A 56,039-nucleotide genomic window follows, 5' to 3' on the forward strand; every position below is an offset into this window, starting at 1 on the left:
CCCGGCGTGCGTGCAGACCGCCTCGACCGAGGTCGCCTGCACGCCCTCTGCGACGAACACCTCCGCCGCGGCCTCCACCAGGCGGCGGCGCGTGCGTTGCCTGCGGGGGCTCGGCTCAATAACTTTCACAACGTACCCCTTCACAGTCGCCTCGAAGCACGAGCGGATACATTAGTGTATCGAACTGCGCGACGGGGCCGGGGTACTGATTCGTGGGCCCCGAATTCCGCTCGGCGCAGGCTCGTCGCCCGCCTTCGAAAGGTTCGCATGTCGTCTGTGTTGTATGCCCTCGGCACGTGGGCTGCCCGCGCCAAGATCCTGGTACTCATGCTCTGGGTGGCGCTGCTCGCCCTGCTCGGTGCAGGCGCGCTGTTTCTGGGCCAGGGTGCGAACGCTCCCATCACGATCCCGGGTACCGAATCCCAGGCCGCAATCGACACGCTCAGCCGCACGTTCCCCGAGGTGAGCGGCACGAGCGCGACGATCATCGTGGTTGCGCCGGGCGGCGAACGGGTCGACGAGGAGCCCTACATCGGGCTCATTGAGCAGGCGACGACCGAACTCGAGGCGCTCAACCTCGTCTCAGCAGTGCAGACCCCGTTCACCGAACTCGCGAGCGGCGGATTGAGCGACGACGGGCAAGCCGCGCTGATCCGCACCCAGATCGATGCCAGCTCATTCGAGGTGCCCGAATCGACGAACCAGGGCATCATCGATGTCGCGGCCGAGTTGCAGAAGGCACTGCCTGAGGGCGCGGTCGCCTCGTACGGGGGCGACCTCTACGCGACCTCAATTCCCGGCTTCACGATCACCGAAGCCCTCGGCGTCGTCATCGCGTTCATCGTGTTGGTCTTCACGCTCGGCTCGCTCATCGCCGCGGGCATGCCGCTGATTATCGCGATCCTGGGCGTCGGCGTGAGTATCGCGGGACTCTTCTTCACGACCGCGTTCATTCCGATGACCTCGACCACGCCGATGCTCGCGCTGATGCTCGGCCTCGCGGTCGGCATCGACTACACGCTCTTCATCGTGAGCCGACACCAAGAACAACTCCGAGCCGGGCTGAGCGTGCGCGAATCGATCGCGCGGGCGACGGCCACGAGTGGCTCCGCGGTCGTCTTCGCGGGCATCACCGTCATCATCGCGCTCGTCGGGCTCTCGGTCGCGGGCATTCCGTTCCTCACCGCGCTCGGCGTTGCGGCAGCCGCGGGTGTCGCGGTCGCCGTGCTCATCGCGATCACGCTCACCCCCGCGATCCTCGCGATGGCGGGCATGAAGATCCTGTCGAAGAAGCAGCGGGCCCGGCTCGCGGGTGCTGGTGCGGGTGCCGGCAACGGTGCTGGTGCCGATGCATCAGGCAACGCAGACAGTGGATCGGCACAGCCAGCCCCCGGCGAAACGACCGGGGCCGAGCAGGCGGGATCCACCCCCAAGCCGGGCAAGGCCGAACGCTTTTACGGCGGCTGGGTAAAGACGGTCACGCGCAAGCCGCTCATCACGATCGCGGCCGTACTGGTGACCCTGGGCATCGCCTCGATTCCCGTGCTCGACCTGCGGCTGGCCCTCCCCGGTGCCGAGCAACTGCCGCTCGATAACCCGGCCCGCGTCACCTATGAACTGACCGGCGAACACTTCGGTGCGGGGTCGAACGGCCCGCTGCTGCTGACCGGGTCGATCATCACGAGCACCGATCCACTCGGCCTCATGGAGGATCTGGCCGACGAGGTGCGCGCGATCCCGGGCGTCGCCGACGTGCCGCTCGCGACCCCGAACCAGGGGGCAGACACCGGCATCATTCAGGTAGTTCCCGTAGACGGCCCGCACGCGGAGAGCACGAGCCAGCTCGTCGCCGAGCTGCGCGCGCACCACGACGAGTGGGAAACGAAATACGGCGTGAGCCTCGCCGTCACCGGGTACACGGCCGTCGGAATTGACGTGTCGAACCTGCTGTTCGAGGCGCTGCTGCCGTTCGGCATCCTGGTCGTTGGCCTGTCGCTTGTGCTGCTCGCGATGGTCTTCCGCTCGGTGTGGGTGCCGCTCAAGGCGACCCTCGGCTACCTGCTCTCGGTGGGTGCTGCCTTCGGCGCGGTCGTCGTCGTCTTCCAGTGGGGATGGTTCGCCGACGCGTTGCACGTGAACTCCATCGGGCCGGTGCTGAGCTTCATGCCAATCATCTTGATGGGCGTGCTCTTCGGCCTGGCCATGGACTACGAGGTGTTTCTCGTCTCCCGCATCCGCGAGGAGGTGGTGCACGGTGCCGACGCGACCACAGCGATCCGCCGAGGCTTCATCGGCTCGGGCCCGGTGGTGACGGCCGCCGCGATCATCATGTTCGCCGTCTTCGCGGCCTTCGTGCCTGAGGGCGACCCGTCGATCAAGGTGATCGCGCTGGGTCTCGCCGTCGGCGTATTCGTCGACGCGTTCATCGTGCGCATGACGCTCGTGCCCGCAGTGCTGCAGCTGCTCGGCGACCGCGCCTGGCGCATGCCGCGCTGGCTCGACCGGCTGCTTCCCTCCTTCGACGTTGAGGGCGAAGGGCTCGCACGCGAGCTAGCACACGCCGAGTGGCCGGAGGATCAGCCCACGGCCCGCGTCGCGAGCTCCCGGCTGGTGCTACCCGGCAACCTTTCGGTGCCCGACCTGCGGGTTGCGCCCGGCGAGGCGTTGCTGCTCGACCCCGTCGAACCGTATGCGGCCCGGCTGGCCGAGGTGCTCAGCGGGCGCGGCGCGATCCACACGGGCACGTTGAAAGCGGTGGATCTGCTGCTGCCCGAGCGCGCCTCGACCCTGCGCTCGCGTGCCGCGTGGGCGACCCCCGCGTCGCTGCGCGAGGCTCTGGCGGATCGCCCGTCGCTCGTCGTCCTCGATCTCCGATCTGCGGGCGCCGAAGCGGGCAATCTGCACGAGGCCGAGCAGATCGAGGCCGCACGTTCGATGCTGAGCGCACGTGAGGTGGAGGCGGAACGCGGCGACGTTCCCGCCGTGACCGTGGTGGTGCTGGGCAGTCGCGAGCTTGCCGCCCGCTTGCTTCCAGCCGGCACTTCGCTCGTGCAACCCGGTGAGGGGGCGCCACCCGCCGCGACCGTCTCGCCTGAAGAATCCGCGCAGGTTGTGCGCGATAGCCAGGCACCATTCACCCCACAAGTTGCGCCGATTTCACAGGAGACGACCCGATGAGCCTGTCGCTGACCCGACTGCGGAGCACGAAGCGCGTGAGCTGGCGTACGATCGTCGGCCTGATCCTCGTGCCGCTCACGGCTGCTGGGCTGCTGCTGTGGGGCCTGTGGAATCCGACCGACCGCCTCGACACCATCACCGCCGCCGTGGTGAATCTTGACGAACCGGTGGAACTCGACGGGCAGCTCGTGCCCATGGGGCGCGTGCTTGCGGGTGAACTGATCGGGGGCGACTCAGAGACGAACTTCACGTGGGTTCTCACCGATGAGGAGGACGCCGCGGCGGGGCTCGACGACGGTCGCTACGGAACGGTCGTGACGATTCCCGAGAACTTCTCGAGCGCGGCGACCTCACTCTCGCGCGGAGTTGACGAAGCCGAGACCGCGACCATTGACATCACCACGAGCGATCGCGGGCGACTGCTCGATTCCGCGCTTTCGGGCATTGTGACGAGCACCGCGACGGCCGTGCTCAACGAGCAGCTCGGCGCGCAGTTCGTGGGAAACATCTTCGTCGGCTTCACCGAGCTCGGCACGGGCATAGGTGAGGCGGCGGACGGCGCTGCGCAGCTCGCCGATGGTGGATCTCAGCTCGCCGACGGGGTCGCCGAGTTGGCCTCTGGTGCGGCCGAACTCTCATCGGGTGCTGGCCAGCTCGCGACCGGGGGCGGGGCCCTCGTCTCGGGTGCGAACGAGCTCGCTAGTGGGTCCGCCGCGCTGTCGGGTGGAGCCGGGCAGCTGGCCACGGGTGCGCGCGCGGCCGCCACCGGCGGCGCCGAGTTGGCGACCGGTATTGAGCAGTATGTCGGTGGCGTCAACCAGGCGATCACGGGCCTGCAGCAGGGGGCTGGCTCGGCAATCGAACCGCTGCAACAGCTCTATGCGGCAATCGATGCCGGCATCGTGCCGCTGCCCCCCGACCAAGATAAAGCGACCGTACTGGCCGGGCTCTCTCAGCTCATCAATTCGCTCAGCGCCGCGTCCACCGACGGCCCGACGAACGAGCTCACGCAGCTCAAGGGGGCCGGAACCGCTCTCGCGCAGGGAAGCCGCGCATCGGCCGATGGGCAGGCGCAACTCGCGACCGGCGTTGAGGGGCTCGCCGGAGGGCTCTCGCAGTATTCGGCGGGAGTCGCCCAGTACGCCTCGGGCGTCTCGCAGTATGTGGGCGGAGTGGGCGCGCTCGCCGCGGGCACTCCCGCACTTGCCGACGGTGCGGCTCAGCTCGCTGACGGCGCGCGCCTGTCCGCCGACGGTACGGCCGAACTCGCTGACGGGTTGCAGACTGCGGCCGGTTCGATTCCGGCATACACCGACGCGGAGCGCGAGAAGCTCGCCGAGACGGCCGTGAAGCCGGTCACCGCGCAGGGTGCGAGCGACGAACTCTTTAACGCGGCCGGCGTGCCGTTGTTTGCGGGCATCGCGCTCTGGGCGGGCGCCCTCGCCACCTTCCTGGTGCTGTCGCCGCTGTGGCGTCGCACGCACGATGCCGCTCGCGGCATCGGCGCGATCACCCTGCGCAGCGCGCTTCCCGCAGCGGGCATCGGTGCGGCGCAGGGCGGCATCGCCGGGGTACTGCTCCCGATCATGCTCGGGTACGACCTCGCGCAGGGGCTGGGGTTCTTCGCACTCGCACTCGTGGCCGGCATCTCGTTCGCGCTGGTGAACCAGGGTCTCTCCGCACTGCTGGGAGGTTTCGGCCGGTTCGTTTCGTTCGCGCTGCTCGTCGTTGGGTTCGCGATCGGGGTGATCTCCACCGCGCCGCCGCTCCTGCAGTCCATCGGTGATGCCAGCCCGCTCGGGGCGCTCTTCTCCGGGTTCCAGGCGATCGCTGGAGGAGTCGGAGGCACCGGGAGCGCGATCTGGGCCCTGGCGGTGTGGGCCGGCGGCGGCCTGGTGCTGACCGCCTTCGCGGTCGCGCGGGCGCGGAAACGCACCGCAGAATGAACCCTGCCTGAACGCTGAGTGAAGGGGGGCCCTCGAGGCTCCCCACACGACGGCCCGTCGGGCAAGATAACAATATGGTTACTTCTCCCGCGCCTGTCGCGATCGTTGGCATGGCAGGAGAGAAGCGCGCTTCCGACTACACTGAGCCCACTGATCCACCCACCGGACCCGCCCTCACCCGTGCCCGGCCGCACGCGACCGCGATGCTGTTCATGAAGTCGGGTCGCCCCCACGAGCCAGTGGCCGTGCCTCAGGTGTTGCTGGGTTCGGGTGAACTGCTGGTCGAGGTGGAGTTCGCGACGGTGTGCAGCTCAGACATTCACACGGCGCTCGGCCACCGTGTCGAACCCGCGCCGGCCGTGCTCGGTCACGAGGCTGTTGGCCGGGTCTCGGCCATCGGCGGGGTGGTGCCGGCTATCGACGGCGTGCCACTCGTGCCCGGCGATCGGGTCGTGTGGTCGGTCGTCGCGCAGTGCGGCACGTGCGACCGGTGCCTGCGCGGGATCCCGCAGGCCTGTCGCACGTTGCGCAAGTATGGCCATGAGCGGATCGGCCAGGGCTGGGAACTGACCGGAGGATTCGCCACCCACGTGCACCTGCGTGAGGGTACGACGGTGATCCGCGTCGATGAGGGGATTCCCGCTGCGGTGCTCGCGCCCGCCGGATGTGGCATCTCAACGGCATGGGCGGCGCTCGCTGCGGCCGAGCGAACAGTGTCGCTTCGCGGCGCGACTGTGCTCGTGACCGGTGGTGGGCTGATCGGTCTCTCAGCCGCGGCGATGGCTCGCGAACGGGGGGCCACGGTCATCCTCGCCGAGATCGACGAGGAGCGCCGCACACTGGCCCACAGCTTTGGGGCGGTGGTGACCTTCGATCCACTCGCTGGGAGCACCGCGCGCGATCTGCTCGCGTCATCGGGCTTGGAAGGTCGTGAAATCGATGTTGTGATCGAGGCATCGGGGTCACCCCTCGCTGTCGCGGCAGGGATCGATGCCGTCGGCCCGGGCGGGGTCGTGGTGCTTGTGGGCAGCGTATTCCCCACCGACCCCGTGGCCCTCGTGCCGGAGCGCCTGGTGCGGTCGCAGGTGACCGTGACCGGCGTGCATAACTATGCACCCGAGCACCTGCGAGGTGCACTCGAATTCCTAGCGTCGAACTGGCGCACCTATCCCTTCGAGCAACTCGTGGGGCGCGTCTACCCGCTCATTGAGCTGGATGCCGCGCTCGATCGTGCGGCGCTGCGCCGCGAGGTGCGCGTGGGCGTCACCCCGGCCGCGCTGCGCCAGCGGTAGTTCCGCCTCAACTCAAGGTGCCCTGTTCACACCGGGGTGCCTTATTTGCGCAAGTAGGGGCTCCTGAGGTGAACAAGGCACCTTGGCTCGGGCTCGGGCACGGCATCGGATGGCCCAGGCCCTGACTTGCGCCCTCTGCGCGGGCGGGGTGGACAGTGAGGGTGACGAAGGCGAGCGGTCCCACTTCGCACGCAGAGACCCGTGGCCTCGCCCCAGCAAGCTGGAGCGAGGCCACGGGTCTCTGCGTGTTGCCGGCTACGGTGCGGCAGGCAACTGCACCTTGATGAGGCCCGCCGGGTAGCGGTCTCGTGCCGAGACATAGAGCTGGTTATTCTCCGTGTCGATCGAGACCCCGTATACCTTGTCGCCGTAACGGTACTCCTCCAGCCGCTCGATGAGCGTCAGGTCGGCGGTGCGGTAAATCGACACACCCGAAGCGTCGTAGGCGCTCGTCTGGTGTCCGACCACGACAATCCCGGCTTCCCCGTCCACCGCAATCGACCGGAAGTCAGAGGCAGGGAGAGCGAGTCGCTGGAGCAACTCATAGTCCGATCCGCGGTACACCCGGATGCCCTCGGTGGATCCCGACGCGTCGCTGTTGCTGACGTAGAGGAGGTCCTCCACGGGATCGTAGGCGACACCGTGGGTGCGCCAGGCACCGCCGTCGGTCGGGCCCGCGACGGTCTGCATGAGCTCGCCGGTCAGCGCGTTCGCCACGTCGAACCCGCCACCGCGCGTACCGCCGTACACGAGGCCGCGGGCGAGATCCACATCCATGCCGCGCACGCTGCCGGTGAAGGCGAATGGCCCGCGCACACGCTCGCCGGTCTCGGCATTCATGACGACCCAGTTCGCGCCGAACGCGGCGTAGAGCAGCCCGTTCTCGGCATCGTAGGTCACGTCGCGGAGCCCGTCGCCCACCGGGTCGGTGGTCGGCACCGAGATGGTGCGCACGAGCTCGTTGGTCGTGGGGTTGATCTCGTGGATCCGGGCCGGGCGCATCTCGTCGGCGACGTAGACGTTTCCGGTTGCTGGATCCACCGCGGTGCCGACCGGGCGGATGTCCGGATCGAGGGTCACCTCAGCGGCCGACGGGATCGCAGTGAGCGCGGTCGCCGTGTAGTCGGGGTCGACCGGGTCGACGGGATCCACCGGATCAACGGGGTCAACCGGATCCACGACCTCAACACCCACGCGGGTGCTCACCGTCACCGCGGCAGCGGTGAGTTCCTCACCCGGAGGGTTCAGGCGGAAGTCGCGGTTCGCGACAAAGACGCGCTGCGCCTCCTCGTCGACCGTGATGCCGTAGCCATCCTTGCCATACTGCGGCCCGACCATGTCGACGAGCTCGGTGCCGGTCGCGAGGCGGTGCACCGAGAAGCCGCCGCCGGTTGCAGAGGTGCCCGTGTAGCCGATGTAGAGCAGCCCGTTCGTGCTATCGATATCGACCTGGCGTGCGCCGGGGCGTGCGGCACGTTCCCATACCTTCTTGAATCCGTCCGTCGAATCGAAGGCCTGGATACCGATGGCCCCCTCCACGCTGTAGAACTTCGTGGTCACGACGAAACCAGTGACCGGATCCACTGAGACGTAGTAGGAATCGGCGGTGCCATTGATGACACCCAGGGACTCACCGGTCGAAGCGCGGAACACCTCGACACCGCGTGCTGGCACGGCGACGTAGACGAAGTCGTTCACCGGGTCGACATCGAGCGAGCGATTCGACTCGATGATCGGGTAAGAGCCGCGCACAATCTCGCCGTAATTCTCGTCGGCGATCGAGACGACAGTCCAGTTGCGGTTCTGCTGACCCACGTAGAGCAGCCCGCGCGCCTCGTCGATGCCGAGGTCGCGGATATTCTCCGGGAGGGTGATGGTGCGCAGCACCTGGTCGGTGTCGGGATCCATCTCGAAGATCGTGCGACCGTTCTGATCGCCCAAGTACAGCAGGTCGCGCTCCTGGTGGTACGCGACGCCCGCTGGCAGGGCGGCGTTCGAGCGGTTCACCGAGGTCAGGTCGGCGGTGTGCTCGTAGGTGATCTCCTCAATCGGTTCGTCGGTGCCGGGATCGGTGGGATCCGGATCCGGATCGGGGTTCGGCTCGCATCCCAGGCACGGACTCGGGGTTCCGGGGTCAATGACCTGCGGCTCGACACCGTCAGTCACGACCTTCTGCTCACCCTCTTTGTTGATGGTGAAGCCATCAAGGAAGGCGCCATCAGCCGTGCGCGACTCGAAGCGCAGCGTGCCGCCAGCAACATCGACGACCTGGTAGGTCTGCATGCCGGTCACGAGCCTGCGCAGGTGCGCGTCGTTCTCGTTCCAGTGGCGGGGGCCGACGTTGTAGAACTTCGAGCCGACGCTCGAGCTGACGTAGACGGGGCCTGTGTGGCTGAGCGCAGCGTCAGCTCCCGCGGGCAGGTTCTGCTCGTTCGCCAGCAGGTTGCCGCGGCCATAGGCATGGTCGTGCCCGCTGAGCACGAGGTCGACATTGTGCGCCTCGAGGATCGGACCCCACGACTGGCGGATGCCCAGGTTGTTGCGTCCTTCGTCGAGCGAGTACGTCGGGTGATGGAAAAACACCACCGTCCACTGCTGCGGGTTCTCGGTGAGCACGGCTTCGAGCCACTCAGCCTGAACCTGCAGGCCCTCGGTGTCGACCTGGTTGCTATTCAGGGAAATGAAGCGCACACCCTCGTGGTCGGTGAAGTACACCGTGCCCGCGAGCCGATCGTAGACTTCGCCCTCGCCCTGTGGTCCGTTGTCGGGGTAAGCGAACTGGCTCTGCCACTGCGATGACAACTCGCCCTCGTACTCGTGGTTGCCAGGTGTCGTGAGCATGTTCTGCGTGCCAAGAGTGTACGAGAACGCGTCGTACAGCTCGCCCCACTGCGCGTCGGAGTGCGCATCGTTGACAAGGTCGCCGATCTGCAGCACGAGGTCGGCATTCGGTCGGTCGCGGAACGCGTTACGCACGACGCGCGAGGCATCGCTGTGGATCCCGTTCTGGATGTCACCCAGGTAGATGAACGAGAAGGGATCCGCGCCGCTGGTCGCGGTCTCGAAATCCTGCCACTCGCTGAAATTCGTGCCGTCTCCGACCCGGTACATGTACGAGACTCCCGGGAGCAGGCCGGTAAGAGTCGCCGTGTGGATCGCTTGCGTGTAGCCGAGGTCGGTCGTCTGCTCTGTGCGTTCCTGGGCGACCAGCGACTGCACGCCGCCGGGGTACGGCTCAGCCGTCATCACCCGGTACTCGACGATGCCGCTCGTCACCTCGGTGGCGGAGCGCCAGCTGACGACCTGCTCGGTCGTGGCATCGGCACCCGGGGTGAGGGTGATGCGGTCGGGAACCCGACTCGGGGCGTAGCGTTCAGCGGCGGGTTGCGAGACCGCGTTCGCGGGGGTCGCCGTGAGGAACCCTCCGGAAGCAATCACCCCGAACGCGAGGCCCGCGGCAAGAAAGCGCTGTGTGGCGCGTGATCGTTGCATGTTATGCGGCCTTTCGATGAGTGCGGTACGTGGGGAAGAGGAGTGCGCCACCGGCAACTGCGAGCAGCGATCCGAGCGCGATGGCACCAAATGCGGACTCGCCACCGGTGGTCGCGAGCCCCTGGCCCGCTGCGGTTGGCGACTTCGTCACGATGATGTCTTGTGACACGGTGCGCCCGGATTCAAGGCCGCGGAGCACGATGCGGTGCTCGCCTGCGGCGGCATCGCTCGGGATCATGACCCGTGCGCTCACCGCTCCCGTGTCGGTGGCGGTGCTCAGTGCAAGCGTCACCGGCGTGGAGTGCAGCTCGATGGCGACGCGCTCGCCGGCCAGGAAGCCTGCACCGGTCACGGTGAAGGAGTCACCGGGTGCGAGCGAGTTGTCGCTGAGGCCGACGGTCGCGGCGGGGACCTCGGTTCCCGGGTCGGTGCCGGGATCTGTACCTGGATCGGTCCCGGGGTCGGTTCCCGGGTCGGTGCCTGGATCGGTCCCGGGGTCGGTTCCCGGATCGGTACCGGGATCCACGGGCAACGCCGGCGGAGCCACGCCCTCGCGGCTCGAGCCCGGCCCACCGGCCCACATCACGTCGTCGGTGACGAGCTTCTCGCCCTCGGTGTTCTTGGTGATCGTGAAGGCATCGAAGACCGCCCCGTCAACGGTGCGGGCCTCGACGTGCATGCGTCCGTCTTCTGTCACGTCGACCGTCTGGAAGAGCTGCACGTCTCGTCCGACGACGCGCAGGTTCGCATCGTTGGTGATCCAGTTATTGGAATCTGCGGCATCGGGAATGTACATCTTCGGACCGGCGACGCTGACGAGGTACGCGGGGCCGGTGTGGCTGGTCGCGGGATCCGCGCCCTCGGGCAGGTTCTGCTCGTTAGCGATCAGGTTGCCGCGTCCGTACGCGTGGTCGTGGCCCTGCACGACGAGATCCACATCGTAGGTCTCAAACAGGGGCAACCACGCCTCGCGCAGCGCCTGGTTGTTGCGACCGCTCGTGACCGAGAATATGGGGTGGTGGAAGCTGACGACCGTCCACATGTTCGGGTTGTCAGCGAGCTTCTCCTCGAGCCAGGTGGTCTGTGCCTCGCGCGACTCGGCGCGCATCGCTTGGGTGCTGTCGAGGCTGATGAACCGCACGCCCTGGTAGTCGACCGAGTAGACCGTCTCCTGCAGGGTGTCCTGGTCTTCGGGGCCGTTTCTCGGAAACTCGAACTGCGCGCCCCAGTGCTGCGAGAGCGCCGGGCCGGGGTAATACTCGTGATTGCCCGTCGAAGCGATCACGTTGAGGTACTGGTTGGAGAAGGCTGCAGCCTCGTGCCACTCGCCCCACTCGGAATCGCTGGTCTCGGTGTCGATGAGGTCGCCCGCGTGGACCACGACGCGCGCGTAGGGACGCGCCTCAAACGCGGCGCGGAACGAGCGCGAGGTGTAGGCCTTGTTGTCGTTCTGCGCGTCGCCCTGCACGAGGAAGCTGAATCCGCCGACCTCGGTCGTCGCGGTGGTGAACTCGAGCCACTCGCTCCAGGTCTCGCCATCGCCCACGCGATACACGTAGGTGGTGCCAGCGTTCAGGCCCTCGATCGTGGCGGAGTGGTGCGCTACCGGGTAGCCGAGCGTCGTGTCGAACTGGTCGGAGGTCGCTGCTGCCACCGTCTGCGCGCCCGAGGTCACGCTCGGCCCGCTCAGCGCCCACTGTACCTGCGGCGCGGTGACCGCGTCGGAGGTGCGCCACGACACCGACTGGCTCGTGGCCGGCTGCTCGGTCGGTGTGAGGATGATGCGGTCCGGCACCGCGGTGGGGCGGTGGACGGTCGCTGGGTTGACCGCGGGCGGGGCGAGTCCGCCGCCGTTCGCGAGGGCCACACCACCCCCTAGCGCGCTCAGACCGATTGCGACGGCGAGGGTTCCCGCCGTGAGCAGCGCGGGACGGGGAATACGGGGCATGCGTGACACACCTCTCGGACGGGCGGCAGGGCCGGCTCTTTGGGCGCGCGTGGCGCGGGCGCACCAGAAGAGCGCGCCCAAAGATCGAGTGTGGCGTGGCAGGTACCCGCAGAAATAGGGCAAAACCAGAGTGTTCCCGAGGCGTTCACGCAGGCAATGTTTGCGTCACACCAAATTTGGACGGCGTTCACTCAGGCATCGTCCGAAAGGGGACGAGAATGGTCCTGACTCAGCGGTGAGAGGACAATTCGCGTCCCCTTGCGCGAGTGTTGGGGGAAGGGTGACGGATCGCCGCGCCTCGGCGCCTACGGCACCCGGCGCAGCCACTCCTCGGTCGCGAACTTCTTTTCGACCAGCCGCTCGGCTGCGTCGTACTCACCCTCGGTGACCTCGCCACGGGTACCGCCGTGACGGCGCACAAACGTGTCGACCATCTTCTCGATGATCTCGGCGCGCGCGAGGCCGGTCTGGGTGCGGAGCGGATCCACCCGCTTTTGTGCGCTCGCAATGCCCTTGTCTGAGAGCTTCTCGCGACCGATGCGGAGTACCTGGGTCAGCGCGTCGCCGTCCATGTCGTAGGCCATCGTGACGTGGTGCAGCACCGCACCCGAGGCGAGGCGCTTCTGCGCGGCCCCCCCGATCTTGCCGTGCGGGCTGGTGATGTCGTTCAGCGGCTTGTACACGGCGTCGATGCCGACCGACTTCAGCGCCTCGAGCACCCACTCGTCGAGGAACGCGTACGACTCGGCGAAGCTCATGCCGCGCACCAGTTCCTCGGGAGCATACAGCGCGTACGTGATGCTCGATTCGGGCTGCATGAACATGGCCCCGCCGCCGGAGATGCGTCGCACGAGCTGCCCGCCACGGGCCGCGAGCTGTGCCTCGTCGACCTCGTTCTGCACCGACTGGAAGCTGCCGATGATGGCGGCCGTGCGATCCCACTCCCAGATGCGCAGCGTGGGCCCGCGCAGCCCCTCGCCCACGGCGATCGTCAGCACCTCGTCGAGTGCCGCGTTCATCATCGGAGACATCGCCGGCTCGTGCACGATCTGCCAGTCGTAGTCTCGCCAGTGCGCCGCCCCGGTCACGCCTCGGCGCACCGCAATGCCCACCGACTCGGGCGTGAAACCGAGCAGGTGCACCTCGCTCGGAAGTGCCTTGCGGATCGCCTCAGCGAACTCGTCGATGGTCGAGTTGGGACTCAGCCCGTTCACCGCGCGGTTAATGTCATTCAGCGCCTCGTCGGGCTCGAGAAAGAAATCGCCAGACAGGTGAAAATCGGCGATGCGACCGTCAACCAACTCGAAGTCGACCACCACCAGCTTGCCGCCGGGAACCTTGTACTCGCCGTGATGTGTAGCCATGTCACCAGAGTACGCCGCAGCTACCCGCGCGGGAAGCGATCAAGCATCCAGGTGATGATTTCTGCGGTCACCTCTTCGCGGTTGGTCTCGTTGAGCAGCTCGTGCCGCGCGCCGGGGTACACGCGCATGGTGACATCGCGCACGCCGCGAATGCGGTACGCGTCGGCGAGGAGGCGCAGGCTATCGCCGCGGCTGAGTGGATCGTCGCTGCCCGAGACGATGAGAATCGGCACGTCAGGCGCGACACTCGCTGCGGGGGTGCCGAAGAGTCGCAGGGCGTCTGGGAGCCCGAACAGCTTGATGATGTCGGCCGGAAAGCAGAGTGGGTCTGCGATGAACGCACGCTGCACATCGGGGTCGCGGCTCAGCCACTCGAACCCGTTCGCGCCATCACCGCGCCAACGCTTGTTCAGGTCTCCGGATTCCATCGACATCGGGGTGCGCTTGGCGCTGCCCGAGAGCACCACGCCGTCGTAGATGCGCGGCTCGCGGTTGATGATCCGCTGCGCCATCAGCGATCCCCACGAGTGACCGAACATGATCACCGGCAGGCCGGGGTGCCGTTCGCGGGCAAGATCAGTGAGCTGGTGGATCGCGGCCTCCGCCGCGCGCAGGCCGCCCGGGCCGAGCGTGCCGAGCTTCGAGAGGTCGCCGCCCCACTGCCGCCGGCCGGTCTCGCCGTGGCCGCGGTGATCGTTTGCCACCACCGTGAACCCCGCGTCGCGCAGCGCCTGGGCGAAGGCGGCGTACCGCAGCGCGTGTTCGCCGACCCCGTGCGCGATCTGCACGATGGCGTGCGGGTCCGTCGCCGCCCACTCGTATGCGGCGATCTCAATCCCGTGCGGGTCGGTGTAATCAAACCGCGTGAAGTCCGTGCCAGCGTCAGTGCTCATTCCTCTATTCTGCCCGTGATCGTGCTCCCGACTGTGCCTAGACTGAGCGGGTGCGCAGATGGCGGTGGATCGCGGGACTGGCCGCGGTGGCGTGCGGAGTCGCCGCGCTCGCACTCACGGGGGCGCATTGGATGACAGGAACGACGGGCGAGGAGTTCTCGGTGTCAATACGTGACGAGGAGATCGGGGTGTCCGTGCGCAACGAGCTGCTGCCTGGCCCGGCCGCCGCCGCACCCGGCGCGCCCGCAGACACAGCGGGCGCTGGCCCCAGTGGATCGCCGAACCGCCTCGGCTCGGCCGCCGTACCGGTGCGCGTCTATGAGCCGCAGGGCCAAGCGCCATGGGCAACCCTCGTGTGGGCGCACGGGGGCTCGTTCGTGCGTGGCACCCTGGATTGGCCCGAGGCCGACTGGGTGGCGCGCGCCTTCGCCGAGGCCGGCATGCGGGTGTACTCCGTCGACTACGCGCTCGCGAGCGACTCCGTCAAAGCCCCCGCGCCGGCGAACGACCTGGCGGCGGTCGTGCGTGCGGTCGCCGTGCGCCACGAGGGGCTGCTCGTCGTCGGTGGCGCGAGCGCGGGGGCACACCTCGCGGCCCTGGCCGCGCTCGCGCAGGCCGACTGGGCGGGTTCCGAGCCACAGCCTGGAGGCACCGGCGGTGCTGCCGACTCGCCCACACCAGCACGGTCAGTCGATGCCCTGCTCATGCTCTACCCGACCGCGCACCGGGTGCAGCGCGAAGACCCGCAGATCGCCGCGCTCACCGCGGTACTGCCCGAAGCGCGTCGATTTGATTCCGCTCGCATCGCCGAGATGTACGCGTACTACCTAGGGGATACGCGGCCCGGTCGGAGTGAGTCGCACGAACATCGCGTCGATCCGCCCGCGTACCCGGACGCCCCCACCGTGGTCGGGGAACTCCCACCCGAGCGACTGCGGCAGCTCCCACCGACCATCATCATCAACGCCGATGCCGACGACCTGCGCGCGTCGGGTGAGCATTTCGCAGAGCAGCTCACCGCAGCCGGGGTGAGGGTGACGCTCACCCTGCAGCCGGGCACCTTGCACGGCTACCTCAACCGGCCCGAGGAGTCGGATCGGGCCCGGGCCGATGCCCGCGCCACGATCGATCGGTTCGTGACCGAGGTGCGCGCGATCCACCCTGAATAGACTCGACGTATGACTCATCTCACAGTGTCACTTCCGTCCGATGCGGGTCTCGCGGAGGCGGTGGGCGAGGTTTCGGGTGTCACTTTCGTTCCCTGGGATCTCGACGGACCGTCGCCGGCCGAACGGCTCGACATCGTGGTGCCGCCCTACTGGGGCGGAAACCGCCAGCTTGCAGCGCTCGCTCGGGCCGACGTGCGACTCGTGCAGTGGCAATCGATTGGCTTTAACGGGGTTGAGAAGTATGTGCCGGCAGGAGTGCCGCTCGCCAACGCCGCCACCGTGCACGAGACCTCAACCGCGGAGCTGGCCCTGGGCCTCGCGCTCGCCGCCCAGCGCGGCATTCCCGAGTTCGTGCGCCAGGGCGACCGGCGCGAGTGGGTGACCCCCACCCTCCCGAGCCTCGCGGATCGGCGCGTGCTGATCGTCGGTTACGGCGGCGTCGGAAAGGCGATCGAGGCGCGGCTTGCCGGCTTCGAGGTGCATTTCGAGCGGCTCGCTCGCACGACACGGGTGGATCGCGATTCGTCTGGCACCGCTGTGCCCGTGCGCGGGTTCGACGAACTGCACGACGCGCTCGCCGATGCCGAGGTGGTGTTCCTCGCGGTGCCGCTGACCGCGGAGACCACCGCGCTGATCGACGCGGCGGCGCTCGCCGCCATGCCCGACGGCGCGCTGCTCGTGAACGTCGCCCGCGGTCCGGTCGTTGACACGGACGCACTCGTCGCCGAGCTCACAGCGGGCCGCCTGCGCGCGGCACTCGACGTGACGGACCCCGAGCCATTGCCCGCCAGCCACCCGCTCTGGAAGTGTCCGAACCTGCTCGTCACCCCGCACGTGGGCGGTGACTCATCGGCGATGATGCCGCGAATGGCGGCGCTGATCCACCGTCAAATCGCACACCTGCAGCGGGGCGAGACGCCCGAGAATCTCGTGCTCGGCACGTGGCCCGCGGCCTGAACTCACCCACCCCGATAGACGCAAGGAGACGCGCGATGGAGCGAGCCCTCACTGGTCCGGTAGCGCTGACGCGGCACGACGGCACACTGAACCCCGACGCTGTCGGCTGGGCGGCGCAGCCCGTGGTTGACACGAGCGACCTCGGCGCGGGACGGGGGCGCAACAAGCGCTGGGAATACTGGAACGTCACGACGCCGACGCACATCATCGGGCTCACCGTCTCGTCGATCGACTATGCGTGCGTGCACGAGGTGTGGGTCTACGACCGGCAGACGGGGCAAACCTGGGGCGAATCGGCCACCGTCATTCCGGCCCGCGGTGCGGTGCTCGCCCCGGTGCTCGAGCAGGGTCGCTCGATGGCGCGGGCGAAGAACCTGGCAATCGACATCGACCAGACCCCAGAGGGCACGCGGCTGCGGGCGCAGATCCCCGGTCTCTTCTTCGACGTGCTCGCCGAGCTGCCCGAGGGTCACGAGCGGCTCGCCCTGGTCGTGCCCTGGAGCGAGACCCGGTTCCAATACACGGTGAAGGATCTTGCCCGCCCGGCGAGTGGCACGCTGCGCATCGGCTCGGTGGATCACCCGGTGCTAGCCGGCGAATCGTGGGCGGTGCTCGACCACGGGCGTGGGCGCTGGCCGTACGACATCAGCTGGAACTGGGGCGCGGGATCCGGTTGCTCGAACGGGCACGTGATCGGCGTGCAGGTCGGCGCACAGTGGACAGCGGGCACGGGGGTGTCTGAGAACGCGTTCTTCGTTGACGGCCGCATGCACAAGATCCACGGCGAAACCGACTGGGAGTATGACATCGAGAACTGGCGTGCACCGTGGCGGGTGCGAGGCGGTGGGCTGGATGCGACGTTTGAGCCGTTTCACAACAAGACGACCCGCACGAACCTCCTGATCCTGAAGGGTCACACTGACCAGTGCTTCGGGTTCTGGAGGGGCACCTTCACCCCCGAGGGGGCAGCGCCTATCGAGTTTGATGGGATCCTCGGGTGGGCCGAGGAAGTGCACAACCGCTGGTGAGCGCCGCGAGAAGAGCCGATACTGAGAACACTTCGACGATGGAGGACGAGATGCGCGCGATCGTTGCACTGCAGGCCGGAGGCCCCGATGAGCTGACGCTGCACGAGGTGCCCGTTCCCGAACCGGCGGCTGGCGAGTTGCTCGTCGAAGCCGCCGCGATCGGCGTCAACTTCATCGAGACCTACCAGCGCTCGGGCGTGTACCCCGTGTCGTTCCCCTTCACACCGGGAGCCGAGGCCTCGGGCACCGTGGTTGCGGTCGGCGACGGGGTGTCGGGGTTTGTTCCCGGCGACCGGGTGACCACGAGTGAGGCACGGTCGAGTTACGCCGAGCGCTTTCTCGTCGAGGCAGAGCGTGCCGTGCGGGTGCCGGATGCGGTGGATCTCGACACGGCTGGCGCCCTCCCCCTGCAGGGACTCACCGCGCACTACCTGGCCACATCGGCCGCTCGCGTGCAGGCCGGCGACACCGTGCTCGTGCACGCCGGGGCTGGAGGGGTGGGGCTGCTGCTCACCCAGTTACTCGTTGCGCGAGGGGTGCGGGTGCTCACCACCGCGTCGACCGAGGAAAAGCGCGCGCTGAGCCGTGAGGCCGGTGCCGCAGAGGTGCTGGGATACGAGGGATTCGCCGATCGTGTGCGTGAGCTCACCGGCGGCGAGGGTGCCGCGGTGGTCTTTGACGGGGTGGGCCGCGATACCTTCGACGCTTCCCTCTCTGCCCTCCGCGTGCGCGGCCAGATGGTGCTCTTCGGCGGCGCAAGCGGCCAGGTGCCGCCCTTCGACCTGCAACGGCTGAACGCGGGTGGATCCCTGTCCATCACGCGGCCTGCGCTGCCGCACTTTCTGCGTACCCCCGAAGAGCGCGCCTGGCGCTATCGCGAACTATTCGACGCGATCGCAGCGGGCTCGCTGAAGGTACGGATCGGCGCGAGGTTTCCTCTCGCTGATGCCGCGGGCGCCCACCGTGCACTGGAGGGCCGGGGCACGACCGGCAAGGTGATCCTCACCCCCTAGTCGCCGCGCCGCACGGATACCCTCGGCGGCCTTGCCCGTAGCGGTATTCTGGCGAAATGTCTGACACACGCGAAAACACACCCGAACAGGTGCCGGTGGGCGCTCCCGCCGAGACCGGGGTGGCGGCGGAGGCCGGACGGCCGATCCATCACGAGGGTTCGCACGACACGCGATTCTTTGGACAGCCGTGGGCGCTCGCTAACGTGTTTGGTGTCGAGATGTGGGAGCGTTTCAGCTTCTACGGCATGCAGGGCATCCTGCTCATCTACATGTACTTCACCGTGTCGGAAGGCGGCCTCGGCATCGATCGCGCCGTGGCGACGGGCATCGTGGGTGCCTATGGCGGCACCGTGTATCTCGTTGCCATCCTGGGTGCCTGGCTTGCCGACCGGGTGCTGGGCTCCGAGCGGGTGCTCTTTTACAGCGCCATTGTGATCATGGCCGGGCACGTCGCGCTCGCTGTGCTGCCCAACGCGTGGGGCCTCGGCGTCGGTCTCGCGCTCGTCGCGATCGGCTCGGGCGGGCTGAAAGCCAACGCCACCGCGGTCGTCGGCACCCTGTATGCCGAGGGTGACACCCGGCGCGACGCCGGCTTCTCCCTCTTCTACCTCGGCATCAACCTCGGGGCCTTCCTCGGACCGATCATTACGGGCCTGCTCCAGTCGACCATGGGCTTCCACTGGGGCTTCGGTGCCGCAGCCGTCGGCATGGCGATCGGCCTCGTGCAGTACTCGTTCGGGCGAAAGCACCTCCCCGAAGATTCCCGGCTGGTCGCGAACCCGTTGCCGCGAAACCAGCGGGGCCGCTTCGTCGTTGCGGGCGTGGCCGGGGTGGCAGTGCTCGTAATCGGTGTGGTCACCGGCGTGATCCGCGCTGACAATCTCGCGACAATCGCCATCATCATCATCCTCGCCGCGGCGATCGCCTACTTCATCGTGATCATCGGCTCGAAGCACATCAACGCGACGGAGCGTTCGCGGGTGATCAGCTTCATCCCGCTCTTCATTGTGAACGTGGGGTTCTGGTCGCTGTACCAGCAGCAGTTCACGGTGCTCACGATCTACTCAGATCAGCAGCTCGATCGAACGATTTTTGGTTGGGAGATGCCGATTTCGTGGATCAACTCGATCAACCCGATCTTCGTCATCATCCTGTCGGGAGTGTTTGCGGCGGTCTGGTCGAAGCTCGGCACTCGCGCGCCCGCAGCGCCCGCGAAGTTTGGGCTCGGCTCGATCATCATGGGCGCGGCGTTCCTGCTTTTCATCCCGTGGGCGGGTGGCGGCCCGTCATCGACGCCGCTCCTCGCGATGGCCCTGATCCTCCTCGTGTTCACCGTTGCCGAGCTGTTCATCTCGCCGCCCGGGCTATCGGTCACCACGAAACTCGCCCCCGAGCGTTTCCGTACGCAGATGGTCGCGTTGTACTTTCTCTCGGTCGCGCTCGGCACGTCGATCGCCGGCTGGCTCGCGCAGTTCTACGACCCCGCGACCGAGGTTCCCTACTTTGCGCTGCTCGGAGCGATCGCGATCGGTATCGGCCTGTTGATGCTGGTCGCCGTGAAGCCGGTGCTGAAGCTCATGCGCGGGGTGCGGTAGCCGACGGGTTTGTTTCGAGTCGAGATCCGGTTAGCCGCTTGCGCACGGGGTCGTCACCGGGGTCATGGACACCCGGCTGACCGCCTGCGCGTCGAGGCCCGGCTCACGGCTTGCGCGCAGTGGCGTCACCGGGGTTCTCGACACCCGAAACTCGGAGATTCGCACAATTTCGGGGGAATATTGCTCCACTGATCCTGGATTGTGCAGATCTCCGAGGCTGGGGTCAGACAGTGCCCCCGGTATCGGGCCAGTACGTCTACTCTGACTCGAAGCCCTGTGCCCGCAGCGATGCGCGCATCGTGTGGCGGCCGTGCAGGCCCGCGATCTTCGCGAGGCGGCCGATAACGGTGCGCGCCCAACTGCGCCCCGGGTGCCCCTGCCCGGCGAAGTACTTTTCGTAGCTCGCCTCGTACTCATCGGTGGCGGATCGCCACCGTTCCGGGTCGTACACCTCGTGGTGCAGCACGCCCGTCAGCGGCAACCGCGGCTTGACCCCGGTACCCTCGGACGGATCCGGCACGCCGATCGACATCCCCACCAGTGGGAACGTGTGCTTCGGGAGCCCAAGCTCGGCGCACACCGCCTCAGGGGCGTTGCGCAGGCTGCCCACGAATACGCCACCGAGGCCGAGGGATTCTGCGGCGAGCAGCGCATTCTGCGCGGCGATCCCCACGTCGATCGCGCTGATGAGCGTGTTTTCGATGAGCCCAAGGGTTTCGGGTTCGGCACTGTGCGCGCGCATGAGCGCATCGTTACGGCTGAGATCCGCGATCCACACAAGAAATACGGGCGCCTCGGCCACGTAGTCGCGACCCCCCAGCATCTCGGAGAGTCGTGCCTTGCGAGCCGCATCGCGCACGGCAATGACCGACCACACCTGCAGGTTCGACGAGGTCGATGCCCTCTGGGCTGCGCCCACGATGAGTTCGAGTTGCGCGTCGGTGACGGGCTCGTCGAGGTACTTTCGCACCGACTTGTGCGCGAACTGCTGCGCGATGACTGCTGATTCGAGTTCTTTCTGCATGGTGGTCCTCTCGAGTACGCACGTCTTCGACGTGGTACAGCCTAGCCCGGGAAGAATTTGCGCGCGGGGTTCACGCGAGCCAGGGGTTGATGAGTTCCGTGCCGTGTCCCTCGAAATCACCCGTGTTGCGGGTCGCGATCCGTGCACCCTGGGCCTGCGCGATGCCGAGGATCTGGCCGTCGGCGAAACTGAGCCCCCGGCCAGCGCGCTCCGCTCGCCCGCGGATCTCAGCGTGGAATCGAGCAGCATGCTGATCGTAAGCTAACACCCGCTGGGCCATCCCCTCGAACAGGGCATCGATGCGAGCGGAGAGCGCTTCTTTTCGCCGCCCAGTTGGCAGCCGATCAACCCCGAACTTCAGCTCATGCACCGTGATGACGCACAGCACGAGATCGTGGCGCTCTGCCCGCAACCACTCAAGAACCCGTGTGTCTGGTTCTTGCCGCAACGTTTCCGACCAGACGTTGGTGTCGACGAGGATCACAGCGGCGGTACCTCGCGAGCCTCGCCGCGCGTGGGGAGCTCGATGCCGATGCCCTGCTCTGCGAGCCGCGATTCTTCGCCCTCTGCAAGCCACATCAAAATCGGATCTGAAGCCGTCGGCGTCACAATATCGACGAGAATCTGCCTGGCTTCCGCTTCCATTGAGCGCCCATGGCTGCGCGCTCTGGCCCGGAGTTCCTCCTTCACCGGCGCTGGGAGATTTCTGATGAGTAACTGCGCCATTCTCGCCTCCTTGTGTAGTGATATCGATGATATCAGTCAGGATGCCTGTGACGGGGCCGATCCGACACCGTTTGCCCGGTGCCCCATCACCCGCCCAGCTAGACTTGAGCGGTGTGCCCGGCGCTCTCGCCGGGCCTTTCCCAAGATCCCCGCTTGCCCCTTGGAGTGTGCTTCACCATGGCCGAACAGTCCCGTCTCGACAAAGTCATCGCCCTCGCCCGTCACCGCGGCTTCGTCTACCAGGCGGGTGAAATCTACGGTGGATCGCGCAGCGCCTGGGACTACGGCCCACTGGGCACGGCGCTGAAGGAGAACATCAAGCGCCAGTGGTGGAAGGCCATGGTGCAGCGGCGTGACGACGTGGTCGGGATTGACTCGAGCGTGATTCTGCCGAAGCAGGTCTGGGAGGCCTCGGGCCACGTCGAAGTCTTCAGCGACCCGCTCGTCGAGTGCCTGCAGTGCCACAAGCGCTACCGTGAGGATCACCTCATCGAGGAATTCGAAGACAAGAAGGGCCGCGCACCCGAGGGCGGGCTCGCCGAGGTCGTCTGCGTGAGCTGTGGCACCCGCGGCCAGTGGACCGAGCCGCGGGCATTCTCTGGCCTCCTGAAGACCTACCTTGGCCCCGTTGACGACGAGGCGGGTATGCACTACCTTCGCCCAGAGACCGCGCAGGGGATCTTCGTGAACTTCGCGAACGTGCTCCAGTCCGCGCGCATGAAGCCCCCGTTTGGTATCGGTCAGATCGGCAAAAGTTTCCGCAACGAGATCACTCCTGGCAACTTCATCTTCCGCACCCGCGAGTTCGAGCAGATGGAGATGGAGTTCTTCGTCGAGCCCGGCACCGACGAGGAGTGGCAAGAGTACTGGATGAACGAGCGGATGTCGTGGTACATCGGCCTCGGCATCGATCCGGGCAACCTGCGCTTCTTCGAACACCCGAAGGAGAAGCTCTCGCACTACTCGAAGCGCACTGCCGATATTGAGTACCGCTTCGGCTTTACCGGCGGCGAGTGGGGTGAGCTCGAGGGCATCGCGAACCGCACCGATTTCGACCTCACCACCCACTCGAAGCACTCGGGCAAAGATCTGTCCTACTTCGATCAGGCGAAGAACGAGCGCTGGGTGCCCTACGTGATCGAGCCGGCCGCGGGCCTGACGCGCTCGTTGATGGCGTTCCTCGTTGACGCGTACCGCGAGGAGGAGGTGCCAAACGCCAAGGGCGGCACCGACACTCGCACACTGCTCGCGCTCGATGCGCGCCTCGCGCCGATCAAGGCCGCGGTTCTGCCGCTCAGCCGCAACGAGGCGCTGTCTCCGCTCGCGCGCGAGATCGCCGCCGAGCTGCGCGACGACTGGAACATCGACTTTGACGATGCGGGGGCGATCGGCCGCCGCTATCGCCGCCAGGACGAGATCGGTACGCCATTCTGTGTGACCGTCGACTTCGACTCGCTCGAGGATCACGCCGTGACCGTGCGCGACCGCGACACCATGCAGCAGGAGCGCGTGCCTCGCGCCGAGCTTCACGCATACCTCGCCGAGCGCCTGCGCGGCTCGTAGCCCACTGGTTCAGCGCATGAACGACGAACAGCACCCCCAGCAGGGGCCAGCAGAGCGACCGGCATCTCCCGAGGAGTGGGGGTGGGCGCAGCGCACAGCTGCGCCGATCCACTGGGTTGAGACTGAACCGCTCGAATACCACCGACTGCTGCGCGGGGCACCGAAATATCGCTGGTGGAAGCCGCTGCTCGCACTCGTGTTGGGGTTCTTCTACTATCTGACCTTCACCGTGGTGTTCAGCGTCGTGGTGATGGTGCCCTATCTTCTGCTCTCGGGGGCGGAGCTCAGCGAAGAGACCATTCTCGCGCTCGCGATCCCCGACACACAGCAGCCGATATCGCTCGTGGTCACGCTCGGATCGGTCGCGCTCATGATTCCGGCGGTGTGGCTTGCGATGCTCAGCACCGGCCTCACCCCTGTCGGTCGGGCGTGGTCAGTCGCGCTCCGCATTCGCTGGCGGTTGCTGTTCCGTACCGTCATCCCCGCGTTCGTTGCGCTCGTGGTGATGAACGTGGTCGGTATTGCATTTGAGCTCGCGTTCGCTGCCGTCATTGGTGACTCGACGCCGATCGCCGAGGTGCCAACCATCGACCCGACACTCGCGCTGTGGTCTGCGCTCATCATCCTGTTGCTCGTGCCGATTCAGGCGACGGCCGAGGAGCTGGTGTTCCGCGGCATGTTCATGCAGACGCTCGGCGCCTGGTTCGGTGGATCCCGCGCGGCGGGTGCGGTTGGGGCGTTCTTGCGTGGGCCGTGGATCCCGATCGTCGTGCCCAGCATCATCTTCGGGTTCGCACACATCTACGACATCTGGGGTTGGATGGCAGTGGTGCTGCTTGCCTTGGTTGCCGGCTGGCTGAGCTGGCGCACGGGTGGGCTCGAGGCCGCAATCACCATTCATGTCGTGAATAACTGGATCGCATTTGGACTCATGGTGTTCGCTATCGGAGGCGAAACCAAGCAAACCGCGAGTGGTGCTGGCCCGGGTGCACTCATTGGCGAAATCGTTGGTTTGGGCCTGTACGTCTGGTGGGTGGAGCGCATCTTCGTGCGCAAGGGCGGCCCGCGCACCCGCATCGACCTCGTGCAGTCGCGACTCGCCGCCCCGCCGGCGACCGCCACTGCGACCCCGCAGGTGGCCCCATGATTGACGCGCTGGTGACTGGGCGCAGCATCGCCGCGTTGCTTGCCGCGCTCGATCTTGCCGAGGTGGGCCTCCGTGTCGGCCTGGCGACCGACGAACGTGTGGGTGAGCCTCCCGCGGCTCCGGTGCGGGACCCGGATGGGATCGTGACCGAGTTTCTGAACCGTGTTGCGGCACCCATCGCCGGCACCGATGCGGCGCCGGCAGCTGGTGCGCTCCCGCGTGTGAGCTCACCCGAGCCCCCGTTGCTGCAGGATCGCGCCGGCGAGTGGGCGCCGCAAGCTACTCCCGCGGTTTTGGGTATCCCGGCATCTCCCCTCGCGACCGAGACCGTGCGGTTGCTCGGCACGGGTGCCGCCATTCGTGCGTACCTCGATCGCGTCATGCCCTTCCTCGCAGTGGGAAAGGCGAGGACACTCGGGCCCCTCGTGCGGAAACGCATTGGAGCGCGTGCGCTCGCGCGTCTGGTCGAGCCAGAATTGCGCGAGCGGTACGGCGTGGATGCCAATGAGGTTGAGGTGGCGCTCGCGGCCCCTGGACTCAACGAGGCGCTCTCGCGAGTCGGGTCGTTGACGGGTGCGGCGCTTGCATACTCCGATCGGAATGTTGCACGTGAAACGCGAGTGGAGCCTGCGGGCGGGGGAACAGCGCTCAAGGCGGAGCTCCTGCGAAAGCTCACGCTTTATGGTGCCGAGTTCTTTGACGGGCGGGTGACGCAGGCGGTTGCGTCTGAGGGTCTCGGCCAGGCAGCCGAGCCACACGTCGGATCCTGGTCAGTTACTCTGAGCGATGGTCGGGCGCTCGAATCCCGGTCCCTGATCCTCGATTTCAGCCGGAACGCGACCCGCACTGAACTGCTTTCCGAGCTCGCACCCGGGCTTCATGCACAACGAGTTCGTGTTCATGCTGAAATTGACATATCTTGCCCGGATTGGCTCACTGAGGGAGAGCGAGCGCTCGCGGTGCGCGGAGGTTGGACGATCCTCGCCGAATGTCGAACTGGTCGCACAGCTCGGGTAATCCTGTCCAGTGATGTGCTTTCAGAGCCTCCCGCACTCGACGGTCTTGACGGGGTGCTCTCACGGATCCTCCTCGACTATGCGCTCCAACCGCTGCCAGGCGTCGAATGGTCGATGGGTGTTGCGGCAGCCCCGTTCTCGTCGCATGCTGACCGAGGCCAGGCGGCATCGCGTGTGGCCAGCATCGCGGCACAACACCCACCCATGCGTGCGGTGGGCCGGGCGCTTTTCGGAGACGACCTTCCGTCGGCACTTGCCGCGGCACACGCCGACGCTGTTGCGCTGCGGCGCGAACTCACCGGGCTCACCGCCTAGTTCCTGGCCGCAATCCTGATGTATCTCGATTCTGGAATATCTCTCAGGCTCGAAGTTCTGTAGGCTGGCGGAACTAGGAATGGTGGCGCTCGTCACGGGAATCGGAGGAACCATGAAGGGCAAACTCGCATTCGTTCTCGGAGCAGCCGTGGGGTACGTACTCGGTGCCCGCGCGGGTCGTGAACGCTACGAACAAATCAAGCGGCGCGCGGAGGCGGTCTGGAATACGGAACCAGTGCAGCGCGGGGTGGCGGCCTGGCGCGAGACGGTCGACGGCCAGATCGACAATCTCAAGGGATTCGCCAAGCGAGTGGGCGCAGACGCGGTCAGCAACATTGCCCAGAAAGCGGGCGGTGGATCGCGGACCTCAGAAACGGCTTCGACGGGCACATCGCCCGCTCAGGCCGCAGCTACGACAAAGACCGCAGCGCCCGCACCGGAACCGGCGGCCACCGCTGCCGGTGACAGGAAGAACGAAGCCAAGAAACCGGAAGCCAAGTCATGAGCCGTAAGAGTGATCAGGCGGGCACGTTCGAGCTCCTCGCGCGGCTGCCACACCAATTCATTGCGCTCGCGAAAGCAGAGTATGAAAATGCGAAGCGCGAAATTACCGCGAAGGCGAAGCGGAGTGGCATCGGCCTGTTGTCGATTGTCGTCGCGTTGTTTTTCCTCTTCTTTGCCATTGCAGCATTTGTGACGGCGGCGATTGCTGGAATCGCTGTGGTGTGGCCGGTCTGGCTCTCCGCGCTCGTGGTGGCCTTCGGGTTGATCCTTCTCGCCGCTGGGGCAATTCTCGGCGGAATCGCCCTGATCAAGCGCGGTGTCCCTGTGCCCGAGCAGACCATTGACCGTGTCGAGGGCGACTTTCAAGCAATGTCTGAGGTTCGCTTCAATTCCTCGACCCATATGCCGCAGGCCGACGGAAAGGGAAACTGGCGATGAGTGATGCACCGCAGGTTTCAAGTGGAGTACAGAAGGCCCAACTGGCGCGGGCCGAACTCTACGACACGCTCGGGCAACTCCGTGGACGTCTCGATTACGCACAGCGCATTGACGACACCATTGCACGCACCAAACAGCGTGTGGCGGATGTCGGGAACGAGAATCCCTTGGCCTTCGCTGCTGGTGTCGCCGGGGCTGCTGTCGCCGCTGGTCTCACGGTCTGGGGTGTCGCACGGCTCGTGATGCGCGCCTTCGACTGACGTGCCCCGGTAACGGACTAGCCGATCCGCACGAGCCCGATGATGACTGATGTTGACGGGTCATTGTTCAAGCACGTCTGGTAGTACACGTCGTAACCACTCGGAACCGCGTTCATGTCTTCCACGTACGCATTGACCTGCTTCACGATGCCAGCGGACTGGTACACCCCGCTGCCCGCGATAGTGACGATTGCTCCAGCCTGTTTCGGGAACGCCGCCCCGCCGCAATGCCAGTGCTCGGCAAGATAGGGAAACCAGGAAGGCGTCCACCACACGGGACCCACGCACGCGTCGATCAGGGCCTGGCCGCCCGAGCCCGCAGGTGACACCGTGTAGCCGGACTGGGTTGGGCTCACCTGCGCTGGCGGCGAAGCGACCGCGGGCCGCTGGGGGGCGGCGGAGACCGCAGCAGCCGTTGCGAGAACCCGAGCGGCCTCGGCCTGCCGAGCGTCCTCCTCTGCCAGGTGCGCTTCGATGGCGCCTTCCCAAGCGCTCAGACTGCCGCGCAACTCGTTCAAGTCGCGTTCGAGCTCCGCGAGCAGCTCCGCATTTCCTTCGACCAGATGGGCACCCGTGTCATTCGCGGTGAGCCAGGCGCTCGGACTGAGGTGCTCTGCCGCGCGGATGTGCTGGGACAGCGCAGTGCCGGCCTCATCGATGGCGGGGGAACTGACGGCGTTTGCCTCGATCGCTTGGGTGGCTGCCTGGGTAGCGTCGGTCAGCTCGGCCAATAACTCAGGTATGCGCTCGCCCGCATCGGCCTCCAGAGTTTGGCTAGTCGCAGCCGAGCCGGCTGGCTGGAGCAGCTCAGCCTGGGTCGGGACGGCCGCGGCGCCGGTGAGGACCTGGGTGACGACGAGCGCACTGAGCACGAGGCCCACACCGAACTTGGGCACAGAAAACGACACACGGACTCCCGGGGAAGTGAAGGAACAGGCCTCCCCATTGAGTCCACCCGTGCGACATTGGCGCAGGGCTGCTACAGGTTACGTGCTCTTCCTGAGAGTCATATATCATCTGGTGCGCCGTGAGCAAGCTGAAGCCGCGCGCGCCGAGTGTTACGTTTCGGTTGCGTTTCGCGCATCTGTCCGCTCTGTTTTGCGTCTTTGCCCCCGCAGGGTCAGAATAGGGACATCTGGAACGACTTTTCCGGAAAGCCGAAACCGCGTCAACGGAAGACTCGTTCGTAGGTTGGCTTTTGGTGCGTCCGAACAAAGTGAGTGGAGTCTATGGCGGCTGAGGCGAAACCGCTAAGCGGTCTCCGTGTGCTCGTGCCGCGCGGCGGTACGTGGGGCGAGCTAGTTGCAGAGGCGCTCCGGGAGCAAGGAGCGAGTACAGTCATCGCTCCGCTCGTTGATTTTGCTCACACCAGCGAAGAAGATCGACTGGTCGAGGCGCTCCATCGGCTTGAGGCTGGATACTACGACTGGATCACCGCGACCAGTGCGACCGTGGTGGACGTGCTGGCGCACCACCAGGCCGTCATTCCCAGCACCACTCAGGTCGCAGTGGTCGGCGAGGCCACTGAGGCGGCGTTCGTGCAGGCGGGTTATCAAGTGAGCCGCACGCCGAGCGTGGAGAACTATTCGACCGCTGGCCTGCTTGAGGTCTGGCCAGAGATCGACGCGGGCAACGTGCTGAAGGTGCTCACCCTGCGCTCAGACGTAGCCAAGCCAGTCCTCACTGAGGGCCTGATCAATCGCGGCCACGATGTCACCCAGGTCGTGGCATTCCAGACCATTGGCATCCCAGTTTCCGTCCACATCAGAGAAGACGTCGAGTCCGGGCGCATCAACGCCTTGCTCGTTGCTTCGGCGAAAATTGCCCGCGAGGTTGCGAGTCAATTTCCCCAGCTTCCCGAGGGCACGATCGTCGCCTGCGTGGGGCCGCGCACCCACGACGAGGCGGAAGCTGCTGGGCTGATCCACAACCCCGAACACACCAGCTCGCCGGTGAAGCGGGCCTTGATCGAGACGGTGGAATCCGCCATCGACCAGAGCGACATGCTCGACTAACGAGCATTCTCGTGCCCGCGCGGTAACGATTCGGTGCCGCATGGGCGTTATATGCGGCAAAACTTTGCTGCGACCGGCAAACTAGTGGGCATGGCGCGAGTTGAGGTGTACCCAGACCGAGTGGTGATCCAGCTCACTGCGACCGAGAAAGCACTCGCGATGCATCGGCGCGACGTGGTGATCGACCGTGAGGCCATCACCTCCGCTCTCATCACCGACGATCCGTGGATTTGGCTGCGGGGGGTGCGTTCTCCCGGCACGATCATTCCGGGCAAGTTAGCTTTCGGCACCTGGAGGAGTATTTCTGGCCGCGACTTCGCGCTCGTGCGGGGTCGGCGATCCGCAATCGTGATCGACATTGATGTGCCCGAAGGTGTCGAAGAAGACCAGGGCTGGGTCTCGGAATTCGATGGCTTTGCGCGCCTGGTGCTGTCGACGACGCACGCCGCCGAACTCATTAGGGCGTTGCGGCTGGACGGCGATGATACGGTGTACCGCACCGTCGCGTAACCCATCGCCGCGTCAGTCGTTGAGCAAGATCAAGTCGTCTAGATCCATGCGGCTGCGCGGGGCCACTTCGCGCTCGCGGAGGGTGTCTGGAAGCTGCTCGGGCTCGCTGATCGCGCCGATCGCGCTCACCGATACGGGCACCTGATGCTCGGTCAGGCCGAATGCGGTTCGTAGGGCCTCGGGGTCGAACCCACCCATTTGGTGCGCGTACAGGCCTTCGGCGCGAGCCTGCAGCGAGTAGGTTGCCACGGCCTGCCCGAGGTCGTACTCGGCCCAGCGCTGCGTCTTGCCCTCGGCATCGACGGTCTCCGCGACGTTGACTACGAGCGCGGCTGCACGGCCGGCCCACTGCTGGTTGAAGCCGATCAGCGTGGCCTCGACCTTCGCGAAGGCCTCGCCGCCGCGACGAGCGATGATGAAGCGCCACGGCTGCGTGTTGCTCGCACTCGGGGCCCAGCGGGCGGCCTCAAACACCCCACGCAGCGCGCCCTCGGGTAGCGAGTGCTCGGTGGCGAAGGAGCGGGGGCTCCAGCGGCTGGCAATCGGGTCAATGATGGGGGCGCTGGTTTCGGCGTGACGGGCGTTCATGAGGTTCCTTTACTGGTGGATCACAGCTGCGCGGGCGCCCAGTGGTCTGAAGACCGCTGGAGGCGCCGTGGGTGTGAACGCTCCGGTGCTGGATAATATTCCTGGCCGTGATCCACTGTGTAACGAAAACGCGAGACAAAGCTGGGGAAATGGTGCCTTGTTCACCTGAGGCACCCTAATTTCCGCGAATAGGGCACCGTGAACTGAATAAGGGACAGGGACTGGGACTGTGGCAGTGGCAGTGGCTGGAGCGTCCACGGCCCTTTCCCCACCTAAGCGGCCAACAACCAGGCAATCGCCGCGATCACCGGGAGTGAGGCGAACGTGGTCAAGAACACGGTGTCGCGCACCTGCGTTTCTGCACGCCGATAGGTGGCAGCGTAGTTGTACACGTTTTGCGCGGTCGGAAGCGCGGCGATCGTGGTCGCGACGAAGGTCTCGTGCGCGTTCAGCCCGAAGGCGAGGCACAGCACCCAGGTGAGGGCGGGCATCACGAGCAGTTTGATGCCGCTTGCCACGAGAACGGCGGGGCGATCCGCACCGGCTTGCAGCACGCGCTGCCCGTGCAGCGAAATGCCGAAGCTCAACAGAACCATGGGGATTGACGCGTCACCGATCATCTCGATGGGATTCAGGAAGATCTCGGGCACCCGCAGATCGAGCAACGCAACCAGCAGGCCCAACATCGAGGCGACAATGATGGGGTTGCGTGCCGCCCGACCCAGCGCGACCACCGCACCGCGTTGGTTGCCCCGGGTCGACTCGAGAATGGCGAGGATCAGCGGTGCGAACACCACCACCTGCAGCAGAATAAGCGGCGCGACGTACGCAGCATCACCGAGGATGTAGATTGCGACGGGGAGACCCAGATTGTTCGAGTTCACGTAGCCCGCGCTTGTGGCCCCGAGCGTAGTGCTCGCGAGGTCGCGGCGAAACCAGAGCCGAGACACGACCACGTAGATGCCCGCGACCACCACCGCGGCCAGCCCGGTAATGAGGATCACCGGAGAGACGATGACCGCTGGATCACTGCGCTGCAGCACCACGAACAGAAGCGCCGGGGTGGCAACGTAGAAGGCGACCCGATTGAGCACGAGCCGCTGATCACCCTTGACCACGCCGAACCGAGACGCGAGATAGCCGGTGCCGATAACGCCGAGAATGAGGGCAAACCCCTGCAGCACCCCCATCATGCGCGGGCTCCCTTCGACTCTGACGAGCCTAGTGCCGCCCGTGCGTCCTCCGTCACGATTTCGGAGAGCCGGTCGAGGACTGCAGAATGCAGGTTCCAGCGTTGCCAGTACAGCGGCAAGGCGATTGTGGAACCCGGTCCGATCTCTACGAGGCGTCCGTCCGTAAGTGGCGTCCGGCACTGCAGTTCTGGCAGCATTCCCCAGCCCATACCGAGCTCGATCGCGAGAGCAAACTCAGCCGAAGAAGGCACGTAGTGTCGTGGTGGATCCACTGGTGTCTGGGTAATTCGGCGAATAAAACGACGCTGGAATGCATCTTGCCGGTCGAATTCGATCATTGGTGCGAGGCGTAACGCATCTGTGGTGACGCCAAAGGGGAAGTGACGTGCCGCAAACTCGGGCGCGGCGACCGCACGGTATCGGTCGGTGACAATCCGGGTGCTCGTGCAGCCCGGAACTGGCTCGCGGGTCGCGGTGAGCGCCGCCATCACCTCCCCTCGTCGCAATTGTTCAGTGCTGAGCGTCTCGTCGGCGCGGATCACTTCAAAGTGAGCTGATGTCTCCCGCGCGGCCCGCGCGAGAGCGGGAATGAACCAGGTTGCCAGGGAGTCGGCGTTCACCACGATTGGGATGACCGTGCCGCCTGAAGGACCGCTGCCGAGCTCTCTCGTTGCATCGTCGACGATGCGATCGAGCTGTCGGGCAACGCGCAAGACCGTGGTGCCCGCGGCGGTAAGGAGCACGGGGCGGGTGCGCTGCAGCAATACCGAGCCCACCCGCTGTTCCATTGCTTTCACCCGCTGGCTGACTGCGGATGGGGTGATATGGAGTCGCCGCGCGGCACCCTCGAAGCTGCCCTCATCCACGATGGCCGCGAAGGTCGCGAGGTGCTCGACTGGCAGATCCATGCGTTCCCTCGTTTCTGCGCCGGCAGAAACTCATCGTTGGTGGCGGAGCTTGATGAAGTAATGCTAATGCTTCGTAAATAAAGTTAGGCATTCTAAATTAGGAACAGCGCTGGTTCGAGTCGTAGCGTCAAAGGGTGATTACCCCCATACTCGTCGGTTTCGGCACCGGCCTCTCGCTCATCGCGGCCATCGGTGCCCAGAACGCCTTCGTGCTGCAGCAAGGCATCCGGCGGCAGTTTGTGCTGCCGGTCGTGCTGATCTGCGGCCTTACCGACGCGCTCCTCGAGTTTGCGGGAGTCGCGGGAATTGGCTTTGTGATCGAGCGTGCCCCGCTGGTCATTGAGATCGTGCGGTGGGGTGGCGTGGTCTTCCTGCTCTGGTACGCGTGGGGCGCGGTGCGACGCGCGATCCGCCCGATCGGGTTGGTGGCGACCGAAGGCTCGCAGGTCTCGATCAAGAAGACCGTGCTTGCGTGCCTCGCCATCACGTGGCTGAATCCGCACGTGTACCTCGACACGATGGTGCTCATGGGGTCAATCGGGAATGCGCAGGGAGACCCCGAGCGTTGGTGGTTTGCGCTGGGCGGCGCGATCGCGAGCCTCGCCTGGTTCGCGCTGATCGGATACGGTGCGCGCGCGCTGACCCGCTTCTTCGCGTCGCCGCGTGCGTGGCAGGTGCTTGACTGGTCGGTCGCCGTGGTGATGGTGCTGATCGCCGCGAGGCTCGTGTTCGACGGGGTTGGGGTCTAGCTGCGAGCAGGTTCGGCGAAGGTGGCGAGGAGCGCGTCGACGTCTTCGGGTGTGGTGTCGAACGAGCACATGAGGCGCACAAGCTCGTCGTTACCGGGCCAACTGTAGAAATGAAACTGTCGCCGCGCGCGTTTCTGAGCCGCCGCCGAGACGAGGGCGAACACCGCGTTCGACTCGGTGCGCTGCGTGAGTTGCAGACCGGGCACCTCGCCACTCGTCGAAAGCCGTTCGATGCCGGAACTCAGCCGCGCGGCCATGGCATTCGCGTGGGTCGCCGAACGCAGCCAGAGATCTCCGCCGTACAGCGCGAGCAACTGCGCCGAGAGGAAGCGCATTTTCGAGCCCAACTGCATGTTTGTCTTGCGCAGGTAGTGCAGCCCCCGCGCCTTTTCCGGGTGGATCACCACGACGGCCTCGGCTCCGAGCAGCCCGTTCTTGGTGCCCCCGAGGCTCAGCACGTCGACACCCGCCTCGGTGGTGATCTCGGCGAGACTGGCCCCGAGGCGCGCGGCCGCGTTGCCGAGGCGTGACCCGTCCATGTGCAGTTCCATGCCGTGCCGGTGGGCCTGATCCGCCAGCGCCCGAATCTCAGCCAGCGTGTAGCACGTGCCGAACTCGGTGGTCTGGGTAATCGAGACCGCGAGCGGTTGCGCGCGATGCTCATTTCCCCACCCCCAGGCCTCGCGATCCACCAGATCGGGGGTGAGCTTGCCATCGGGAGTGTCGATGGTCAGGAGCTTGAGACCGCCGACCTTCTCGGGCGCGCCGCCCTCGTCGACGTTGATGTGTGCGCTCGCAGCGCAAATGACTGCGCCCCAGCGAGGGAGGGACGCCTGCAGACCGAGCACATTCGCGCCCGTGCCGTTGAACACCGGGAAGATCTGCGCCATGGGGCCGAATGCCGTGCGGGCCCAGTCGGTGAGGCGGGCGGTCCAGGGATCGTCGCCGTAAGCAGGAGCGTGGCCCACATTGGCGGTGGCGATAGCCTCGAGCACCTCGGGGTGCGCCCCGGCGTAGTTGTCGGAGGCGAACCCGCGCGGGTGCGCGGCGGGGTCTGAACTCGGTAGGTGCTGCGGGGTGCTGGCGGTCACTCGCCCAGCCTACTCAGCCTCCCTGCTCTCTCTTCCCTTTCCTCTCTCTTCTCTCTTCTCTCCTCTCTCCCCTTTTCCCTTTCCTCTCTCCCTCCCCGCCCTTCCCTCTCCGCCGAGGAGTCGCAATTCCACCGCGAGACTCTGCCCGGACGTGGAACTGCGCCCCCTCGACGGGGCCAGCGCCCCAGCAGACGCTGTTGCAGTAACGCGGACACTGAGAGACTTACGGTATGCAACGACACACCACAGACAGTGAGGGCCGCCACGGCGCGGTCATTGAGGTGCGCGGCCTGAGTAAGGGCTACGGCGACCGCCAGGTGCTCGACGGGGTGGATCTGGCGATCGCCCCCGGGAGAAACCTATGCTCTGCTGGGCCCGAACGGAGCAGGCAAGAGCACCGCAATAGAGACCCTTGAAGGGTTTCGTCGCGCCGACTCGGGCACGGTGCGAGTGCTCGGCGCGGATCCGCTGGGCGCCTCACGGGCGTGGCAATCTCGCATCGGCATCGTCTCGCAGCAGACCGGAGACCTCGGCCCGAGCACACCGCGAGAGCTGATCGCGCACTTCCGGGCGTTCTACACAAACCCCCGCGGTGTCGATGAGGTGCTCGACATGGTGGGGCTTGCCGAGCACGCGGGCAAACGCGCGAGCAAGATGTCGGGCGGGCAGCAGCGCCGCCTCGACGTCGCACTCGGGATCGTCGGACGCCCCGAGCTCTTGTTCCTTGATGAGCCGACCACGGGCTTCGACCCCGAGGCGAGGCGCCAGTTTTGGTCGATGCTCGAGGCGCTGGCGACCGAGGGCACCGCGATCGTGCTCACCACCCACTATCTCGACGAGGCGGCGGTGCTGGCGGATCGCGTTGGCGTATTGACGGGTGGGCGAATCGTGGCGGAGGCGCCTCCCGCGGAACTTGGGGGAGCAGAGGCGCGAGTGCCCGTGATGAGCTGGCGGGATGCCAGCGGTGCTGTGCGTGAGGAGCGCACGGAGCGACCAGCCCAACTGGTCGCGCAGCTGCAGCAGCACATGGGCGGCGAGCCCGCCGAGCTGCAGGTGCGCAGGCCCGAGCTCGAAGACATCTATCTCGCCCTCATCGGCGACCACGAAGGGGAGGTCGCGGCATGAGCGCCCGCGTCACGAACGCAGGCGGCAGCGGCGAGAGTGCTGGCGGTGGTGCGGGTGCGAGCGCAGGCCTTCCGGCTTCCGGTGGAGTAACGAGCGCGATCCACCCCCGTGTGCCCGGCGTGCTGAGCGGAGCGATCGCCTCGGCCCGGCTCGAGCTGCGCGCGTATTTTCGCACCGCAGATACCGTCTTCTTCACGTTCCTCTTCCCGGTGCTGCTGCTCGCCATCTTCGGTACCGCATTCTCGGCTCAGGCTGACGTCGGTGTGCGGCCCGACGGCACGGGAGGCATCTCGATGGCCGAGTATTACCTGCCGGGCATGGTCGCGGCCGCGATTCTGCTTTCTGGACTGCAGAACCTAGCGGTCGACATCGCGCGCGAAAAGAGCGAGGGGTGGCTGAGGCGACTTGGAAGCACGCCCATCTCCCCAGTCAGCTACTTTCTCGGCAAGGTGGGGCTGCTGCTCGCTACTTCAGCTTTACAGATCGGACTGCTGTTCATCTTCGCCGCGCTCGTGCTGGGGGTGCGACTGCCGACCGAACCCGAACTGTGGCTGCGGTTTGCCTGGGTGTTCCTGCTCGGCATCGTGACCATGGCCTTGCTCGGGGTGGCACTCTCGGCCCTGCCCCGCTCATCGCGTAGTGCAACCGCGGTGGTACTGCCAATTGTGCTCATTCTGCAGTTCATCTCGGGGGTCTACCTCATGTTCACGATGCTGCCCGAGTGGCTGCAGAATATCGCCGCGGTGTTTCCCTTGAAGTGGCTTGCGCAGGGCATGCGCAGCGTGTTTCTCCCCGAGCACTTCGCGGAGGCGGAACAGGGTGGCACCTGGGACCTTGGGCTCGTTGCGCTCAACCTCGGGGTGTGGCTCGTCGTGGGGCTCATGGTGAGCCTCCTCACCTTCCGGTGGACCCGACGGTCGTAGCCCTACTGCTGCCAGTGACAGGGTGATGGCCAAGTTGCGCCGGTAATTTACTCCCCGGTGGATCGCCGCGGCGTCCGCCTGGTCACATGCCCGAGGCGCGGTACTGGGCCGCAAGCTCCTGGTAATGGAAGGCGTTCGAGCGCACGCGCTCGGCCATCTCCTCGCCCATAGGGCCGCGGTCCTTCGCGGGCAGACCTGCCACGAGGTGTCCGGGCTCGACCTGCTGCCCCTCGAGCACGAGTGCGCTCGCCGCGACGAACGCGCCAGCGCCGATCACCGAGTTGTTCAGGAGCTTGGCGCCCATGCCGATGAGGCAGCCGTCGCCAATGGTCGCACCGTGAATGAGGGCGAGGTGGCCGACCCCAACGTTCTCGCCGATGATGGTCGATACGCCGTGGTCGGTGTGCACGACGACATTGTCTTGCAGGTTGCTGCCCGCTCCGAGCTCGATGCGATCCATGTCGCCGCGTAGCACCGCGCCGAACCACACGCTGGCACCCGGGCCGACGCGTACGTCGCCGATCAGGGTTGCATTCGGTGCGAGCCACGCGGTGGGGTCGACCTGCGGATGAATGCCGTTGAAAGGGATCAGGAGCGCCATGACGTTATTTTACCGGCCTGATCCCTCCCGCATGGATTATCTCCGGCATCCCAGTCTTCACTCAGTGCCGGCGGTTGACAGACTGCGGATCGGCGCATAGGTTAGTTAGTGAAGTAATGAACCAGAGAAGTTGACTTACGAAGCCTGGCCCACAGATCCAGAGAATGCGAGGTACCGAGTGTTCGACGAATCGCGGCCCATCTTTCAACAGTTGGCGGACCGGCTCGCACACGACATCCTGCTGGGCACCTACGCCGAAGCCGAGCAGGTGCCATCGACCAATGAGCTGGCTGCATACTTTCGCATCAACCCCGCCACGGCGGGCAAGGCACTGAATCTGCTCGTCGACCGAGAGGTGCTGGTCAAACGCCGTGGCATTGGCATGTTCGTTGCTGAAGGAGCAAGATCTCGGATCATGGCTGAGCGCACCCGCGAGTTCGTGACTGACTACATCAGTCCGCTCCTTGCGGAGGCGGCCGCACTCGGCCTCAGCACGGCAGAGGTGATCCGCCTCATTGACAGCGCGCGAGAACATGTTTCGCGCACAGAAATCGCTGCAGACCACGCCGAAAGGGGCACACTATGACCATCGCCATCGAGACTCGCGGGCTTACGCGAGTGCACCGGGACGTCCGGGCGCTCGACGACGTGAGCGTGCGAATACACCGAAACACCATCACGGGACTTCTTGGACGCAACGGCGCAGGAAAGACCACGTTCATGTCGCTCGCGACCGCGCAAGATCTGCCCACCGAGGGATCAGTGCTGATCGATGGACAGGCTCCCTTCGAACACGCGAGCGTGCTCGAACAGCTGTGCTTCATCCGAGACAACCAGCGCTACCCCGATGACTATAAGCTCAAGCACGCTCTGCGAGCTGCGGCAATCTTCTACCCCAACTGGGACGGCAAGCTTGCGAATGAACTGGTCGGTCTCTTCCGAATTCCTCAGAAGACGATCATTAAGAAGTTCTCGCGCGGGCAATTCTCGGCGCTCGGTATCGTGTTGGGTCTTGCCTCGCGTGCACCCATCACTTTTTTCGACGAGCCCTACCTCGGGCTCGACGCGACCGCCCGCACGTACTTCTATGACATGCTGCTCCGCGATTTCAGCGAACACCCGCGCACCTTCGTCATCTCAACGCACCTGATTAGTGAGATGGATCGGTTGCTTGAGCGGGTCGTGATCCTGGATCGCGGCCGAGTGGTGCAGGATGCCGAGGTCGACGAATTGCGAGGTCTGGCATTCCAGGTAGCGGGCCGGGCCGAGATGCTCGAGGGGTTTGTCGCGGGTCGCAGGGTGCTTGCTCGTCACCGTGTGGGTGGCCTCGCCACTGCGGTGGTCGAAGGACGAGTGACCGCGGAGGACCGCGAGGCTGCTGCCGCGGCCGGGCTCGATCTGGGGCAGGTATCGCTACAAGAACTCGTGGCTGCCTATGGTTTCGATGCACATGAAACCTCTGAAAACGGGCCCGAGTGGCCTGACGCCTACCCCGCGCACGCGCACAGCGCACCGAGCGTACCGAACACTGAGGAGACCCGATCATGAACCGCGCTCTTAAGGTCACCCGGCTGCAGATGAATAAGCCGGACATCACTTTCATCGTTCCGGCGAGCATTCTTCTGATCGTGTTGGTGATCTCGGCGATCATTGCGCTCGCGATCCAGCGCTCGGGTGTGGATCCATCCACCCCCGGCTACGTTGATGGTGCCCGCTCAAATCAAGCCATGTTCTGGGCGCTGCCCGGGTTTCTGATCTATTTAGGCGTGCAGGCGGTCTCCACCACCTTCCCATTTGCCCTTGCACTCGGCACCACGCGCCGGGCATTTGTTGCGGGCACCGCGCTCGCACACCTCGTGCAGGCGGCGTATATCTCGCTACTCATGGTCGCGCTATTGGGACTCGAACTCGCGACTAACCACTGGTTCTTCGGACTGTACGTGCTCGATACCTACGTGGTCGGCGCCGGAAACCCCTGGCAGTTGCTCGCGAGCGCGTTCATAGGCACCTTTGTGTCACTCTCAATCGGCGGGATCTTCGGGGCGGTATGGGTGAGATTCGGAGCGAAGGGACCAACAGTGCTGGGGCTGGTACTTGGGCTTGCGGCGGCGCTTCTCCTGCTCTTCTTTGCGCCTCGCCTCGGTGAGATCTTTGCGGCGATGACGCTGCCGATGGTCGCGGTCGGAGCAATCGGAGTAGCTCTGCTTGCGCTCGCGGGCACCTGGCTCTGTATGCGTCGCACTGCGGTGCGATAGGGCTCGCGAGAATGTCAGTGCGCGCCTATAGGTTACGTATACAGCCGAACACCGGCTGATCGCGGTGAACAGCGGAGAACAGCGGAGAAAACATGGACGTGGTTGTGATCGTACTGCTGGTGCTGAATCTGCTGGCGGTGCTCGGGGTGCTGGCTGCGGTGCTCGTGCGGTGGGGCAGGGGTAAGTCGGGTTCAGTCGGCGAGCTCGAGGCGCTCGTGCGAGTGCTGCGTGAAGAGCAGCAGGCCGGCACCGCCCTGCTGCGTCAAGACCTGCAGGCGCAGCGCGTCGAACTTGGCCAGGCGGTGCGCGCGGCGAGCGAGTCGCAGGCGGCCGAATTGTCCCGCGAGCGTGAGGCGCGCACCATGGCGAGCGCGCAGCTGCGTGAGGAACTCGGGGCGCAGGGCACCGAACTGCGGAAATCGGTGGAGGGGCGGCTCGAAGCGATCCGCACCGACACTGAAACCAAGCTCGAAAAGGTGCGTGAAACCGTCGATGAGAGGCTGCAGGGCACGCTGAGGACCGCGCTAGATGAGAACGCGAAGCAAATTCGGGGGCTGACAGATACCAATGTGAAGAAGCAGGCCGAATTGCGCGAGACGCTCAGCGTCGAACTCGAGAAGCTGCGCCTGGGCAATGAAGCGAAGCTCGAAAAGATGCGCGAGACGGTCGACGAGAAGCTGCAGGGCACCCTCGAAAAGCGTCTGGGCGAGTCATTCTCGCTCGTCAGCGAGCGACTGGAGCAGGTGCAGAAGGGCCTGGGCGAGATGCAGACCCTTGCGACCGATGTGGGCGGACTGAAGCGGGTGCTCACGAATGTGAAGTCGCGCGGCGGCTGGGGCGAGGTGCAGCTCGCGCGGCAGCTGCAAGACGTGCTGACCTCAGACCAGTACGCCGAAAACGTCGCGGTGCTGCCCGACTCGAACGAGCGCGTCGAGTTCGCGGTGAAGCTGCCGGGTGCGAGTGACGGCGAGACCCCGGTGTGGCTGCCGATCGACTCGAAATTTCCGCAGGAAGACTACGAGCGCCTGCTCACCGCCCAGGAATCCGGCGACCTGGCCGCGATCGACATCGCTGGGCGCGACATCGAACGCGCGGTGCTCGCGCAGGCGAAGCTCATTTCGAGCAAGTATGTGGATCCCCCGCACACCACCGACTTTGGCGTGATGTACTTCCCCACCGAGGGGCTCTTTGCCGAGGTCATGCGGCGCCCGGGTTTCGTTTCCAAGCTGCAGAATGAGCATCGCATTGCGGTGGTCGGGCCGACGACCCTGATGTCGCTGCTGAATAGCCTACAAATGGGCTTCCGCACGCTTGCAATCGAGAAGCGTTCGAGTGAGGTGTGGAAGGTGCTGAGTGCCGCCAAGAGCGAGTTCGAAAAGTATGGCGACGTGTGGGACAAGGTGGGGAAGCAGCTCAAAACCGTCCAGAACACCGTTGAGCAGGCCGGAACGCGTACCCGGGCACTGCAGCGCAAGCTCAGTGGTGTTGAGTCGCTCGAACCCGGCGAGAACGCCGCCGCGATTCTCGGTGAGGTGTTGCCCGCGATCGAGTCGCTTGAACTCGCTGACGGTGAAACCGAGCTTTCTAAGGCTTAGTTCGACAGCGCGGGACCCTCCCCGCAACCGTGCCATGAGACAGGGCGGTCGGCGCATCCACTGCTCGACCCCACAGTGGACTGCATCTGGCCGGGTCTGCCTGAGAGTGACAGACTGAGGGCATGGCACTGCACCTCACCGACAACGAAGCCGCCGATGCGCTCCTGACCAGCGACCCGTTCGCGCTGCTGGTCGGAATGCTGCTCGACCAGCAGGTCGCGATGGAGCTCGCGTTCGCGGGCCCGTTGAAGATTAAGGAGCGGCTCGGCACGCTCGACGTGGCAGCGATCGCCGGCGCGGATCCCGAGGAGTTCGTCGCGGTGTTCAAGCAGACCCCCGCGGTGCATCGGTTCCCGGGTTCGATGGCTGGCCGGGTGCAGGAACTGGCTCAGGTGCTGCTTGACGAGTGGGACGGTGATGCCGCAGCCATCTGGACGAGCGGGGACCCCGACGGCCCGACGGTGCTGAAACGACTAAAGAAGCTGCCCGGCTTCGGGGAGCAAGAGGCGCGTATCTTCCTTGCGCTGCTCGGCAAGCAGGTGGGTTTCGCCGGGGCCGGATGGCGCGAGGCCTCGGACCCCTACGGGGAGGAGGGCAGCTTTCGGAGCGTGGCTGACATCGTTTCGCCTGATTCGCTCCTGAGGGTGCGCGAGAGCAAGCGCGCGGCGAAAGCTGCCGCGAAATCTGCGACGAAAGTCTCCGCTTCGACTATTGAGCGGTGACCACCCACCGCCGAGCCCCTGGAGAGAAGATGCCACGCTGTGTTTTACTGCTTCGCGCTGTGAACGTGGGCGGCACAGGCCGCGTGCCCATGGCCGAGCTCCGGTCCGCGCTCGCCGCGCAGACGGCGCTCACCGACATCGAAACCTACATCCAGAGCGGAAACATCATCTGCGACCTGCCACCCGTGCCGGCCGATGCCTGCGACGAGGTGCGTGCGCTCATCGCGCGGGAGTTCGGGGTCGACACCCCCGTGATTCTGCGCCTGCACGAGGAGCTCGCCGCATCGGCCCAGGCGCGTCCGTTCGTCGATCCACTGCCGGAGGACGAGACCCGCGTGCACGCGATGTTCCTCGCGGGGCCCGCGCGCGGGGAAGCGATCGAGACGCTCGCGCCGAGGCTCGGTGAGGGGGAGCGGCTCGCGATGGTCGGCAACGACCTGTGGATCCACTACGGCGCAGGTGGTGCCGCTCGGACGAAGCTTACGAGGACGGTGCTCGACCGCGCGCTCGGCGTCCCGGGCACCGCGCGCAACCTCCGCACGGTGCGCGAGCTGATCGCCCGCACGGCCTGAACCCAGCCCCCTCGGGCCCTAGTGCAGCCCGAGGTACGCCTCTAGCGTCTCCGGGGGCCACGAGAGACGCCCTGATCGTGAGATTCACGGCAGGACTGCGGGGATCCACTGGGGATCGCGCGCGATAATTGATAGGATTTGGGCAGTGTCCACAGTGATGCGCAGACTGCGTTGTCTCCCAACCATGGGCCCCGCAGGAGCGAGAGGAACGCCAATGGCGGAGCTAGTAAAGTCGAAGTCGGAGCAGGCCTACGACATTCTGAAGCAGCGCATCATGGACGGAACGTACGGTCCCGGCTTCCGCTTGGTGATCGACCAATTGGGCCGCGAACACGGCATCAGTTCGGTGCCGTGGCGAGAGTCGTTGCGCCGGCTTGAGGCCGAGGGCTGGGTCGACATCGTGCCCAACGTTGGCGCGCTCGTGAAGACCTTTGACGCCGACGCGTGGAAGCGCACCATCAGGTTGCTCGCGCGGCTTGAGGGGCTCGCGACCGCACTTTCGGCCGAGCGACTGACGGCAGACGATCTGGCGAGGGCGCGCGAGTTGAACGCGGCGATGCGCGAGTCGCTCGAAGCCTACGACACAGCTCGGTTCGGGTCGCTCAACCGGCAGTTTCACGAGTTGCTCTGCTCGCGCTGCGACGACGAGCGACTGATGGGCATGGTGCACCAGGAGTGGTTACGCATGGACATCATTCGACGTTCGGCGTTTTGGTATGCGCCGGGTCGCGCGGTTGCCTCGATCGCGGAGCACGAGGCGATAATTGACTTGATCGAGGCTGGAGCTGACCCGGATCTCGTCGAGACGGAGGCGCGACAGCACGAGGTGCGTACGCTCACCGCAGTGCTCGATCACGACGCAGCGCAGGCCGCGACAGACGCGCCCGATCGCGCGTAAGCGGCACACCCGGTCGGGCCTTGGCTGACTCAGACCAACGAGGTGATTATGCAGGCGCCTCGTGCGAGACGATGCCGGCCTGGCCAGCGGCTCGCATGAAGCGCACCACGTTCGGGTCGACGATCACGTCGCGCGGCTCGAGCGGTCGACGCAGGTACAGCCCCTCGATGGATCGCACTCGGCTCAGGGCGACGTACGTCTGCCCGGCCGTGAAGGCCCGCGGGCCGAGATCCACGACCGCCGCGTCGTAGGTGTGGCCCTGCGACTTGTGCACGGTCACCGCCCACGCGAGGCGTAGCGGAAACTGCTCGAACTCGGCCACGACCTCCTTCTCGAGCTTCTTCGTCTCGGCATCGTAGCGGTAGCGGTAGCGCTCCCAGGTGGTGGGCTCGACCTCGAACTCCTCGTCGCCGACCTCCACCCAGACGGTGCCGGTGACGCGCGAGACCGTGCCAATGGTGCCGTTCACCCAGCGCCCGTCGGAGTCGTTGCGCAAGAACATTACCTGCGCGCCCGGCTTCAGTTCGAGCACCTCGTCGGCCGGGTACGTGTTCTCACGAAACTCGCCATTGATCTCGGCGACCGCCTTCAGCGGCGTGCCGGTGATCTTCGCTAGGCGCTCGGCGTTGATGCGGGAAACCGTGGCGTTGGTGGTCGCGAGTGTGATGACGCCCTCGGGAGCGGGCCGGGCGCCCGCGGCGTTCAGTTCCTCGGCCATGTCGGCGGTCACCTCGCCGTGCCGCACAGCCCCGAGAATCTGCTTGAACCGGTCGTCGCGCTGCCGGTGCACCTCGACGAGTTCGATGATCGCGAGTGGCGCATCAGCCCACGCCTTCGCGTCGAAGAACCAGAGCGACCGGTAGGTGTCGTTGAAGTACGCGCGCTCGTGCGGATCGCGCGGGGGCACTGGAGGCAGCTGATACGGGTCGCCGAACATGATGATCTGCACGCCCCCAAACGGGTCGTGGCGCTTGCCGCGAGCCTGCCGCAGCGAGCGGTCGATCGCGTCCATCAAGTCGGCCGACACCATTGAGATCTCGTCAATGACGAGGGTGTCGATCGCGGCGAGCATCTTCTTCAGTTCTGCCGGCTGGTCGAGGTCGTGATCCGCAATCACCCCGGTGGGGAGCCGCAGCAACGAGTGGATCGTCTGGCCACCCACGTTCAGCGCGGCCACACCGGTCGGCGCACACACCGCGATGATCTTGCTCGTGTGCCAGGCAAGATGGTTCAGAATCGTCGACTTGCCGGTACCCGCACGCCCCGTGACGAAGACGTGCTCGCGGGTGTGCTCGATCCGCTCGAAAACGGCCGACTGTTCGGAGCTGAGTTCGGGGCGGGGCACCTGCCCAGATTACTCGGTTGTGGCGGCTGAGCGATGCGCGGTGACTGGGAGCAGCAGGAGCAGCCCGAGGAGCAGCACCATGGCGATTCCGAGGATTCCAAAGATCGCCGCGCCGCCCAACGCAACCGAGACGGTGAATGCTGCCGGTGCGAGGAAGGACACCGCGCGCCCGGTGGTTGCGTAGAGCCCGAAGATCTCGCCCTCACGGCCCGCCGGGATGAGCTTCGCCAGGTATGACCGGCTTGCCGACTGTACCGGGCCGACGAAGATGCACAGCGCGAGACCGAAGGCCCAGAACACCCACGTACCGAGCGGGTTCAAGAGGAACACGAGCAGGGCGCAGACCACCATGAGAATGATCGACGCCACCATGACGTTCTTCGCGCCGAGGCGATCCTCGAGCAGACCCATCAGAATCGTTGCGAGGCCAGCGACGACGTTGGCCGCGATCGCGAAGATGATGACGGTCGAGCTATCGAACCCGAAGCTCAGCGCCGCAATCACGCCGCCGAAGGTGAAGACCCCGGCGAGACCGTCGCGAAACACCGCGCTCGCGATGAGGAAGTAGAGGGTTTGTCGCGCGTCCTTCCAGAGCCCGGCAATGCTGCGGAAGAGCTCGCGATAGGCGCCGAAGACTGTCACCTTGTGGCGTTGTGACGCGGGCAGCGCCGGGATCTCGGGCACGGCGAGAAACACCGGGATTGCGAAGAGCGCGAACCAGGCCGCGGCGATGATCATTGCGACGCGTACGTTCCAGCCGTCCTCCGAGGTGACTCCGAACCAGCCCACGTCTGGGAAGATGAACCCGACGAGGATGATCGCGAGCAGCACGATCCCACCCAGGTACCCCATGCCCCACCCAAACCCCGAGACCTTGCCGACGTTCGCGTTCGTCGAGATCTGTCGCAACATCGAGTTGTAGCTGACGCTCGCAAACTCAAAGGCGACGTTACCCATGGCGAGGAGCACGAGCCCGAGCAGCAGGTACTGTTCGGCCGGTGCAACCAACACGAGCAGCGCGGTTGCGGCCACGACGACGGCGGTATTGATGCCAAGCCAGGTCTTACGCCGCCCAGCCGCGTCGGTGAGCTTGCCGATCACGGGTGCCAGCAGCGCCACCACGATGCCAGCAATCAGCAGTGCGGTGCCGAGGCGGGTCGAGGTCACTGCTTCGGGTCCGAACGATTCGCTCGTCAGGTAGACCGCAAACACAAAGGTCGTCACCACCGCATTGAACGAGGCGGATCCCCAGTCCCAGAGCGACCAGGCGAACACGGTGCGCTTCTTGACCGTCACGATTTCGGGGGTGGATCCGGCCGCATTCGCCGGGTAAATGCGGCTCTGGCTCGTGGCATCGCTCATGGGGGTCACACTAGCCGATGCGAGGAACGCACAGGTAGCGCAGCGGGCCGCGTCGTCGACCCATCTAGAGCAATCGCGAGCGGATCAGGAACCGTTTGCCCTCTGGGGCCTCAAGGGAGAACCCGGCCCCGCGTCCGGGCACCGCATCGATGGTCAGATGGGTGTGTGCCCAGGCGGCGAATTGCTCACGAGACATCCAGAAGCCAATTTCACGTGTCGCGGCTGCTCCTCCGAGCGCGGGGAGCACCAGAGTGCCGAGCAGGATGTCTTGACCTCCCGTTTTGAACTCACCCTCCGGGTAACACATTGGCGCGCTCCCGTCGCAGCAGCCACCCGACTGGTGGAACATCAGTGGCCCGTGGATCACCCACAGCCGCTCGATCAGTTCCAGGGCAGCGGGGGTGAATGCAAGGCGGCTCTCCGTCTCGCCCGCGACCTCCGGTCGGGCGTCGACGCAGCCAGCAATTGGCTCCGTCGACGCCCCCGCGGGGAGGTCGCACGCATCGTCTGCGTCAACCTTCGTGTTCATCGGTTTAGAAGAATCCGTCTGCGGTTTCGCGGTAGCTGACGAGCAGGTTCTTCGTCTGCTGGTAGTGATCGAGCATCATCAGGTGGTTTTCCCGCCCGATGCCGCTCGACTTGTACCCACCGAATGCTGCGTGAGCGGGGTATGCGTGGTAATTGTTTACCCACACACGCCCGGCCTGGATTGCGCGACCGGCCCGATACGCGGTGTTGCCGTTGCGGCTCCATACTCCCGCGCCGAGACCATACAAGGTGTCGTTCGCGATGCGGATCGCATCGTCGAAATCGGTAAAGGTGGTCGCCGAAACTACTGGACCGAAAATCTCCTCCTGGAAGATGCGCATCGAATTATCCCCGCGGAAGATCGTCGGCTGGATGTAGAACCCACCCGAGAACTCCCCTCCGAGATCCTCGACATCCCCGCCTATGAGTACCTGCGCTCCCTCCTGCCTTCCGATATCAAGGTAGGACTTGATCTTCTCAAACTGATCGTTCGATGCTTGAGCCCCGACCATGGTGTCGGTGTCGAGAGGGTTGCCACGAGTGATCCGACGCGTGCGCTCCACGACCGCGTCGAGGAAATCGCCGGCGATCGACTCCTGGATCAGCGCCCGCGACGGGCAGGTGCAGACCTCGCCCTGGTTGAGTGCGAACATGGTGAAGCCCTCTTGGGCCTTGTCGAAGTACGCGTCATCCTTCGCCATGACATCGTCAAAGAAGATATTGGGGCTCTTGCCCCCGAGTTCGAGTGTGACGGGAATGATGTTTTCCGAGGCGTACTGCATGATGAGGCGGCCGGTGGTGGTTTCGCCCGTAAACGCGATCTTGCGGATCCTCTTGTTCGACGCGAGCGGCTTCCCCGCCTCAACGCCGAACCCGTTGACGATGTTCACCACGCCCGCCGGGAGCAGGTCGCCAATGAGCTCGAACATCACGAGGATCGACGCGGGGGTCTGCTCGGCGGGCTTCAGCACGATGGCATTCCCGGCCGCGAGTGCGGGGGCGAGTTTCCATGTCGCCATGAGGATCGGGAAGTTCCAGGGGATGATCTGACCGACCACTCCGAGCGGCTCGTGGAAGTGATAGGCGACAAGATCCTCGTTGAGCTGTGAGACGCCACCCTCCTGGGCGCGGATGGCCCCGGCAAAGTAGCGAAAGTGATCGATCGCGAGCGGAATGTCTGCATTGAGGGTTTCGCGAACCGCCTTGCCGTTGTCCCAGGTTTCGGCGACGGCGAGCAACTCGAGATTCTGCTCCATGCGATCCGCGATGCGGTTCAGGATCACCGCGCGTTCGGCGGGGCTGGTCTTGCCCCAACCCGGAGCGGCAGCATGGGCCGCGTCGAGCGCGAGTTCGATGTCTTCGGCGGTGCTCCGAGCCACCTCGCAGAAGGCTTTCCCGGTGACCGGGGTGACGTTCTCGAAGTACATTCCCTTCACGGGGGCGATCCACTCACCGCCGATGTAGTTCTCGTAGCGGCTCTTGAACGTGACCAGCGAATCTGGCTGGCCGGGTGCGGCATAGACGGTCATGTGTGTTCCCTCGACTTCGTTGTCTGGATTGTGCAGGTGAGGCAACCGATGCGAGTCGTTCGCGCTCGGTGGAATGCAGGCTACGCTGCGCACCGTTGCACCAACGTTGCACGCACGTGTTTACAGCGACAACGACTCCAGTTTCGCGACCACGCGTGCCCGCTTGGGGCTGAGTGGTGGGAGCACGTGAAGCAGGGTCTCCCATACCTCGCGATCGTCGGTCGCCCAGGTCTGTGCGTACTCGGCGAGCGGATCCGCGGCGGCCGTCTGCAACATCGCCTCGCGCAGCGTTGCGCTCACTTCCGCACGCAGGGACTCGGCAACGGGTGCCGACGAGCTGGGCAGCACCGGTCCGGCGTAGGCCGCGAGAGCCAGTCGATGTGCCCCGCGGCCCAGGGCGGCGAGCATCTCGGTTGCATCGACACGGATGGGTGCGCTCAGCTTGTACGGCCGGGAATACAGGGTGATGCCCGTGTGCAGAGGCTCAAGCCACTTGCGTAACCGCACGATCTCTGCGCGGAGTGTGGGCTCGGATTCCGCCGACCCGTACACCTGCTCTGCGAGGGTGCGGGCAGACAGACCCTGCGGTTCGGCAGAGAGTGCGAGCAGGATCTCCGCGTGTCGACCCGTAAGCGGAAGGGAACTCGAGCCGCTTTCGAGCAGCGCCGGATCGTGACCCAATACGAGGAGCCGGGGGACGCCAGATGCTGCCCGCGAGCGCTGTCGAGGCCGCGCCTGCGAGCGATCCCGTTCGATCAGGGCACGAAGCGCGTCGAGCTTGAGTTCTGCCTCGACGGCTGCGCGGGTGGCCTCCACCAGCGGAAGCACGTGGGGTGACGCAGCTCCGTCGCCTCCGGTGACGTCGATGACCCCGAGGATCGCGCCGGTCGTGGGATCGTGCACCGGGGTTGCCGTGCAACTCCAGGCGTGCACCGCCCGGTTGTAGTGTTCGGCGCCGAGGACCTGGATTGCGTGATCGAGCGCGAGCGCACTCCCGGGGGCGCTGGTGCCCACCGCGCGTTCAGACCAGTCCATGCCGGCGAGGAAGCCCATGCCGGCGGCGCGCGTGCGCATCCGTGCGTCGCCGTCGATCCACAAGAGGCGTCCGGCTGCGTCGCCGACGGCGACGATGAATCCCGATTCGGTGGCTTCGTCAAGAAGCAGGCGCTGCACGACTGGCAATACCCGGCCGATGGGCTGTCCTGCCAGGATCTCTCGAAGCTCAGCTTCACCAAGTGCGAGCTGGCTGGGGGTGCGGTCGGGGTCTATGGTGCCGTGCTGCGCTCGCAGCCATGATTCGAGCACCACCGGGCCGGAGCGTGGCCCGGGCGGCAGCGTGGATGTGCCGCTCCGGGTCTTCGCTGAGGCGCGAGTCGGTCATGAAGTGCTCGTGCGCCTGTTCCAGTTGCCGTCTTCGCTCACGAGCGGACTCTCCCCGCCTGAGGGCTTGCCATACGTTCGTCACCTCAACCCCTCCTTCGCGGCCCGGTGTTCCGAGGGTAACCGATAGAACCGTGCGGGTGCTCGCCATGATCCACAATCTGAGAGTTGAGTGAGATCGACTCAAGTTTTGCGTTTCTGACTTGACGTGATCCGCTGCCAGGCTAAACTTGAGTACATCAGGCTCAACTTGACTCTACGGGGTCGTCGCGGGCCGGTTGAGACCCTGGGCCAAGCGCCCACACCGAGCACCCACACAAGGAGAACGCACTATGTCACGAGCAGTAGGTATCGACCTCGGCACCACCAACTCGGTGGTATCTGTCCTCGAGGGTGGCGAGCCCACCGTCATCTCAAACGCCGAGGGCTTCCGCACCACCCCTTCGATCGTCGCCTTCACGAAGGATGGCGAGGTGCTCGTCGGCGAGACCGCCAAGCGCCAGGCTGTGACGAACGTGGATCGCACCATCGCCTCGGTCAAGCGTCACATGGGCACCGACTGGACCCAGGAGATCGACGGCAAGAAGTACACCGCGCAGGAGATCAGCGCGCGCACGCTCATGAAGCTGAAGCGCGACGCAGAGACCTACCTCGGCGACAAGGTCACCGACGCGGTCATCACCGTGCCCGCGTACTTCAACGATGCCGAGCGTCAGGCGACCAAGGAGGCCGGCGAGATCGCGGGCCTCAACGTGCTGCGCATTGTCAACGAGCCGACCGCCGCGGCGCTCGCGTACGGCCTCGACAAGGGCAAGGAAGACGAGCTCATCCTCGTATTTGACCTTGGCGGCGGCACCTTCGACGTCTCCCTCCTTGAGGTGGGCAAAGACGACGACTTCGCGACCATCCAGGTGCGCTCGACCGCGGGCGACAACCGCCTCGGCGGCGACGACTGGGATCAGCGCATTGTCGACTGGCTCATTCAACAGTTCAAGGCGACCTCGGGCGTCGACGTGTCGGGCGACAAGATCGCCCTGCAGCGTCTGAAGGAAGCTGCCGAGCAGGCGAAGAAGGAACTGTCGAGCTCGATGAGCGCACAGATCCAGTTGCCCTACCTCTCGCTTACTGAGAACGGTCCCGCCAACCTCGACGAGACCCTGTCGCGTGCGAAGTTCGAAGAACTGACTAAGGACCTGCTGGAGCGCACGCGCAAGCCGTTCCTCGACGTTATTGCTGAGGCCGGTGTCAGTGTCGCAGACATCGCCCACGTCGTGCTCGTGGGTGGATCCACCCGTATGCCTGCCGTGAGCACCCTCGTGAAGCAGCTCACCGGTGGCCGCGAGCCCAACAAGGGTGTTAACCCCGACGAGGTCGTGGCCGTGGGCGCAGCCCTGCAGGCCGGCGTGCTGAAGGGTGAGCGTAAGGACGTGCTGCTCATCGATGTCACCCCCCTGTCGCTCGGTATCGAGACCAAGGGTGGCCGCATGACCAAGCTCATCGAGCGCAACACTGCGATCCCGACTAAGCGCAGCGAAACCTTCACGACTGCCGACGACAACCAGCCGTCCGTGTCCATCCAGGTGTTCCAGGGCGAGCGTGAGTTCACCCGCGATAACAAGCCGCTGGGCACATTCGAACTCACCGGAATCGCTCCCGCTCCGCGCGGTGTGCCCCAGGTTGAGGTGACCTTTGACATCGATGCCAACGGCATCGTGCAGGTCTCTGCGAAAGACAAGGGCACCGGCAAAGAGCAGACCATCACGATTTCTGGTGGATCGAGCCTCTCGAAGGAAGACATCGAGCGCATGGTGCGCGAGGCCGAAGAGCACGCCGCTGAAGACAAGAAGCGCGCCGAGGCCCTCGAACAGCGCAACTCTGCTGAGCAGCTCGCCTACTCGGTTGAGAAGCTGATCCAGGAGAACGAGGACAAGCTGCCCGAGGACGTCAAGACTGAGGTGCAGGGCGACCTGGATTCGCTGAAGGAAGCTCTTGCGGGTGACGACGACGCAGCGATCAAGGACGCTGCTGACCGTCTCAACGAGAGCCAGTCAAAGCTCGGCCAGGCGATCTACGAGGCCGCAAAGGATGAGGCTCCCGAGTCGGGACCTGCTGCGGAGGAGTCAAATGACGAAGACGTGGTCGATGCCGAGGTCGTAGAAGACGACGAGGAGAAGAAGTAACAATGACTGCAGAGGAACAGCGACAGCCGAGCGAGAACGCAGCTGGCGACGAGGTTCCCACAGGGCCGGAGTATTCCTCCGGCCCTGTGCCGCACTCAGACGAACTGACGGTCGAGGATATCCTTGCCGCCGAGCAGTCTGCGGATGCGGAGGGCGATCCGGAAGCTTCCGGTGTCAGCGGTGCGGCGGAGGCCGCGCCCGAAGACAACCCGTACCTTGAGGATCTGCGTCGCGTCAACGCGGAGTACGCGAACTATCGCAAGCGCACCGAGGCGAACGCTGAGATCGACCGTCAGCGCACGGTCGGCTCGGTGGTGAGCTCGCTGCTGGGAGTGCTCGATGACCTCGACCGTGCCGAGCAGCACGGCGATCTGGAAGAGGGCAGCGCCTTCGCGACGATCGCCACGAAGCTTCGCTTGTCCATGGAGAAGTTCGGGGTGGTCAGCTTTGGTGACAAGGGGGACCCCTTCGATCCACAGATCCACGAGGCAATCGCGCAGGTTCCGGTGCCCGGTACCGAGACCCCGACGGTGCTCGACGTGATCGAACGCGGGTACCGCATCGGCGCCGTCGAACTGCGCCCCGCCAAGGTTGCGGTGGCGGTGGGCGAAGATGGCTAGCCAAGACTGGTTTGATAAGGATTTCTACCAGATCCTCGGCGTCACGCGTGGGGCGACTGATGCCGAGCTGAAGAAGGTCTACCGCAAGCTCGCGCGGCAGTACCACCCCGACTCGAATGCTGGCGATGCTGCGGCTGAGGAGAAGTTCAAGGAGATCAGTGAGGCCTACTCGGTACTCTCCGACAAAGAGCAGCGCGCCGAATACGATCAGATGCGCGCGATGGGTCACGGCGGTGCCCGCTTCACCTCTGGTGGCCCCGGTGGTGGCCAGGGTTTCGAGGATGTGTTCGGCGGGATGTTCGGCGGCGGTGCTGGTGCTGGCGGCGGGCGCGGCCCGCAGTTCAGTTACCAACAGGGTGGTGCGCAGGGCTTTGAAGATATCTTCGGCATGTTCGGCGGGGGAGGTGCTCCGCGCGGGCCCCGACCCGGTCGCAACATTCAGGCGACCACCACACTCGACTTCGAGACGGCGGTGCGTGGCAACACCGTGACCCTGCAGTCGGCGAGCGGTCAGGTCAAGGTCAAGATCCCTGCGGGGGTCGCAGACGGCCAAAAGATCAAGGTGCGGGGCAAGGGAGAACCGAGCCCCGACGGTGGGCCCGCGGGTGACATTATCCTCACGGTGCACGTGCGCAAGCACCCGGTGTTCGAGCGCGATGGGCAGAACCTGCGCCTCATCGTGCCCGTGACCTTCTCCGAGGCCGCGCTCGGCGCCACTATCGAGGTACCGACGCTCGGTGGCGACCCGGTGAAACTGCGCATTCAGCCGGGCACACCCAGCGGGCGCGTGCTGCGGGTGAAGGGTCGCGGGGTGCACTCCGCGAAGGGCACGGGCGATTTGCTCGCCGAGGTGCAGGTGGCGGTGCCGTCGCACCTGAGCGATGAGGCGCGGGCCGCGCTAGAGGCGTTCCGCGAGCTTGAGCCGCAAGAGAACCCGCGCGAGGACCTGTTGGCGCGGGCTCGGGGCTAGCCAAGCCTTGATCGTTCGTCATCTTCAACCGGCAGTTTCACCTTAGACCGGAAGCATGGTACGAAAACTGCCAGTTGAAGGTCAAACTGCCGGTTGGAGGTATGCTCCAGAGTCGGTCCGAGGTCGATCCAAAGTCGGCTGGTTTCGGGTCCACAATCGAAATCACAGCCACACACGCAGCGAGATTACGAAGGAAGCGCAAGGAGGAGGTGCGATGACCCACCAGATGGATCGCTACACCCCGGTGTTTGCGATCACGCAGGCGGCGGAGCTGAGCGACATGCACCCGCAAACCCTGCGCCAGTACGACCGCATCGGTCTGGTCTCCCCACAGCGCACCAGCGGGAATACCCGCCGGTACTCACTGCACGATGTCGAGCAACTGCGCGAGGTCGCGCGACTGTCTGCCGAGGGGCTCAGCCTCGAGGGCATCAGGCGCGTGCTGCAGCTCGAGAATCGCGTGGCTGAGCTGCAGGCTCGCGTGCGTGAACTCGAGCGTGCTCTCAGCGACGAGCTGCTCAGCCGACCCGAGCGACGCGTGTTCGCCGCGGGCGCTGCAGGCGAGGTCATCTCGATGCGGCGTGGCACCCGGACGAGGCGCAGTGCCGATCTCGTGGTCTGGCGGCCCGAAGCTTAACGTCTCAAGACAGAGCTTCGAAGGAGGAACCGCCCCCGCCAGTGCTCAGATTCGTTCGATGTGTGCTCGGATGGCTCCGGACGCGTCAGTCCATCCCTTTGACTCGGCGAACGTAGTCATAGCCTCGAGATTCTCTAGCCATGCGGCACTCGTTCCGAGATTACCGGCAAGTTCAATGAGAGCATTCTTGTCGACAAACAGATGACCCTCGCCTTCCAGGCGACCGATGCTTTGAATGTGGTCGTTCAGCGCCTCGATCGGCTCTGAGCTAGCGAGAATCACGGAGAATTCACGAAAGTTCTCAGGATCGAGCAACTGGATAGGTGTGCTTTCGGCTGCGCTATTAACGACGATCTTCATGAAGGCCTATCCCTTTTCATCTCTGGGTCGTGACTGTTCGTGTCGCCGGAACCTTGTCGGGGCAGGGAGCGTTGAGAGTCGGCACCCCGCTGGCCACCCTCCAAGAGGGTTCGCAAAGCCGACCACAACACTGCCTTAGCTGCCAAAATTAACGGGCTAGAGTGCGGAGTGCTCATCAAGCTTGTGCCACGTCCGGTTGTGATACACGAGCGGAGTCAAATCGGGCACCGCTGAGTCTGGATCCCGCGGCTTCCCTTCAAGTACTTCAACCACAACGATCGTAGAACCGGCGGCATCAATCAGCTGACTGACGCGACCTCGTAACCATGAACCGGCATTTGGATAGTAAGGCTCGCCGGTCGGAAGTCGGTCCCACTCGACTCCCTCACCAAATCGGTCCACCCCGCTAGTTGCACCGAGCTTGGCGAGTTCCACGTGGTCTGAGTCCACAAGATGGACCACCACGGTCTTAGCCTTACGGATAGTTGGGGTGGAAGAGGAAATCCCAGACGCGGAAAACACCAGGGTGGGTGGCTCTAGCCCGAGCGAGAACAGCGAACTGACTGTCATCGCCACCGGGCCATCGCCCGCATCGGCGGTAACAACGCCTACCCCAGATGGGTGTCCGCGGAAAGCGAACCTAAAATCGTCGCTCGAAATCGTTTCCTGTGACATTGTCGGCTCCTCTTTTCCGTATCCCGGTGCTAACTGTGCGGCATTAAGTGCGACGCACGGAACACCCATCATAACCTACCAATCGGTTGATTGAGAAAGGTTTGATTCACTTTTCTGACTCTTGCAAATGGGTAGACTACTATTTTTGTCTACAGGTGTAGTGGAATCTTTGAACTTGAACCATATGTGTGTTAAATTTTCCCGACATGCCAAACATTCGTTTGTTATGTTCATCCGAACCTAGATCAGTCAAAGGAGACAGTTATGAAGGCTGCGATGTTTCAGACACCTTTTATGGCACCGACGCGTTCACCGAAGGAGGTGTTTGAGTGGGCCGTAAGCCAAGCGATTGTGTGTGACCAACTTGGTTTCGGAACCTATCTCATTGGCGAACACGCCCTTCAATCATGGGAGTCGATCCCTAGTCCCGACCTTGTCATTGCCGCTGCGGCACGAGAGACGGAACAGATCACACTCGGACCAATGGCTCATATTCTGCCCTATCACAATCCCACTGCATTAGCGCTTCAGATGTCGTGGTTGTCGCACATTCTGGAAGGCCGGTATCTTGCAGGCGTAGCTATGGGTTCCTTCCCGAAGGATGCATACATGCATGGGATTCGGGATATGTCTCGTAACCGAGAGATGACCATTGAATCCCTCGAAATCATGGAGAAGATTTGGGCGGGTGAGGAGTTCTGGCACGAGGGCGAGTTCTGGAGCGCTGGACTCCCAGAGAACGATCCGCATCACCCAAATCGAGACGTACGACCCTTCAACGGGAACATGATTGTCGGCATGACGGGAAATAGCCCGAGTTCACCTTCGATTACTTTTGCTGGGGCAAACGGGTTCCATGCGCTTTCGACCTATTCAGGCGACGAATTCATTCGTTCTCACTGGGAGGTCTATTCTCAGGCGGCCGCGGCGAACGGGCACGCAGTGGACAAGTCAATGCATTACATCGTGCGTGATGTCTTTGTTGCAGACACTGATGCGGAAGCAAAGCGTCTTGCCAAAGAAGGTGGCACTGGCAAGGCTTGGATGGAATACCTCTTGCCGGTTTACAAAATGTTCGGCCTCAACCGTGGCCTGGTTACCAAGGACAATCCGATCGATCCCGAGGACATGGATCTGGACTACCTGGCTGAACATGTATGGATTTGTGGTTCACCCGAAACGGTCACCGAGAAGCTGTCAGAGTTCAGCCACAATGTTGGCGGCTTTGGGCACATCATGCCGTTCTCCTTCGACTATTCGGATGACCCTTCCGCGTGGAACTATTCGCTGCAGCTACTTGCGCAGGAAGTCCTGCCGAAGGTACAGCAGCCAGAATTCGCCACTCAAAACTGAGTGCGCTCGAAAGTCAGAGATAGGAATAGAAAAATGGCAGAAGCACTCGCGCCACTTGAAGTGGCCAACAAGTATCTCGATGCATACAATGCGTTTGACCTTGACACGCTGATCGGGCTGATGGACGAGAACATCTATCTCATCCACCACAACCGGGGTTTCGTTACGGAAGGTAAAGAGGCGACCGCTGCGCTTTATCGCGGAACGCCAGACCTTATCCCTGATCGTCAGCTTGCCGAGCGCGGCGCTGTAACCGTCGACGGTGACCGTGTCGTCGTGCAGCATGTTCTCACCGGTACGCCAAAGGTGGATCTCCCATTCGGGCCAGTTGGGGAGCCATTCCGAATCGATCTCGCGACCGTTTTCACTGTCAAGAACGGAAAGGTCGTGAAGTACGAGGACTACGGGTAAGGGCTAATCCAGCGGGTGCGGCGGTTGCATGGTCTCAGTTAGGACTGCCGCACCCCAGTTGGTGTCCGCTAGCAGAC

At 65.1% G+C, this 56,039-nt stretch carries 55 protein-coding genes (1 of these 55 running past the window's edge); 33 read left to right on the top strand and 22 right to left on the bottom strand.

Translation table 11 applies throughout. The annotated features are described in order from the left end of the window. Window positions 1-129: the start of a TetR/AcrR family transcriptional regulator gene (locus ACTNFK_RS00825; protein ID WP_435936467.1), read on the bottom strand. The gene continues 519 nt to the left of window position 1, outside the view; only the first 129 of its 648 coding nucleotides appear in the window; its start codon is at window positions 127-129; its stop codon lies beyond the left edge, outside the window. 138 nt (window positions 130-267) lie between these two features. Between ACTNFK_RS00825 and ACTNFK_RS00830 the strand changes: the two genes are divergently transcribed. The 3 genes from ACTNFK_RS00830 (at window position 268) to ACTNFK_RS00840 (ending at window position 6,415) form a co-directional block, all read left to right on the top strand. Then, entirely contained in the window at window positions 268-3,177 is a 2,910-nt protein-coding gene (locus ACTNFK_RS00830) for an MMPL family transporter (protein WP_435936468.1), read from the top strand. Beyond that, window positions 3,174-5,123 carry a YhgE/Pip family protein gene (locus ACTNFK_RS00835; RefSeq protein WP_435936469.1) on the top strand — a complete coding sequence of 650 codons (1,950 nt, stop codon included), beginning with the start codon at window positions 3,174-3,176 and terminating at the stop codon, window positions 5,121-5,123. The genes ACTNFK_RS00830 and ACTNFK_RS00835 overlap by 4 nt, the downstream gene beginning before the upstream one ends. 74 nt (window positions 5,124-5,197) lie before the next feature. Beyond that, window positions 5,198-6,415 carry a zinc-binding dehydrogenase gene (locus ACTNFK_RS00840; protein WP_435936470.1) on the top strand — a complete coding sequence of 406 codons (1,218 nt, stop codon included), beginning with the start codon at window positions 5,198-5,200 and terminating at the stop codon, window positions 6,413-6,415. A 255-nt stretch (window positions 6,416-6,670) separates the two neighbouring features. Here the strand turns inward: ACTNFK_RS00840 and ACTNFK_RS00845 are convergent, their stop codons facing one another. From ACTNFK_RS00845 to ACTNFK_RS00860, 4 genes are all read right to left on the bottom strand, one after another. Next, window positions 6,671-9,907 carry a metallophosphoesterase gene (locus tag ACTNFK_RS00845; protein ID WP_435936471.1) on the bottom strand — a complete coding sequence of 1,079 codons (3,237 nt, stop codon included), beginning with the start codon at window positions 9,905-9,907 and terminating at the stop codon, window positions 6,671-6,673. 1 nt (window position 9,908) lies between these two features. Beyond that, on the bottom strand, window positions 9,909-11,855 hold the full coding sequence (locus tag ACTNFK_RS00850; RefSeq protein ID WP_435936472.1) for a purple acid phosphatase family protein: 1,947 nt from the start codon (window positions 11,853-11,855) through the stop codon (window positions 9,909-9,911). A gap of 305 nt (window positions 11,856-12,160) precedes the next feature. After that, the gene (gene lplAB, locus ACTNFK_RS00855) at window positions 12,161-13,219 is read right to left on the bottom strand and encodes a lipoate-protein ligase LplAB (protein ID WP_435936473.1); all 1,059 of its coding nucleotides are present in this window, start codon (window positions 13,217-13,219) and stop codon (window positions 12,161-12,163) included. 20 nt (window positions 13,220-13,239) lie between these two features. After that, window positions 13,240-14,112 carry an alpha/beta fold hydrolase gene (locus ACTNFK_RS00860; RefSeq protein ID WP_435936475.1) on the bottom strand — a complete coding sequence of 291 codons (873 nt, stop codon included), beginning with the start codon at window positions 14,110-14,112 and terminating at the stop codon, window positions 13,240-13,242. Between the two features lie 50 nt (window positions 14,113-14,162). On the opposite strand from ACTNFK_RS00860, the gene ACTNFK_RS00865 reads away from it, so the two are divergent. Genes ACTNFK_RS00865 through ACTNFK_RS00885 form a run of 5 tightly spaced genes read left to right on the top strand, consistent with a single transcriptional unit; the run spans window position 14,163 to window position 19,874 of the window. Then, a complete protein-coding gene (locus ACTNFK_RS00865; protein ID WP_435936477.1) occupies window positions 14,163-15,281 on the top strand; it encodes an alpha/beta hydrolase in 1,119 nt (372 codons plus the stop codon). Between the two features lie 9 nt (window positions 15,282-15,290). Further along, window positions 15,291-16,238, top strand: coding sequence for a 2-hydroxyacid dehydrogenase (locus ACTNFK_RS00870; protein ID WP_435936478.1), 948 nt, complete (start codon window positions 15,291-15,293; stop codon window positions 16,236-16,238). Window positions 16,239-16,273: 35 nt separating this feature from the next. Continuing rightward, entirely contained in the window at window positions 16,274-17,266 is a 993-nt protein-coding gene (locus ACTNFK_RS00875; protein WP_435936479.1) for a DUF2804 domain-containing protein, read from the top strand. A gap of 38 nt (window positions 17,267-17,304) precedes the next feature. Then, a complete protein-coding gene (locus ACTNFK_RS00880) occupies window positions 17,305-18,279 on the top strand; it encodes a quinone oxidoreductase family protein (RefSeq protein WP_435936480.1) in 975 nt (324 codons plus the stop codon). A 56-nt stretch (window positions 18,280-18,335) separates the two neighbouring features. Beyond that, window positions 18,336-19,874: a peptide MFS transporter gene (locus ACTNFK_RS00885; RefSeq protein ID WP_435936481.1), complete on the top strand. Its 1,539-nt coding sequence runs from the start codon at window positions 18,336-18,338 to the stop codon at window positions 19,872-19,874. A gap of 30 nt (window positions 19,875-19,904) precedes the next feature. Here the strand turns inward: ACTNFK_RS00885 and ACTNFK_RS00890 are convergent, their stop codons facing one another. From ACTNFK_RS00890 to ACTNFK_RS00905, 4 genes are all read right to left on the bottom strand, one after another. After that, window positions 19,905-20,063 (bottom strand): hypothetical protein, encoded by a 159-nt coding sequence (locus tag ACTNFK_RS00890; RefSeq protein ID WP_435936482.1) that lies wholly within the window; start codon window positions 20,061-20,063, stop codon window positions 19,905-19,907. A gap of 67 nt (window positions 20,064-20,130) precedes the next feature. Continuing rightward, on the bottom strand, window positions 20,131-20,898 hold the full coding sequence (locus ACTNFK_RS00895) for an NADPH-dependent oxidoreductase (protein WP_435936483.1): 768 nt from the start codon (window positions 20,896-20,898) through the stop codon (window positions 20,131-20,133). Window positions 20,899-20,968: 70 nt separating this feature from the next. Further along, window positions 20,969-21,382, bottom strand: a complete 414-nt coding sequence (locus tag ACTNFK_RS00900) for a type II toxin-antitoxin system VapC family toxin (RefSeq protein ID WP_435936485.1) — start codon at window positions 21,380-21,382, stop codon at window positions 20,969-20,971. Further along, a complete protein-coding gene (locus tag ACTNFK_RS00905) occupies window positions 21,379-21,624 on the bottom strand; it encodes a FitA-like ribbon-helix-helix domain-containing protein (RefSeq protein ID WP_435936486.1) in 246 nt (81 codons plus the stop codon). Before ACTNFK_RS00905 ends, ACTNFK_RS00900 begins: the two co-directional genes overlap by 4 nt. 177 nt (window positions 21,625-21,801) lie before the next feature. Here ACTNFK_RS00905 and ACTNFK_RS00910 point away from each other — a divergent pair, with 177 nt between their 5' ends. The 6 genes from ACTNFK_RS00910 to ACTNFK_RS00935 all read left to right on the top strand — a co-directional run bounded on the left by ACTNFK_RS00910 (window position 21,802) and on the right by ACTNFK_RS00935 (window position 26,867). Continuing rightward, a complete protein-coding gene (locus tag ACTNFK_RS00910) occupies window positions 21,802-23,187 on the top strand; it encodes a glycine--tRNA ligase (RefSeq protein ID WP_435936487.1) in 1,386 nt (461 codons plus the stop codon). 16 nt (window positions 23,188-23,203) lie between these two features. Beyond that, window positions 23,204-24,334: a CPBP family intramembrane glutamic endopeptidase gene (locus tag ACTNFK_RS00915; RefSeq protein WP_435936488.1), complete on the top strand. Its 1,131-nt coding sequence runs from the start codon at window positions 23,204-23,206 to the stop codon at window positions 24,332-24,334. Beyond that, on the top strand, window positions 24,331-25,665 hold the full coding sequence (locus ACTNFK_RS00920) for a hypothetical protein (RefSeq protein ID WP_435936489.1): 1,335 nt from the start codon (window positions 24,331-24,333) through the stop codon (window positions 25,663-25,665). The genes ACTNFK_RS00915 and ACTNFK_RS00920 overlap by 4 nt, the downstream gene beginning before the upstream one ends. Before the next feature lie 112 nt (window positions 25,666-25,777). Continuing rightward, entirely contained in the window at window positions 25,778-26,170 is a 393-nt protein-coding gene (locus tag ACTNFK_RS00925) for a YtxH domain-containing protein (RefSeq protein WP_433645319.1), read from the top strand. Further along, entirely contained in the window at window positions 26,167-26,607 is a 441-nt protein-coding gene (locus ACTNFK_RS00930) for a phage holin family protein (RefSeq protein ID WP_435936491.1), read from the top strand. Before ACTNFK_RS00925 ends, ACTNFK_RS00930 begins: the two co-directional genes overlap by 4 nt. Further along, a complete protein-coding gene (locus ACTNFK_RS00935) occupies window positions 26,604-26,867 on the top strand; it encodes a DUF3618 domain-containing protein (protein WP_435936492.1) in 264 nt (87 codons plus the stop codon). Before ACTNFK_RS00930 ends, ACTNFK_RS00935 begins: the two co-directional genes overlap by 4 nt. A gap of 17 nt (window positions 26,868-26,884) precedes the next feature. On the opposite strand, the gene ACTNFK_RS00940 is transcribed toward ACTNFK_RS00935, so the two are convergent. Beyond that, window positions 26,885-27,775: a hypothetical protein gene (locus tag ACTNFK_RS00940; RefSeq protein WP_435936494.1), complete on the bottom strand. Its 891-nt coding sequence runs from the start codon at window positions 27,773-27,775 to the stop codon at window positions 26,885-26,887. A gap of 321 nt (window positions 27,776-28,096) precedes the next feature. Here ACTNFK_RS00940 and ACTNFK_RS00945 point away from each other — a divergent pair, with 321 nt between their 5' ends. Further along, complete coding sequence (locus ACTNFK_RS00945) at window positions 28,097-28,882, top strand: uroporphyrinogen-III synthase (protein ID WP_435936495.1); 786 nt, start codon at window positions 28,097-28,099, stop codon at window positions 28,880-28,882. Window positions 28,883-28,972: 90 nt separating this feature from the next. Continuing rightward, window positions 28,973-29,392, top strand: coding sequence for a hypothetical protein (locus ACTNFK_RS00950; RefSeq protein ID WP_435936496.1), 420 nt, complete (start codon window positions 28,973-28,975; stop codon window positions 29,390-29,392). 12 nt (window positions 29,393-29,404) lie between these two features. Here the strand turns inward: ACTNFK_RS00950 and ACTNFK_RS00955 are convergent, their stop codons facing one another. From ACTNFK_RS00955 to ACTNFK_RS00965, 3 genes are all read right to left on the bottom strand, one after another. Beyond that, the gene (locus ACTNFK_RS00955; protein ID WP_435936497.1) at window positions 29,405-29,980 is read right to left on the bottom strand and encodes a nitroreductase family protein; all 576 of its coding nucleotides are present in this window, start codon (window positions 29,978-29,980) and stop codon (window positions 29,405-29,407) included. A 272-nt stretch (window positions 29,981-30,252) separates the two neighbouring features. Continuing rightward, complete coding sequence (locus ACTNFK_RS00960; RefSeq protein ID WP_435936498.1) at window positions 30,253-31,173, bottom strand: AEC family transporter; 921 nt, start codon at window positions 31,171-31,173, stop codon at window positions 30,253-30,255. Then, window positions 31,170-32,081: a LysR family transcriptional regulator ArgP gene (locus tag ACTNFK_RS00965; RefSeq protein WP_435936499.1), complete on the bottom strand. Its 912-nt coding sequence runs from the start codon at window positions 32,079-32,081 to the stop codon at window positions 31,170-31,172. Before ACTNFK_RS00965 ends, ACTNFK_RS00960 begins: the two co-directional genes overlap by 4 nt. Before the next feature lie 134 nt (window positions 32,082-32,215). On the opposite strand from ACTNFK_RS00965, the gene ACTNFK_RS00970 reads away from it, so the two are divergent. Continuing rightward, window positions 32,216-32,830, top strand: coding sequence for a LysE/ArgO family amino acid transporter (locus ACTNFK_RS00970; protein WP_435936500.1), 615 nt, complete (start codon window positions 32,216-32,218; stop codon window positions 32,828-32,830). Here the strand turns inward: ACTNFK_RS00970 and ACTNFK_RS00975 are convergent. Continuing rightward, entirely contained in the window at window positions 32,827-33,921 is a 1,095-nt protein-coding gene (locus ACTNFK_RS00975; protein WP_435936501.1) for a threonine aldolase family protein, read from the bottom strand. The two genes, ACTNFK_RS00970 and ACTNFK_RS00975, sit on opposite strands and share 4 nt — an antisense overlap. Window positions 33,922-34,151: 230 nt before the next feature. Between ACTNFK_RS00975 and ACTNFK_RS00980 the strand changes: the two genes are divergently transcribed. Genes ACTNFK_RS00980 through ACTNFK_RS00990 form a run of 3 tightly spaced genes read left to right on the top strand, consistent with a single transcriptional unit; the run spans window position 34,152 to window position 35,969 of the window. Further along, a complete protein-coding gene (locus ACTNFK_RS00980; RefSeq protein WP_435936502.1) occupies window positions 34,152-34,337 on the top strand; it encodes a hypothetical protein in 186 nt (61 codons plus the stop codon). Further along, complete coding sequence (locus ACTNFK_RS00985) at window positions 34,324-35,046, top strand: ABC transporter ATP-binding protein (RefSeq protein WP_435936527.1); 723 nt, start codon at window positions 34,324-34,326, stop codon at window positions 35,044-35,046. The genes ACTNFK_RS00980 and ACTNFK_RS00985 overlap by 14 nt, the downstream gene beginning before the upstream one ends. After that, on the top strand, window positions 35,043-35,969 hold the full coding sequence (locus tag ACTNFK_RS00990; protein WP_435936503.1) for an ABC transporter permease: 927 nt from the start codon (window positions 35,043-35,045) through the stop codon (window positions 35,967-35,969). Before ACTNFK_RS00985 ends, ACTNFK_RS00990 begins: the two co-directional genes overlap by 4 nt. A gap of 82 nt (window positions 35,970-36,051) precedes the next feature. Here the strand turns inward: ACTNFK_RS00990 and ACTNFK_RS00995 are convergent, their stop codons facing one another. Beyond that, window positions 36,052-36,570, bottom strand: a complete 519-nt coding sequence (locus tag ACTNFK_RS00995) for a gamma carbonic anhydrase family protein (RefSeq protein WP_433645305.1) — start codon at window positions 36,568-36,570, stop codon at window positions 36,052-36,054. A 178-nt stretch (window positions 36,571-36,748) separates the two neighbouring features. Here ACTNFK_RS00995 and ACTNFK_RS01000 point away from each other — a divergent pair, with 178 nt between their 5' ends. From ACTNFK_RS01000 to ACTNFK_RS01030, 7 genes are all read left to right on the top strand, one after another. After that, the gene (locus ACTNFK_RS01000) at window positions 36,749-37,156 is read left to right on the top strand and encodes a GntR family transcriptional regulator (protein WP_433645302.1); all 408 of its coding nucleotides are present in this window, start codon (window positions 36,749-36,751) and stop codon (window positions 37,154-37,156) included. Beyond that, entirely contained in the window at window positions 37,153-38,118 is a 966-nt protein-coding gene (locus ACTNFK_RS01005) for an ATP-binding cassette domain-containing protein (RefSeq protein WP_433645301.1), read from the top strand. Before ACTNFK_RS01000 ends, ACTNFK_RS01005 begins: the two co-directional genes overlap by 4 nt. Then, window positions 38,115-38,825 (top strand): hypothetical protein, encoded by a 711-nt coding sequence (locus tag ACTNFK_RS01010; protein ID WP_433645300.1) that lies wholly within the window; start codon window positions 38,115-38,117, stop codon window positions 38,823-38,825. The genes ACTNFK_RS01005 and ACTNFK_RS01010 overlap by 4 nt, the downstream gene beginning before the upstream one ends. A 92-nt stretch (window positions 38,826-38,917) precedes the next feature. Next, window positions 38,918-40,420, top strand: coding sequence for a DNA recombination protein RmuC (locus ACTNFK_RS01015; RefSeq protein WP_435936504.1), 1,503 nt, complete (start codon window positions 38,918-38,920; stop codon window positions 40,418-40,420). Window positions 40,421-40,542: 122 nt separating this feature from the next. Beyond that, window positions 40,543-41,142, top strand: coding sequence for an HhH-GPD-type base excision DNA repair protein (locus tag ACTNFK_RS01020; protein WP_435936505.1), 600 nt, complete (start codon window positions 40,543-40,545; stop codon window positions 41,140-41,142). Continuing rightward, on the top strand, window positions 41,139-41,714 hold the full coding sequence (locus ACTNFK_RS01025) for a DUF1697 domain-containing protein (RefSeq protein WP_445117179.1): 576 nt from the start codon (window positions 41,139-41,141) through the stop codon (window positions 41,712-41,714). The genes ACTNFK_RS01020 and ACTNFK_RS01025 overlap by 4 nt, the downstream gene beginning before the upstream one ends. 214 nt (window positions 41,715-41,928) lie before the next feature. Next, the gene (locus tag ACTNFK_RS01030) at window positions 41,929-42,612 is read left to right on the top strand and encodes a GntR family transcriptional regulator (RefSeq protein WP_433645296.1); all 684 of its coding nucleotides are present in this window, start codon (window positions 41,929-41,931) and stop codon (window positions 42,610-42,612) included. A 46-nt stretch (window positions 42,613-42,658) separates the two neighbouring features. On the opposite strand, the gene ACTNFK_RS01035 is transcribed toward ACTNFK_RS01030, so the two are convergent. The 5 genes from ACTNFK_RS01035 to ACTNFK_RS01055 form a co-directional block, all read right to left on the bottom strand. After that, window positions 42,659-43,957, bottom strand: coding sequence for an ATP-dependent DNA helicase (locus ACTNFK_RS01035; protein ID WP_435936506.1), 1,299 nt, complete (start codon window positions 43,955-43,957; stop codon window positions 42,659-42,661). A gap of 9 nt (window positions 43,958-43,966) precedes the next feature. Next, window positions 43,967-45,319, bottom strand: coding sequence for an MFS transporter (locus ACTNFK_RS01040; RefSeq protein WP_435936507.1), 1,353 nt, complete (start codon window positions 45,317-45,319; stop codon window positions 43,967-43,969). 64 nt (window positions 45,320-45,383) lie between these two features. After that, window positions 45,384-45,848: a DUF779 domain-containing protein gene (locus ACTNFK_RS01045; RefSeq protein ID WP_435936508.1), complete on the bottom strand. Its 465-nt coding sequence runs from the start codon at window positions 45,846-45,848 to the stop codon at window positions 45,384-45,386. Between the two features lie 4 nt (window positions 45,849-45,852). Next, the gene (gene exaC / locus ACTNFK_RS01050) at window positions 45,853-47,376 is read right to left on the bottom strand and encodes an acetaldehyde dehydrogenase ExaC (RefSeq protein WP_435936509.1); all 1,524 of its coding nucleotides are present in this window, start codon (window positions 47,374-47,376) and stop codon (window positions 45,853-45,855) included. Between the two features lie 120 nt (window positions 47,377-47,496). After that, the gene (locus ACTNFK_RS01055) at window positions 47,497-48,684 is read right to left on the bottom strand and encodes a sigma-54-dependent transcriptional regulator family protein (protein ID WP_435936510.1); all 1,188 of its coding nucleotides are present in this window, start codon (window positions 48,682-48,684) and stop codon (window positions 47,497-47,499) included. Window positions 48,685-49,088: 404 nt separating this feature from the next. Here ACTNFK_RS01055 and dnaK point away from each other — a divergent pair, with 404 nt between their 5' ends. From dnaK to ACTNFK_RS01075, 4 genes are all read left to right on the top strand, one after another. Beyond that, a complete protein-coding gene (dnaK, locus tag ACTNFK_RS01060; protein ID WP_435936511.1) occupies window positions 49,089-50,936 on the top strand; it encodes a molecular chaperone DnaK in 1,848 nt (615 codons plus the stop codon). A 2-nt stretch (window positions 50,937-50,938) separates the two neighbouring features. Beyond that, the gene (locus tag ACTNFK_RS01065; protein ID WP_433645289.1) at window positions 50,939-51,556 is read left to right on the top strand and encodes a nucleotide exchange factor GrpE; all 618 of its coding nucleotides are present in this window, start codon (window positions 50,939-50,941) and stop codon (window positions 51,554-51,556) included. Beyond that, a complete protein-coding gene (locus ACTNFK_RS01070; RefSeq protein WP_435936512.1) occupies window positions 51,549-52,526 on the top strand; it encodes a DnaJ C-terminal domain-containing protein in 978 nt (325 codons plus the stop codon). Before ACTNFK_RS01065 ends, ACTNFK_RS01070 begins: the two co-directional genes overlap by 8 nt. A 214-nt stretch (window positions 52,527-52,740) precedes the next feature. Beyond that, complete coding sequence (locus ACTNFK_RS01075; protein WP_435936513.1) at window positions 52,741-53,163, top strand: heat shock protein transcriptional repressor HspR; 423 nt, start codon at window positions 52,741-52,743, stop codon at window positions 53,161-53,163. 45 nt (window positions 53,164-53,208) lie between these two features. Here the strand turns inward: ACTNFK_RS01075 and ACTNFK_RS01080 are convergent, their stop codons facing one another. Both ACTNFK_RS01080 and ACTNFK_RS01085 read right to left on the bottom strand, forming a co-directional pair. Further along, entirely contained in the window at window positions 53,209-53,523 is a 315-nt protein-coding gene (locus ACTNFK_RS01080; RefSeq protein ID WP_435936514.1) for a hypothetical protein, read from the bottom strand. Between the two features lie 156 nt (window positions 53,524-53,679). Further along, on the bottom strand, window positions 53,680-54,198 hold the full coding sequence (locus ACTNFK_RS01085) for a flavin reductase family protein (RefSeq protein WP_435936515.1): 519 nt from the start codon (window positions 54,196-54,198) through the stop codon (window positions 53,680-53,682). A gap of 264 nt (window positions 54,199-54,462) precedes the next feature. Between ACTNFK_RS01085 and ACTNFK_RS01090 the strand changes: the two genes are divergently transcribed. Together ACTNFK_RS01090 and ACTNFK_RS01095 are read left to right on the top strand one after the other, a co-directional pair. Continuing rightward, window positions 54,463-55,551: an LLM class flavin-dependent oxidoreductase gene (locus ACTNFK_RS01090; protein WP_435936516.1), complete on the top strand. Its 1,089-nt coding sequence runs from the start codon at window positions 54,463-54,465 to the stop codon at window positions 55,549-55,551. Window positions 55,552-55,584: 33 nt separating this feature from the next. Continuing rightward, window positions 55,585-55,962 carry a nuclear transport factor 2 family protein gene (locus tag ACTNFK_RS01095; RefSeq protein WP_435936517.1) on the top strand — a complete coding sequence of 126 codons (378 nt, stop codon included), beginning with the start codon at window positions 55,585-55,587 and terminating at the stop codon, window positions 55,960-55,962. Window positions 55,963-56,039: the final 77 nt, after the last annotated feature.

This window comes from Leucobacter fengyongliangi (assembly GCF_052386045.1).

Bases quoted from the DNA above. Each gene is read 5' to 3' on its own strand.
- ACTNFK_RS00830 (WP_435936468.1), top strand. From the start codon at position 268: ATGTCGTCTGTGTTGTATGCCCTCGGCACGTGGGCTGCCCGCGCCAAG.
- ACTNFK_RS00835 (WP_435936469.1), top strand. From the start codon at position 3,174: ATGAGCCTGTCGCTGACCCGACTGCGGAGCACGAAGCGCGTGAGCTGG.
- ACTNFK_RS00840 (WP_435936470.1), top strand. From the start codon at position 5,198: ATGGTTACTTCTCCCGCGCCTGTCGCGATCGTTGGCATGGCAGGAGAG.
- ACTNFK_RS00845 (WP_435936471.1), bottom strand. From the start codon at position 9,907: ATGCAACGATCACGCGCCACACAGCGCTTTCTTGCCGCGGGCCTCGCG.
- ACTNFK_RS00850 (WP_435936472.1), bottom strand. From the start codon at position 11,855: ATGCCCCGTATTCCCCGTCCCGCGCTGCTCACGGCGGGAACCCTCGCC.
- lplAB (WP_435936473.1), bottom strand. From the start codon at position 13,219: ATGGCTACACATCACGGCGAGTACAAGGTTCCCGGCGGCAAGCTGGTG.
- ACTNFK_RS00860 (WP_435936475.1), bottom strand. From the start codon at position 14,112: ATGAGCACTGACGCTGGCACGGACTTCACGCGGTTTGATTACACCGAC.
- ACTNFK_RS00870 (WP_435936478.1), top strand. From the start codon at position 15,291: ATGACTCATCTCACAGTGTCACTTCCGTCCGATGCGGGTCTCGCGGAG.
- ACTNFK_RS00875 (WP_435936479.1), top strand. From the start codon at position 16,274: ATGGAGCGAGCCCTCACTGGTCCGGTAGCGCTGACGCGGCACGACGGC.
- ACTNFK_RS00880 (WP_435936480.1), top strand. From the start codon at position 17,305: ATGGAGGACGAGATGCGCGCGATCGTTGCACTGCAGGCCGGAGGCCCC.
- ACTNFK_RS00885 (WP_435936481.1), top strand. From the start codon at position 18,336: ATGTCTGACACACGCGAAAACACACCCGAACAGGTGCCGGTGGGCGCT.
- ACTNFK_RS00895 (WP_435936483.1), bottom strand. From the start codon at position 20,898: ATGCAGAAAGAACTCGAATCAGCAGTCATCGCGCAGCAGTTCGCGCAC.
- ACTNFK_RS00905 (WP_435936486.1), bottom strand. From the start codon at position 21,624: ATGGCGCAGTTACTCATCAGAAATCTCCCAGCGCCGGTGAAGGAGGAA.
- ACTNFK_RS00910 (WP_435936487.1), top strand. From the start codon at position 21,802: ATGGCCGAACAGTCCCGTCTCGACAAAGTCATCGCCCTCGCCCGTCAC.
- ACTNFK_RS00915 (WP_435936488.1), top strand. From the start codon at position 23,204: ATGAACGACGAACAGCACCCCCAGCAGGGGCCAGCAGAGCGACCGGCA.
- ACTNFK_RS00920 (WP_435936489.1), top strand. From the start codon at position 24,331: ATGATTGACGCGCTGGTGACTGGGCGCAGCATCGCCGCGTTGCTTGCC.
- ACTNFK_RS00925 (WP_433645319.1), top strand. From the start codon at position 25,778: ATGAAGGGCAAACTCGCATTCGTTCTCGGAGCAGCCGTGGGGTACGTA.
- ACTNFK_RS00930 (WP_435936491.1), top strand. From the start codon at position 26,167: ATGAGCCGTAAGAGTGATCAGGCGGGCACGTTCGAGCTCCTCGCGCGG.
- ACTNFK_RS00935 (WP_435936492.1), top strand. From the start codon at position 26,604: ATGAGTGATGCACCGCAGGTTTCAAGTGGAGTACAGAAGGCCCAACTG.
- ACTNFK_RS00945 (WP_435936495.1), top strand. From the start codon at position 28,097: ATGGCGGCTGAGGCGAAACCGCTAAGCGGTCTCCGTGTGCTCGTGCCG.
- ACTNFK_RS00950 (WP_435936496.1), top strand. From the start codon at position 28,973: ATGGCGCGAGTTGAGGTGTACCCAGACCGAGTGGTGATCCAGCTCACT.
- ACTNFK_RS00955 (WP_435936497.1), bottom strand. From the start codon at position 29,980: ATGAACGCCCGTCACGCCGAAACCAGCGCCCCCATCATTGACCCGATT.
- ACTNFK_RS00960 (WP_435936498.1), bottom strand. From the start codon at position 31,173: ATGATGGGGGTGCTGCAGGGGTTTGCCCTCATTCTCGGCGTTATCGGC.
- ACTNFK_RS00965 (WP_435936499.1), bottom strand. From the start codon at position 32,081: ATGGATCTGCCAGTCGAGCACCTCGCGACCTTCGCGGCCATCGTGGAT.
- ACTNFK_RS00980 (WP_435936502.1), top strand. From the start codon at position 34,152: ATGCAACGACACACCACAGACAGTGAGGGCCGCCACGGCGCGGTCATT.
- ACTNFK_RS00990 (WP_435936503.1), top strand. From the start codon at position 35,043: ATGAGCGCCCGCGTCACGAACGCAGGCGGCAGCGGCGAGAGTGCTGGC.
- ACTNFK_RS00995 (WP_433645305.1), bottom strand. From the start codon at position 36,570: ATGGCGCTCCTGATCCCTTTCAACGGCATTCATCCGCAGGTCGACCCC.
- ACTNFK_RS01005 (WP_433645301.1), top strand. From the start codon at position 37,153: ATGACCATCGCCATCGAGACTCGCGGGCTTACGCGAGTGCACCGGGAC.
- ACTNFK_RS01010 (WP_433645300.1), top strand. From the start codon at position 38,115: ATGAACCGCGCTCTTAAGGTCACCCGGCTGCAGATGAATAAGCCGGAC.
- ACTNFK_RS01015 (WP_435936504.1), top strand. From the start codon at position 38,918: ATGGACGTGGTTGTGATCGTACTGCTGGTGCTGAATCTGCTGGCGGTG.
- ACTNFK_RS01020 (WP_435936505.1), top strand. From the start codon at position 40,543: ATGGCACTGCACCTCACCGACAACGAAGCCGCCGATGCGCTCCTGACC.
- ACTNFK_RS01030 (WP_433645296.1), top strand. From the start codon at position 41,929: ATGGCGGAGCTAGTAAAGTCGAAGTCGGAGCAGGCCTACGACATTCTG.
- ACTNFK_RS01040 (WP_435936507.1), bottom strand. From the start codon at position 45,319: ATGAGCGATGCCACGAGCCAGAGCCGCATTTACCCGGCGAATGCGGCC.
- ACTNFK_RS01045 (WP_435936508.1), bottom strand. From the start codon at position 45,848: ATGAACACGAAGGTTGACGCAGACGATGCGTGCGACCTCCCCGCGGGG.
- exaC (WP_435936509.1), bottom strand. From the start codon at position 47,376: ATGACCGTCTATGCCGCACCCGGCCAGCCAGATTCGCTGGTCACGTTC.
- dnaK (WP_435936511.1), top strand. From the start codon at position 49,089: ATGTCACGAGCAGTAGGTATCGACCTCGGCACCACCAACTCGGTGGTA.
- ACTNFK_RS01065 (WP_433645289.1), top strand. From the start codon at position 50,939: ATGACTGCAGAGGAACAGCGACAGCCGAGCGAGAACGCAGCTGGCGAC.
- ACTNFK_RS01070 (WP_435936512.1), top strand. From the start codon at position 51,549: ATGGCTAGCCAAGACTGGTTTGATAAGGATTTCTACCAGATCCTCGGC.
- ACTNFK_RS01075 (WP_435936513.1), top strand. From the start codon at position 52,741: ATGACCCACCAGATGGATCGCTACACCCCGGTGTTTGCGATCACGCAG.
- ACTNFK_RS01080 (WP_435936514.1), bottom strand. From the start codon at position 53,523: ATGAAGATCGTCGTTAATAGCGCAGCCGAAAGCACACCTATCCAGTTG.
- ACTNFK_RS01085 (WP_435936515.1), bottom strand. From the start codon at position 54,198: ATGTCACAGGAAACGATTTCGAGCGACGATTTTAGGTTCGCTTTCCGC.
- ACTNFK_RS01090 (WP_435936516.1), top strand. From the start codon at position 54,463: ATGAAGGCTGCGATGTTTCAGACACCTTTTATGGCACCGACGCGTTCA.
- ACTNFK_RS01095 (WP_435936517.1), top strand. From the start codon at position 55,585: ATGGCAGAAGCACTCGCGCCACTTGAAGTGGCCAACAAGTATCTCGAT.